The following is a 57,671-nucleotide window of genomic DNA, read 5'->3' as shown; positions in this document are numbered from 1 at the left end:
TATAAACAAAAACAGGAGCCATTCGAAGAATAGCTCCTGTTTTAAAAATTTCCAATTCTGGTAATAGAATGGATTATGCTTATGCGCCCAATTGTACGCGTTTGAAAGCAGTTACAGTTAATCCTTTGGAAACTGAATCCAAGAATTGAGCGATGTTTTTAGAAGAATCTTTTACGAATTCTTGGTTTAACAAAGTTGTGTCTTTGAAGAATTTATTCAATTTACCTTGAGCGATTTTCTCAGCCATTTCAGCAGGTTTACCTTCAGCAATGATTTGCTCTTTAGCAATAGCGATTTCACGCTCGATTGTGTTTTGATCAACACCATCTTTGTCAATTGCGATAGGGTTCATTGCGGCAATTTGCATTGCTACATCTTTACCTGCTTCTTCAGCACCAGCAGCATCAGCAGAAAGACCTACTAATACACCTAAACGGTAGTTACCGTGAATATAAGCGATAACCTTTTCAGCAGTGATAGTTTCGTATTTAGAAACGTCAATTTTCTCGCCAATTACACCAGTTTGCTCGATTAATAAATCAGCGATGTTTTTGCCATCAAGTTCCAAACCTTTTAATTCTTCCAAAGAAGCAGGTTTACTGTTTAATGCAACGTCTGCAATTTTTTCAGCGAAAGCAACGAAGTCTGCGTTTTTAGCTACGAAGTCAGTTTCACAATTAACTTCAACTACGATACCTGATTTACCATCAGCAGTAGCTTTAGCGATGATAACACCTTCGTTAGAGTCGCGATCTTGACGGCTAGCAGCTACTTTAGCGCCTTTTTTACGCAAGTAATCTACAGCAGCTTCAAAGTCACCATTAGACTCAACTAAAGCTTTTTTACAATCCATCATACCAGCGCCAGTTTGTTGACGCAATTTGTTCACATCTGATGCAGAAATTTGTACTGACATGTTTATTTCTTTTTATTATTATTTACGACTGAAATTTGTACAATATTAACTTAAAACATGTTAAGCTAATATGAAGTTTAACATTTCTTGATAAACGAGTATTGTTAAACCAAAAAACCGGACAGAGAGGCTAGTTCAAGAAAAGTAAACTTTTCCAGAAACTAACGCTACGCCATCCGGTTTGGAATAAAAATATTATTCTCCGTCTTTCGCTTTGCGAGGACGTTTAGCTTCTGAAGCATCACTATTATCAACTTTTGCTTTAGCAGCAGCAGCATCTTTTTCAGCTTCTTCTTCTTTGTCGCGTTTGCGCTCGTCCAAACCTTCTTGGATTGCTTGACCAATGATACCGGCGATTAAACTAATAGATTTACTAGCGTCATCATTTGCTGGGATTGGGAAATCAATGTTTGAAGGATCAGAGTTTGTATCTACCATTGCAAAAGTAGGGATGTTCAATTTCATTGCTTCAGAAACAGCGATGTGTTCTTTTTTCACATCGATGATGAATAAAGCAGCTGGTAAACGGTTCAAATCAGCGATACCTCCTAAAAGGTTTTCTAATTTGATACGCTCACGTTGAATCATCAACTTCTCTTTTTTAGACAATACATCATATGTACCATCTTTTTGCATTTTGTCAATGTTAGACATTTTTTTGATAGACTTACGAACTGTAGCGAAGTTTGTAAGCATACCACCTAACCAACGCTCAGTTACAAAAGGCATATTAACCTCTTTTGCTTGTTGTGCGATGATCTCTTTTGCTTGTTTTTTCGTAGCGACGAATAAAACTTTGCGACCTGATTTTACGATTTGTTTGATAGCTGAAGCAGCTTCTTCTAATTTCGTAAGAGTTTTGTTCAAGTCAATGATGTGGATACCGTTGCGTTCCATGAAAATGTACTTAGCCATTTTCGGATCCCATTTACGTGTAAGGTGACCAAAGTGCACACCTGCATCCAATAAATCTTGATAAGTAGTTCTTGCCATTTTTTGATCCTCCTTTGATTAACGTTTACTGAATTGGAATCTTCTACGAGCTTTACGACGTCCTGGTTTCTTACGTTCAACCATGCGGTCATCACGTGTTACTAAACCTTTAGCGCGTAATGCAGGTTTAACTTCTGGGTTAAGCTCAACCAAAGCTTTTGCGATCGCTAAGCGAACAGCTTCTGCTTGACCTTTAACACCACCTCCGTTAACGTTTACTTTTACATCAAAGTTTGCTAATTCACCAGCTACGTTCAATGACTGTGTAGCGATGTATTGCAAAGGTAATGTTGGGAAATACTCTTTGTAGTCTTTACCGTTTATGATAATGTTTCCGCTACCAGCAGTTAAGTAAATGCGGGCAACAGCAGTTTTTCTTCTTCCTGAAGTGTTAGTTGTTGACATGACGATTCTCCTTAAAATTTAACTGGTTTTGGATTTTGTGCTTCATGCTTGTGCTCAGTACCAGCATAAACGTAAAGGTTTTTAAACAATTGACGACCTAAACGGTTTTTAGGAAGCATACCACGAACAGCTTTTTCAATAATGCGTTCAGGAAATTTAGCCATTAACTCTTTAGGAGAAACGAAACGTTGACCACCTGGGTATCCAGTGTAGCGTACGTAAACTTTGTCGCCTAATTTGTTTCCTGTCAATTTAATTTTGTCTGCATTGATAACAATCACGTTATCTCCACAGTCTACGTGTGGGGTGAATGTAGGCTTATGCTTACCACGAATTACTTTCGCGATGTTGCTCGCCAAACGCCCCAAAATCTCTCCTTCAGCGTCAACAACGATCCACTCTTTGTTAACGGTGTTCTTGTTGGCAGAGACAGTTTTGTAACTTAACGTATTCACTTGCTTTTGTTTAAATAATTTATTAAAAAATTTTTCTTCCCCTTATCTCAAGGGTCTGCAAAGGTACATCTATTATTCTATATTTTAAAATCTATTTTGCTTATTTTGTTGAAAACGAGTTGAATTTCAAGCGAGCCCCACTAATCTCAATATTTTTACAACTTCCTCGAATGAATATTGTTACATTAGTTAGTATATTGCAGGAAGAATTTTTAAATTATTATAGCGGAAGTAGATGAGATTGAATTTTTTAGATAAGCGATTTTTTTTAAGTTTTATTGGTTTACTCCTAGTAGCACTGGGCTCATTAAAGGCACAATCTCCGGATAATAAGCCTAAACCTTACGATGCACGACTCAAAAACGTGCAGGAAATATTGAAGCAAGGAAAAATTGGCCCCGGGATGGATTCTTTGGATGCTATAATCGCAGATTACCCACAAGCCGATGATATCTATTTTACAAAGGCAATTCTTCTTGCGCAGATGAGAAATCAAGATGGAGCGATCGAAGCTATAAAAGAAGCGCTGAATATTCAGTCGAAGCCGGAATATCTAAGTTTTGCTGTAGATGCATTTAAAAGTAAAAACGACGCGGATAGTGCTTTAATCTATCTCGATAAGTTGATAGATCGAGATGACAATAATACTGCCTCACTAAAACGGGAGCGTATCATGCTCCTTTTCAATGGTGGGTACAAGGATGTGGCTTTGGAGTATTTCTATAAAACCAAAGAGATCGCTGTCGCTTCTGATACATTGGACATGGTTGGCAGTGTGTTGTTAAATGATGCCGGTAATTATAAAGCTGTCATTGATCTTTTGAAGCCCTGGGCAGACAAAGGGACTTCGCTGGCTCAAGTGTATGGACAATTAGCGCAAGCCTATAATCTTTCCAAAAATTCGAAGCTTGCATTGGACTACATTAATAAAGGAATTCAGACCACAAAAGAGGATTTTCTTTATTTCGATTTGGCTGATCTCTATCGATTTGATAAAAAGCTGAAATTATCTTTTGATGCACTTAAGCAAGGATTTCAATCTAAGAAAGTTGATTTTGCAGATAAGAATCGGATTATAATGACCTTGTTGAATCCGAAAGGTCCCTATACAAAAGACCAACTTTTGGAATTGGTGAATATCTTGGTTGAAGTTCATCCACGTATTGCCGAAAGCCATATGGCAAAGGGACAAGTGTTATGGTTGAGAGACGATAAGTCCGCTGCTCAAAGTTCACTAGCGGTAGCCGTGAGTATGAACCCCTACCAGATCGATGCTTGGCGGATGCTGATGAGTTTGGATATGGACAAAGGTGAATTTGATCAAGCCATTGCACATGGTGGGGAAGCGCTGCACTATGTGTCCAATAATGCGACCATACTCTATTTTACGAGTATGGCCTATTTGATGAAAAAAGACATGGAAAATAGCCGAAAGTTTATGGAGGCTGCACTTAATAATGCACAGGATGAATCGCCTTTTCTACAAGCAAATATTTATGGGGGATTAGGTGATATTTATAATTCACTTCAGATGTATAAAGCCTCTGACGCGGCTTATATCGAAGCTATTCGATTGGATAGTACAAATGTGACGGCGATGAACAATTTAGCATACTATTTGTCGTTAAGAAAAGAACGACTTGATGAAGCTATAAAGTATGCCGCAATGGCGACGAAATTGCAGCCCAATAATGGAACTTTTGAAGATACCTATGCTTGGGTACTTTTTGCAAATGGAAAATATGATGACGCACTAGTATGGATTCAAAAAGCGTTAAAAAATACAAATCCGCAAACGGCGGTATTACTGGAACATTATGGCGACATTTTGATTAAGTTAGGGAAAACAACGGATGCCGTTAAGCAGTGGAACCTCGCTTTAGAAAAGGGAGCTGATACGGAGGAGGGTAAGCTGAAATTGAAAAAGAAGATTGAGACTAAGAGCTATGTGGAATAAAATTGTTTGGGTTAGTGCTGTTGTGTTGCTGCTTTCTTCTTGTAGTTCTAAGAAGAAACTACTAAAAGGTGCTGACCTTAAAGCTGAAAACGAGTTGACCATAAAAGATAATACAAGGGAGGCGAAAAAGAATAGCTTACGTGATCTTTTTTTGACCAATTTGAATTATTCTACTTTTTCTGGAAAAGCGAAGATGCGTCTCGATCTTGGGAAGGACAATTATGATGTCACTTCTACTATTCGAATAGAGAAAGATAAAAGGATCTGGATTTCCATTTCTGCTACACTGGGTATAGAGGTTGCCCGGGTATTGATCACTCCAGACAGTGTACAAATCTTAAATAAGTTTCAGAGCGAATATATGGTTAAGCCATTTGACTACCTATATCGTTTTGCCAGTCCGGATTTAACTTTCGGAAATCTACAGGATTTGTTGCTAGCCAATCTTTCGGTGAATCTATTGTCCGATATTGATCAGGTTAATTTTAAACAGGACTCGATGTCTGTCCAGTTGGATGGCAAACTGAATGAACTAGATTTTTTATATAAGTTAAATAATAACAATAGGCCTTATCAGTTTAGATTAGCGCAACTTTCAAAAAAACAATTGCTGGAGGCCAATTACGGTGAATATGCCATGGCCTCTGGACAAGAATTTCCGATGCTTTTAAAAATGATCATTTCTGATGGTCGTCAAGAGATAAAAACAGAGATAAATTTTAACAAAGTGACTTTTAATGAACCAGTCGAAATGCCTTTTTCAGTATCGTCACGTTACAAAGTAATCCGATGAGAAGCTGTCTATTTCCTTTAGATTTATTACTTTCGCAATTAGTTTGCTAAAGTATGGGGTGAATTAATAGGATAGAAAGATGGCAAACACAAAAAAATAGTACTGTAAATGAACTTTAAAAAGACAATACTTGGTATAGCTGCTTTCCTATTCATGATTGGGATTTCATCGGCGCAGACTAGGGCTGAACTTGAAAAACAGCGTGAGAAACTCAATCGTGAAATTGCTGAATTACAGAATACGGTCAAAGAGATTGCAAAGGAAAAATCACTTACTCAACAACAAGTGACAGCATTGAGTAAGCAGATTAATTTGCGCGAGCAGAAGATAAATACCATTACTTCGGAAGTAGCTGTAATTAACAAAAATATCAATGCCAATACCGCTGCCGTAAATAAGTTAAAGGCCGAATTGGAGAAGATGAAACGTGACTATGAGAAGATGGTGATGTTTGCGTTCAGAAACCGGAATGCCTATAATAAATTGATGTTTATTTTTGCATCCAAGGATTTTAATCAGGGGTTCCGACGGGTTAAGTACTTACAACAGTTTAACGATTCTAGAAAGCTGAAAGCTGCCGATATCGAAAATACCAAGAAACAGATTGAACAAAAAATTGCTCAATTGCAGGCGGACCGAAACAAACAGGTTGCCTTGATGAAAGAGCAGGAAAATGAGAAAAAAACCATATCTCAACAGCGATCTGTTTATTCTGGACAATTGAGTGAATTGATTGTTACAGAGCGCGGCGTGAAGAAAGATATTACCCAAAAGCAAAAAGAGGAGCGTCGTATTAATGCGGCCATCAAGGAGATCATTAGAAGAGAAATTGAGGCTGAACGTCGACGAGCTGAGGCGGCGCGTCGTGCTGCGGAAGCTGCTGCTGAACGGAATCGCAAAGCGAATGAGTCCACATCAACTACAAAGGGTAAAAATAATACAAGTTCGAAAGGCAGTAATACTGCGCGAAAATCAGATTCTGAAGTCTTACGTAGTACTCCGGAAGCAGTCAAACTTTCAAATGACTTCAGATCGAACCGAGGTAGTTTGCCTTGGCCTGTTTCTAATGCGAAGATTATGCAAGAGTTTGGTTCAGAAAGTGTCGGTAGAAATGTCAATTGGGATCATGAAACTGTCAAAATACAAACATCAAGCGGTTCGGCCGTGAAAGCAGTATTTAATGGAGAAGTTTTGAGTATAGTATCGATGATGGGGCAGCGTATTGTCATGATTAAACATGGTGAATACTTTACTGTTTATATGAATTTGGCTGGTGTAAGTGTTTCAAAAGGACAAAAAGTAAGTACGGGACAGACGATAGGGACGGCCGATGTAGATTCCGATACGGGAGTTCCGATGGTAGAATTTTCTGTACTACAAGGAACAACACCACTGAATCCGATGTCATGGTTGGCGAGATAAGAAATAATTACTATATTTAATAATTATCATTACATTTGTAAATAGAGAGAGAAGTTTTAGTTTAAAAGAATTGAAAAACAAGAAATTATAGTTATGTCAACATCATTATTAATCATGGGAATCGGGGGGCAAGAGTTAATTGTCATTGTAGTAATATTGTTACTATTATTTGGTGGCAAGAAGATTCCTGAATTGATGCGCGGATTGGGTAAAGGAGTAAAGGAATTTAAAGAAGGCCAAAAAGATGAGTCTTCACCTGAAAAAAAATCTGAAGTAGAAGATAACAAATAAGGGAGGTTTTGATCCCATATAGCATGGATACGATTTTGTGATGAACAAAATCGTATTTTGTTTTATACGCGACCTATAGCGAAATAGGACGAAAACCATTTTATACTAAAATCCATTTCTAATCGTTTAGATTATTGTTGATTTTTCAGCAGATGAATCAAACTCGGATTTAACAGTAAATTTATGATCGGAAAACAGACGTTAATTTCAATACTAGGAGGGGTATGCTATGTACTACCACTCATGGCCCAAGAAAGCGCTGTAGAAGGTATGAAAGAAGCTGCCCATACCTTCTTTCAAAAAAGCATCGAAAAAGAAAAACAAGACATTTACCAGTACCTGGACAGTATAAAATCTTCCGGAAGTAACCGACAGCATGATGCTGAAATTACAGATGAAGATATACAGCTTGTACGGAAATTAAAGGCAATAGAACGTGAGGTTCCATTAGACTACTCACCACGAGTGAAAGATCTGATTGCCAAATACACGTCGGATAATTATAATCCCTATATGTGTAGGATGATGGGACTAGGACAATACTATTTCCCATTGTTTGATAAAATCATGGATGAAGTAGGAGTGCCGCGGGAACTCAAATATCTAAGTGTAGTCGAATCATCATTAAATCCACGAGATATCTCTAGTGCCGGAGCAACAGGCTTATGGCAATTGATGTATTATGAAGCCAAAACTTATCATCTTACGGTGGACAGTTATACCGACCAACGTATGGATCCGATCGCTTCGAGCTATGCTATTGCAAAAATCCTAAAAGAAGCTTATGATGAATATGGCGATTGGTTGTTAGCGATAGCATCCTATAATGGCGGTAAAGGAGCGGTTAGCCGTGCGATCCAACGTTCGGGAAAGGAGAATGCTACTTTTTGGGATATCGCTCCATATCTAACGCAACAGACCCAAAACTATATCCCTAAGTTCATCGCAATGACCTATGCGATGAAATATGCGGACGAAAATGATATCAATGCTGCGGATACCGAACTTTCACTGAGAACTCAAGCATTAGATATCAATAAGCGTATTTCATTGAACCAAATAGCGGATGCTTTACAGGTGTCAAAAGAGACATTACGTGCATTGAATCCTAGTTTTAAAAAAAATGTATTAAATGGCACTGAAGAGTCCCCATTGCGATTAGTTTTACCTGTATTGGATAAAAAGATTGCCGCAGAGGAATTGTATGCAGCGCTCAATACGCCAATATCTTCGGTAAATCCTAGTCAGACAGAAAATCCAAGCGAGCCTTTACAGAATGGGAAATATAAAGTGAAAGTTGGTGAGACATTCGCTTCCATTGCTGACAAGTTTGAAGTAACCGTACAGGATATAAAATCTTGGAATAACCTGCGTGGAAATCAGATTGTCCCTGGACAAAACTTACTGATAAAAAAGGAGGATGATTTCGTCAATGCGAAATTAGCTCGTAACACAGAAAGGTCTTCAAAGAAAAACCAACAACGTGCCGCTAGCGCCACGCGTACAGCTTACTATGTCGTTAAGAAAGGTGATACATTATCTGAGATCGCAGATAAAAATGGCACATCAGTCGGTCGACTTAAAAGTGAAAATGATTTAAATGGAAGCCGGATAAAACCGGGGATGAAATTGAAAGTCTCAAAAAAATAACAGCATGGTTTAAATTAACCATGCTGCATCTTCTTCTTTGTCAAATTCTTCAAGAGTAACGGTAACATGTTCTCTTAATATCGTTGAAAGCTTCGTACCATAGTAGTCACTAAATATAGGGAACTTATGGTGGCTTCTATCAATTAATACAGCCGTTCTCATTTTCTTCAATGGAACGTTTAAGAATACACCTAGTCCATAGGCTAAGGCTCTACCACTATTCAGTACATCATCGACTAAGATGATGGTCTTATCTTTTGCAATATCAACAGGTATGTCTGTGCTTGCACTCAACGATCTACTCGTTTTCTTCATAGTAACTTTAATCAGCAGGATTTCCTTCGTTGAAATCTCCTGTAAAATCGCCTGAAGGCGTTGTGCAAATACATAACCCCGGTCAGCAATTCCTACCAATACAAGTGTTTCATCTTCAAAATTGTCTTCCAAAATTTGATAGGCAATCCGAATAGATTTTTGTTTTATTTGTTCTTTATTTAAGATGAGCGTTTTCTTTGAAGACATAATAGTATTCCAATGATTATGGGGTAAAAATAGGATATTATATTGTATAAAAAAAGTCCAAAACGAGTTAAACGCTTTGGACTTTTCGAGACTGAATCAATCTTATTAATTCAATTTATTATCTTTTTCCGCTTTTAATATTTCTGCTGTAAGCGATCTATTATCTTCTGGTAAACGACCACCATTGTAATAATAACGTCGCCAGTATGGCTCATCTAAATTGCTAATCATAACTCCTTTACTGGACGAGGCATGTGCAAACTTATTATCGCCGATATAAACACCTACATGGGTAATACTTTTACTTCTAATTTTGAAGAATACCAAATCACCTGCTTTTAGCTCATTTTTTTCGACAGTTTTGACTTGAGAATATTGATTTCTGCTATTATATCCTAACGAAGTGTTAAATACTTTGTCGTATAATTCATAAGAAAATTTAGAACAATCAATGCCTCTTTTTGAATCTCCTCCTAAGCGGTATGGAGTTCCCAACCATTCGTAAACAAATTGATAAAGTTTGGTATTTGTTGTTGCTGAGACTGCAACTCCCATGATTTGTGAAAAGTATTCTTTCGCTAGATTATCAGGATCTGATTCTGGTTTGGAGTTTCTGTTGGTTTGTGCCTGCGACACTAGACATAAGCCGATAAATAGCATTGACGCTATAAATTTCTTTGTTTTCATTAAATCGCTTTTTTGTACAACATTTAACTTTTAAAAATTTAACACTGTCATCTATTTTGGACAGCACTGTTGCGAATATAATACAATATCAGTTTAGGGTCAAATTTATTTTAAGGTATTTAACGAAATTTTAACAATTTTAACATCTTCATAACGCCCATTTGGGCATATTGTACTTTAATAATTCTGTCAACGATCAACGACAGTGCCTCGACTACCTGTTCGAGTAAAAAACGCTCCCCTAATGTCAGAATGCCACTTGATTATATGTCTCATTGTGAATCTTAAAAAAAATATTAATTTTCTTTGGTAAAGTGATAATATTTGTTCTATATTTACAAAACATAAGCAAAAGCAATGAACACAAATACAATTATTACATCGATTATTATTACCACCGGGATAAAACTCAGGAGGAAGTAGTTTCGTTGTATATAATTGTAGACACAATATTTAGAAGCGCTTTCCTCGACAAAGGAAAGCGCTTCTTTTTTTAGCATAAAAATCATCAATCTAAACAAACAGTATAAAACAGTATGAAAGTTTTAAAATTTGGAGGCACATCGGTCGGGACGGTAGAAAGTCTAAAGGCGGTCTTAAGCATTGTAAAAAAATCTTACGATGCAAAGGAAAAACCATTGGTTGTGTTGTCAGCTATGTCAGGTGTAACAAACTTACTTACCCAACTGGCGGAGGACGCTGCCGAAGGAAAGTCCTTTTCGGATGGTCTAAAGTCCTTGGAAGATAAGCATTTTACGGTTGTCAAAGAGCTCTTGGCTGTGAAATATCAAAATCCTGTATTTACAAAGCTAAAGTTGTTTTTTAATGAGATAGAAGATCTCCTGCAAGGAATTTCTGCACTAAAGGAGCTGAGTAATCAAAGTAAAGATTTGATCCTTAGCTACGGTGAGCGTTGCTCAAATTATATGGTATCTAAGGTGATGGAACAATATATTCCCGAGTCTCTATTTGTAGATGCATCCCATTATGTGAAAACTGATTCAAATTTTGGTAATGCACATTTAAATGAAATGCTAACGGAGCAATTGGTGAAATCATTGTATATCACGCATGGTGATAAACTACTGTTTGTCACCGGTTTTATCGGAAGTAATGAAAATGGACGTATTACCACCTTGGGAAGAGGTGGATCAGATTATACCGCAGCGATCTTCGGGTCGATACTGGACGCAACAGCCATTGAAATTTGGACAGATGTGAATGGGATGTTAACTGCCGATCCACGTATTGTGAAGAAAGCGTTTTCCTTGCCTGTATTATCATACACAGAGGCAATGGAGTTATCTTACTTCGGTGCTAAGGTGATTTATCCTCCAACGATGATTCCGGCTTTCTTAAAGAAAATACCGATAGTTATTCGAAATACTTTTGAGCCTGATTTTTCAGGGACAGTGATTCAGTTTGATAGTGGAAAAACTGCGCTGCCAATCAAGGGGATTTCTTCGATCTCGGATATTTCTGTCATCAACCTGAGTGGATCAGGGATGATCGGTAAATCGGGTTTTAGCGGGCGGCTTTTTACGCTATTGGCTCGAGAGCAGATCAATGTTGTGCTAATCACGCAATCATCTTCCGAACACAGCATCACATTTGCTGTCAATCCATCGGATGCCAAACGCGCTATACAATTGATCGAAGTGGAGTTTGAGCTTGAAATCCAGGCAAATAAACTGGTCGTTCCTGCGATCGAAGAAAACCTGTCGGTCTTAGCTATCGTTGGTGAAAATATGAAAAAAACTCCCGGCATGGCCGGTCGATTATTTGCAGCATTAGGACGCAACGGTATCAACGTCCGTGCTATTGCACAGGGATCATCCGAATACAATATATCTGTAATTATTGGTAAAGAAGATTTAGCGAAGGCACTTAATGCCGTACATGATGCGTTTTTTGCAGAGCTAAAGAAAACGCTGCATGTATTTAATATCGGTACCGGTAACATTGGTGCAACTTTATTTAAACAATTGGAAAATCAACATGACTTCCTATTGGATAAAAATGATATTGAAATTAAAGTTGTTGGAATTTCCAATAGCCGTAAAATGCTTTTCAATACCGAAGGTGTTGATTTAAATAATTGGTCGGATGAACTTGCTAAAAATGGAACTGAATCAGACCTGGCATTGTTTATAGATCGAATGAAAGCGCTGAATTTGCCGAACTGTGTATTTATCGATAATACTGCAAGCAAATTACCTGCAACCTACTACGAAGATATCTTTAAATCCAATATTTCAATCGTCACCTGCAATAAAATTGCGAATTCAGGTAAATTCGAGCAATATAAAACATTACGCGATACTGCTCATCGACACGGTGTAGATTTCTTTTATGAAACAAATGTAGGTGCAGGATTGCCTATCGTCAGGGTGCTCAAAGACTTGATGCTGAGCGGTGACCGTATTCTGAAGATAGAGGCTATTCTTTCAGGGACAATCTCGTATATTTTCAACAATTTTAAAGCAGATGCTTCTTTTTATGATATCGTCAAACAGGCTCAGGAGCTGGGATACACCGAGCCAGATCCAAGGGATGATTTAGGTGGTGTAGATTTTATGCGTAAAATGCTCATCCTGGCGAGAGATGCGGGGTATGCTGTTGAGGCCGAAGATGTAGACCTCGGTGCAATATTACCTCCAGCATGTTTGAAAGCAGATACAGTAGATTCTTTTTATACAGAATTGCAACAGGAAAATGAATATTTCGAAGCAATGAAGAAGAAAGCAGCCAATGAAAATAAAGTAATCCGCTACATCGGGAAATTGGAAAATGGAAAGGTATCCATTGCGATTCAGTTTGTTGATGAAAACCATCCTTTTTATGCTTTATCAGGCAGCGATAACATTATATCGTTTACAACAGAGCGTTATAAAGAACGTCCCCTTGTCGTAAAAGGTCCTGGTGCGGGAGCTGAGGTGACAGCTGCCGGTGTATTTGCAGATTTGGTAAATGTCGGAGCATAAAAACTATTCAAGGAAAATAAAAATTACGTGATGGCCAATAATTTAAATGTGGAGTATCTGAAAGATAAGGTGATAAATTTAGACAGCATGCTGTCGGAAGTTCGTGTTTTTGCACCTGCAACTGTCGCAAATATGATCTGCGGTTTTGATATATTGGGTTTTGCTGTTGAGCAACCCGGTGACGAGGTGGTGATGCGACGTACGCAACAACCTGGAGTAACGATTCGGGAAATAACTGGTGACGATGGAAGACTGCCGCTCGATCCCGGTAAGAACACCGTATCTGCCTGTGTGCAATATCTATTACAAGCCCTGAATATCTCATCAAAGGTAGGTGTCGAAATCGAATTGCATAAACATATGCCAATTGGATCTGGGCTAGGTTCCAGCGCAGCAAGCACCGTAGCTGGGCTTTTTGCCATCAATACCATGCTCGGAAACCCTTTGACAAAAGAAGAATTATTACCATTTTGTGTTGAAGGTGAGCGTTTGGCTTGCGGTACAGGCCACGCCGATAATGTTGCTCCAGCGCTTTATGGAGGCATCACATTAATCCGGGGAAATGAACCTTTGGATGTTATTTCTATCCCTTCCCCAAAAGAACTCGTAGCAGCAGTGGTTTTTCCACAGGTCGATGTTCCCACACGTGACGCAAGACAACTCATAAAGGATAAAGTGCTGTTGAAAGACGCCGTGACACAATGGGGAAATATCGCGGGATTGGTCGCTGCATTGTTCAAAGAAGATTACGATCTCATTGCACGAAGCATGAAAGATATCCTCATTGAACCAACACGTGCAATTTTAATTCCCCAGTTTTATGAAATGAAGGAGATTGCTTTGAAAAATGGTGCCTTGAGTTTTGGTATTTCTGGCTCAGGCCCCTCTGTCGTTGCAATAACACGGGACGAAAAAATAGCAAAGGATATCGCCGACAAAATTCAAACTCATCTCAAAGAAAATGAAATTGACAGTTTTGGCTATGTTTCCCGTGTCAATGTCGAAGGACCCAGGGTTTTAGATTAAAAATTATTTACGGACAGAAACGAGGTTTATAAATCTCAGGTCAATTGATAATTGGCTCAGAAAAGATAATAAAATGAAATATCCGCATTCTAAAGTGAATACGAATCAAAATAACAGGATATTTTATATGGCCTTGACAAAATTATTTACATATGAAATTTTATAGTACAAATAATAAAACATTAGAAGTCTCCTTTAAAGATGCGGTCTTCAATTCTCTCCCTGCAGACAAAGGATTGTATATGCCTGAAGAGATTCCACAATTGGACCCGCTATTCATTAAGAATATTCAACAGTATTCCTTGCAGGAGATTGCTTTCGAAGTAGCTTCTACCCTATTGGGAAAAGATATTCCCAAAGGCGATTTAAAACAGATTGTGAACGATGCCATCAATTTTGATGCTCCTGTAAGATTCTTGACCGACAGCACGGCTGTGCTCGAACTATTTCATGGGCCGTCTTATGCTTTTAAAGATTTCGGAGCTCGGTTTATGAGCAGGGTTATGGGCTATTTTTCAAAGACTGACGATAAATTACTGGACGTGCTTGTTGCGACGTCAGGCGATACAGGAGGAGCTGTTGCATTGGGCTTTTTGGGCGTAGAAGGAACACGTGTGACGATCTTATATCCTAAAGGTAAAGTCTCGGAAGTTCAGGAACTACAATTGACCACCAATGGACAAAATATTCGTGCTATTGAAGTTGAAGGAACTTTTGACGATTGTCAGGCATTAGTAAAGCAAGCTTTTAGTGATGCAGAACTCAATGCTGTATTGCGTTTGACCTCCGCTAATTCAATCAATATAGCACGGCTGATCCCACAGACATTTTATTATTTTTATGCGTATGCACAATTGAAGTCACAAGGAATCAATGAGGTCGTGTTTACAGTGCCGAGTGGTAATTTTGGTAATATCGGGGCTGGTTTATTGGCCTATAAAATGGGACTTCCAGTGAAGCATTTTGTAGCTGCAACAAACGTCAATGATACCGTTCCTCGATTCCTTTCTTCCGGCAAATATGAACCACTGCCTTCTGTTCAAACCTTAAGCAACGCCATGGATGTTGGGAATCCCAGCAACTGGGTGCGTATACAGGATCTTTTTGGCGGAAATGTGGAGGAATTAAAAAATATGCTCTCTTCTTATACATTTACAGATGAAGAAACAAAAGAAGGAATGCAAAAATTATATGAAGAATCGAACTATATCGCCTGTCCGCATACAGCAATCGCCTGGCTTGGCGCTCGTGCTTATGCAAAGGAGCATCCAGGTCATTACGCTTCGGTTTTCTTATCGACAGCACATCCCTGCAAATTCCCCGACGCAATAGCAGCAGATGTATTTGGAAAAATAGTGTTGCCTGCCGGTGCAGAAACATTGCAAGGAAAAGAAAAATTAGCGGAACCTTTAAAAGTTGATTTCGAAGCCTTCAAAAAATATTTAATCAACCATAACTAAACGTTGAGGGCTCCTTTGCAATGCCCCTAGAAAGTGTCCAACTTTTTGCGAGCATTGAGGAGCCCTTTTTATCTTCATCTAGAAGTAAGCAAAGTTTTTGTGTTGAAAGTATTTTTGGAAATATGTTCTGTATTGAGAATCTTGGATTGTTTTATCCGAAAAGTTTCGTCAGGATGTCGAATTAATACGTTAATTTTGCAACAATGAAATCAGTTTATTTGAATAAGGGTAAGGATAAAGCTGCCTGGCAATTGCATCCTTGGGTATTTTCTGGAGCAATTAAATCATTGTCCGATAAGATTGAAGATGGCGAAGTTGTTGGCGTTTACAATGCTGAACGTGAATTTATTGCCTATGGTCTATTTCACAATAGCTCGCGTGTAGCCATTCGTTTATTGGAATGGAACCCTCAAGCACAGATTGATGCAGATTGGTGGCGTGCACGCGTTCAGAAGGCTGTAGCAGCAAGACAGCATCTGTTACAAGAAGGTGTCACCAATACGGTTCGTTTAATCTTTGCTGAAGCAGATTTTCTTCCTGGACTTATTGCAGACAAATACGCGGATTTTATATCCATTCAGGTTCATTCAGTTGGGGTGGAAAAAGTCAAATCAGTTATTATCGATGAATTGAATGCTTTGCTGCAACCCAAAGGAATTTATGAGCGTAGTGATCTGAAATCTCGCGAACATGAAGGTTTACCCGATACCAATGGGCTTTTGTTTGGAGAACTTCCATCTGAATTTGTCGACGTTATCGAAAATGGCATTCATTATAAGGTGAACATTATTGATGGACAAAAATCGGGATTTTATTGCGACCAACGTGAAAATCGCCAGCTGACGGCCAATTACGTTTCAAATAAACGCGTCCTAGATTGTTTTTGCTATTCCGGTGGTTTTACGTTAAATAGCTTGAAAAGTGGGGCGGCAGAAGTTATATCTGTAGATAGTTCTGCACTGGCTATTGAAACCCTGGAAAAGAATATTATTGAAAATGGTTTTGAACTTAGTCGACATAGCGCAATATTGTCTGATGTAAACAAGCAATTGCGTAAATTCATTGATGAAGGGGAAAAATTTGATCTTATTGTCTTGGATCCACCGAAATATGCACCCTCTCGATCTGCATTGGAAAGAGCATCAAGGGCGTATAAAGACCTCAATCGCCGCGGATTGATGTTGTTAAATAGTGGTGGTTTATTAGCGACATTTTCTTGCTCAGGTGCGATGGACATGGATACCTTCAAACAAGTGCTCGCTTGGGCTGCACTGGATGCCGGTAAGGAAATTCAGTTTATCAGACAATTTCATCAGCCTGAAGATCATCCTGTCCGGGCATCGTTCCCAGAAGGCGAGTATCTGAAAGGATTGTTGGTGCGAGTATTGTAATTATTATATGAAGATAGTTTAGGTTGATTTTAACAAATCAACCTTTTTAATTTTTGAACAACGTCATGATACAAGAGAAGACGAGTAGACCTATTTTTTCTATTTTGTTTGCCGTGAGCATGGTGCATCTTTTGAACGATATGATTCAGGGAGTGATACCGGCAACCTATCCCTTGCTCAAAGAAGAGCATCATCTAAGCTTTTCTCAGGTTGGGATGATTACAATGGTGTATCAGATAGCAGCTTCAATATTCCAGCCCGTTGTAGGCTCATTTACGGACAAACATCCTGTACCATACTCTCAGATCATTGGGATGTCTTTTTCCCTTCTCGGTATGCTTTTGTTTTCGAAAGCACATAGTTATGAATGGATCTTATTTTCTGTTTTTCTGGTAGGGATTGGTTCTTCAATCTTTCACCCTGAATCTTCTCGTGTAGCTTATATGGCATCGGGAGGGAGAAGAAGTATGGCACAATCTATTTTTCAGATTGGAGGAAATGCAGGGACCGCAATGGCCCCAATCATTGTCGCTTTTTTGGTATTACCGAGAGGGCAGCAGGCGATCGCCTGGATGTGCTTATTTACGATTCTTGGCCAATTTATATCTTATTATATTGGTAGTTGGTATAAAAAGAGGCTTCAGAGCTTTGCCAAATCAACGAAGAAAACAATACGCGTGCCTGATCTACCCAATAGCCGAATCATCGTGACCGTTATTATACTCCTCTTACTGATTGTTTCAAAATACTTCTATATAGCAAGTATTACAAACTATTTCCAGTTTTATACCATCAAGAAATTTGGGATTAATGAAGTGGAAGCACAAGTCTATCTATTTTATTTTCTGATAGCTGTTGCGGTGGGAACATTACTGGGGGGAGTATTCGGGGACCGATTTGGTCGCAAATATGTCATTTGGTTCTCCGTCTTGGGCGTTGCACCATTTGCATTAGCATTACCCTATGTCGGACTTACGATGACGGGAATACTAATCGTGATTATTGGATTGATTTTATCATCAGCTTTTCCAGCAATTATTGTTTATGCACAAGAACTATTGCCTAAGAAGTTGGGCATGGTTTCAGGTTTATTTTACGGCTTTGCATTTGGAATGGGAGGGATTGGATCCGCTGTACTTGGCTGGCAGGCAGATCATACGTCCATCGAGTTTATTTATCACCTATGTTCCTACCTGCCATTGATGGGTATTGTGGCTTATTTTCTTCCCAATCTACAAAAAACACCTTACAAAGAAATCTAGATTTGGCATATAGGCGCATGTTAAACACGAAAGAGCGGATTTCAATAAAATATCCGCTCTTTTTTGTTATTATTTGATGCAGTCCATCCAGGCTGAGGCCATCATCTGTGCGCCGGCAAGGGTAGGGTGTACACCATCTGCTGCCCAGTAGGCACCAGGAGCATTCTTTTGGGCATTGTCGAATATTTTTTGATAGGGAATTAGAATTGCGCCAAATTCTTTGGCGACCTCACGAGCGGATTCTTGGTAGGCCAAAAATTTTGGATACCACGCTTCAGTAATGTGACCTACGCCCTTTACTGCAAAAGGTTCTCCAATGATCAATTTGACGTTTGGAAGCTTTTGTAATGTCTCCTGTAGTAACTTTTGGTATTGGGATTTATACTCCTCAACCGTTGTCTGTGCTCCGCGGTCGATTGTTCGCCAGAAATCGTTCACACCGATCAAAATACTCAATACAGTGGGTTTAATTGCCAGTGTATCCTCCTGCCAGCGCTTTTGAAGATCGGGCACACGATTTCCACTAATACCTGTATTATATACCTTTAGTTTTTTTGCCGAATATTTATTTAAGAGCTGGCTGGCAGCCAATAGAGCATAACCGCGTCCAAGTGCTGCGGTATCATTGGCATTTCTATTGTTTCTATCTCGGCCCACATCCGTAATGGAATCACCCTGAAATAAAATGATGTCGTCGTTATTTAAACTGATTTTTGAGGAACTGGCGGTGGATTCGTGAGCGAATACATCGTTTCCCAGTATATTGGCACCAGTCAATAGACCGGAACCAATAATGCTTTTTTTGATAAATGATCTGCGGTTTGTGTTCATTATTAGGTTTTTGTTATGTTTAAAGTTACATACTTTAAGCATACTTTTCCAAACCTTTTATAATGATGTTACACGCTTTTTCAATTTCCAGATCTGTAATCGTCAATGGAGGAGCGACACGCAGTGCTGTTTCACAATGCAGATACCAATCGATCATAACCCCGTTTTCAGCACAATACTTACTCACGTTGTAAACCTGATCAAAGGAATCCAATTGCAGACACATCATAAGACCTAATCCTCGAATTTCTTTAATTGCAGGGTGTCGGAGTTTTTCTTTAAATAAAAGCGATTTTCGCTCGACCTGTTCTACCAATTTTTCTTCCTTGATAACAGCCAGTGAAGCCCGTGCTGCGGCACAACTTACGGGGTGGCCCCCAAAAGTCGTGATATGCCCAAGCATGGGATTATCCTTAATAACATCCATCACTTCTTTGGCTGCAACAAATGCGCCTAGGGGCATGCCACCACCGATTCCTTTGGCAAGCATCAGGATATCTGGGACGATAGCAAAATGCTCAAAAGCAAAGAGACGGCCTGTGCGGCCAAAACCAGTTTGGATTTCATCAAAGATCAGTAGGGTACCTGTTTCATTACAGCGTTTTCTGACGGCTTGCATGTAAGCGATATCCGGGACTCGGACACCCGCTTCCCCCTGAATAGCTTCGAGGATGACAGCAGCAGTTTGTTCCGTAATCTTTGTTAGATCGTCCAGATCATTAAACTCGATAAAATCTATTTCGGGAAGGAGGGGGGCATACGCTTTACGGTACGCATCGTTTCCGATAAGACTGAGCGCGCCTTGTGTACTGCCGTGGTACGCCTTTTTTGCAGCGATAATCTGCCTGCGACCGGTATATTTCTTTGCTATTTTCATTGATCCCTCTACGGCTTCCGTTCCACTGTTGGTGAGGTAAACCGATTGAAAATTAGGAGGAAGTTCTGCTAATAATTCTGTAGCAAATTGCACCTGTGGGGCCTGCACAAATTCACCATAAACGGTGACATGTAGGTACTGGTCCAATTGTGATTTTATAGCTTCCAAAACCTTCGGGTGACGATGGCCTATATTGCTGACATTGAAGCCAGAGACCAAATCCATGTATTCTTCTCCATTTGGGCCATAAAGGTAGACACCTTCAGCCTTAACTACTTCAACCAATCTAGGTGAGCTAGATGTTTGAGCGGTATTCATTAAAAATAATTCTCTGTTGCTTAACATGATCTTACAAATGTCCGAAAATAAAAAAGAAGTCTTCAAGACTTCTTTTTTATTTTCGAGATTATTTTCTTCTATTCTGCAGGGATTTGTATAGATGTTCCCTGAATTCCTGTTCTACTTCAAAAAATTGCGATGCCCGCGCATTGCCAATAACTTTGGCAAATTTGGCCCGATATTCTTTTTTGATCTCCACTTCTTTAGCATCATACTGTAAGACGTCTCTGGAGCCACCTCTAAAACTATTTTTTGGAGCACCATTCAATTTTTCTTTCCTGATATCCCAAAGCGTTTGGCTGTACTCATTATAGAGCGGGAAGAATTGCTGAGCCTCTCTCGGAGTTAAATCCAGTTCTTTAGTAATGTAAGCTATTTTTTCATTTTCTATAGCTTGAAATCGATTTTTGTCTTGCGCAAAGCCCAAGGCAATAGAAAATATACTAAAGAACAATGTTATCCATATGTATTTTTTATTGAACATCATTATAAGGTATAATTTAGATAATCTTCTATTTCTTGTTTAGATATATTACTTCCAAATCCCTTAGTAGGGAGATTTGCTTCGTCAGTATACTGGGCCATATAGATCATATCGTCACCAGAAGCCGACTCCGCAAGGTAATTAATGATTTCCTGCTTAGGAATTTCTGACAAATGCTGGCTTAACTGCTCTTCTGCAACAGCTTCTACAGGAGTCGTATTTTGCTGTTGATATTGATAACCCCAATATCCGCCTATACTCAACATAGCCGCAAAGGATGCCGCAACCGCATAACGAGCGTACCATTTTTTAGGTTTCCCAATCTGACGGATCGGTGTATTATCCTTTTCAAGCATTTGAACACGATCAATGATGCTGTCCGAAAGAATCTCAAAATAATGTTGTGGTACATCAAAACCTGCAGTCACAATCGTTTCTTTTAGTTTTTCTTCAGCAATACGAGCAAAAATTGTCGATTCAACTATTTCTTCGTAGCCAACAGGAGCTGTAAAACCATCTGTCGGAACTGTTTCCTTCAATTTCTCCGCCGCTAAACGGGCGAAGATGGAGTCTTCAAGGGTTTGATTATAAGCAGAAGGCATGGTAAAGCCATCCGATGCAATCGTTTCTTTTAATTTGTCTTCTAAAATTCGGTTGAAGATAGTTGAAGATAGTTCAGAAGCATAATTTTCAGGAATTTCAAAGCCGTCTGTAGTAACCTGATTTTTTAAACTATCTTCCGCAACCTTACACATTATGGCGTCAGATAAGCTATTAAAATATCCTTCTGGAACCTCAAAGATGGATTCTTCCTTGCATTCAACCAATTTGACTTGCGTAATTATTTTTGATTCTAAATCACTGAAATAATTTTCAGGTAAGCCAAATGGATTTTCACGCAACGATGCTGGAAGATTTGTAGGCTCCAGCCCATCATGATATGTGCCATTTTCCTTCATAGTATCTGTTAGAACCTAATTTCGCTAAAAGGTTTAATCGTTGTTGTTAAAAAATGCCTCTATTTTTTTGACAGCTAAATGATAAGAGGCTTTAAGCGCTCCGACACTTGTTCCGAGTACTTCTGAAATTTCTTCGTATTTCATATCTTCAAAATATTTCATATTGAAGACCAATTTTTGCTTTTCTGGCAAAGTCAACAAAGCCTGTTGTAATTTCATTTGAGCTTTATCACCGTTAAAATAATTGCCATCAGCAAGCGTTTCTGCCAAATAAGCAGTCGTGTCGTCATCCAACGACACGTTCTGCTTTTGCTTTTTCTTATTTAAGAAGGTAATACATTCATTTGTTGCGATACGATAAAGCCAAGTGTATAATTGTGAGTCTTCACGGAAATTCCCCAGGTTTTTCCATACTTTGACAAAGATATCTTGAACAACATCGTCCGCATCGTCATGATCGATGACCATTCTTCGCACATGCCAATAAATCTTCTGTTGATATTTCTTCAACAATAAACGGAAAGCTTCTTCTCGCGTACTCTCTTCGGCGAATTTTGCTATAATTAAAGCGTCATCCATATATTGACTTGCGTAGTTTTGTTATTTTCTTTTGATTACTTTTTGAACCGCAGCCACAATAGCCGCAGCATTCAAACCGTATTTTTCCATCAATTGAGCAGGAGTACCTGATTCTCCAAAACTATCATTTACGGCAACGTACTCTTGTGGAGTAGGTAACTCTCTTGTTAACACTTGAGCAACGCTATCACCCAAACCGCCAAGACGATTATGCTCTTCTGCCGTTACGACACATTTGGTTTTCGCAACAGATTTTAAAATAGCTTCTTCATCCAAAGGTTTGATGGTATGGATATTGATAATCTCAGCGTTGATACCCAACTCAGCTAATTTCTCGCCAGCTTGGATAGCTTCCCATACTAAATGACCTGTAGCAATGATCGTAACATCCGTTCCTTCATTTAATAATACCGCCTTACCAATCACAAATTCTTGATCAGCAGGAGTGAAGTTAGGAACTACGGGACGGCCAAAACGCAAATAAACTGGTCCCTCATATTTTGCTGCTGCAATCGTAGCGGCTTTTGTTTGATTGAAATCACAAGGATTGATCACTGTCATTCCTGGCAACATTTTCATCAAGCCGATATCTTCTAATATTTGGTGAGTTGCACCATCTTCACCTAAGGTTAGGCCAGCATGCGACGCTGCAATTTTTACATTTTTGTCCGAGTATGCAATCGATTGGCGAATCTGATCATAAACACGTCCTGTTGAGAAATTTGCGAATGTACCAGTGAATGGTATTTTACCACCGATCGTAAGTCCGGCAGCAATCCCCATCATATTAGCTTCCGCGATACCGATTTGGAAAAAACGTTCTGGAAATTCTTTGATAAAATCGTTCATTTTTAACGAACCGATTAAATCAGCACATAATGCAACTACATTCTCATCTTGCTTTCCTGCTTCTAGTAATCCCGCACCAAATCCTGAACGTGTATCTTTTGACTCTGTATAAGTATATTTTTTCATTCTAGTAATCTCCTAAAGTTTCTGTAAGCTGATTCAATGCCGACGCCAATTGTTCGTCATTTGGAGCAACACCATGCCATTTATGAGAACCCATCATAAAATCAACACCGTTACCCATTTCAGTATGCATCAGAATAATGACTGGTTTACCTTTTCCTGTGCGTGATTTAGCTTCTGCTAAACCTTCAACAACAGCATTCATATCATTGCCTTTAGCAATTTCCATCACATCCCAGCCAAATGCTTCCCATTTTGCACGAAGATCACCAAGAGATAATACTTGATCTGTAGATCCGTCAATTTGTGCTTTGTTATAGTCAACAGTAGCAATTAAATTGTCGATCTTATTGTGTGGTGCATACATCGCAGCTTCCCAAACTTGGCCCTCCTGCAATTCGCCATCACCCATTAATACATAAACTAGATTATTGTCTTTATTCAATTTTTTTGCTTGTGCGGCTCCAATTGCAACAGATAATCCTTGGCCCAATGATCCCGACGCAATACGAATACCTGGAAGACCTTCGTGCGTTGTTGGGTGACCTTGAAGTCTGGAATTGATTTTTCTGAACGTTGCTAATTCGCTCACTTCAAAATATCCTGCATGCGCCAATGTACTGTAAAATACAGGAGAGATGTGTCCATTTGATAGGAAGAATAAATCTTCTCCTTTTCCATCCATGTCAAAGGAAGGATTGCGTTTCATTGCATTGAAATAAAGCGCCACAAAGTAATCTGTACAACCTAACGAACCACCTGGGTGTCCTGATTGACAAGCGTGTACCATACGTACGATATCACGTCTTACCTGTGATGCAATTTGTTCTAGTTTGTTAATATCTGCACTCATTTTTTTTGTTGGTTTCACAATTGGTCGTAAAGTTAACTATTTTTAAGCTAGATGCTTGTTAAAAAATGAATTTATATTGACTTATAACCGAATCTCAAGCCGCTTTAGAAAAATGTTCGCAGGATAATACTTATAAAATGCTATTGGAGCCAGGGAGTTTTGCCTGCCTGATTACTACTTTGATACGCTGGATATTTTCAGACCTTTTGCATTACCGGGCATAAAAAAAGGATTCAGCATCACTCATGCCGAATCCTTTTTTTATTATAAATGTGAAGCTAAGATTACATGGCTTCAGCAACAACTTCAGTCACTTCCGGAACCATGCGTTTCAACAATCCTTCAATGCCTGCTTTTAAAGTAATTGTAGATGATGGACAACCGCTACAAGAACCCTTTAGTTCAACCGTTACCACACCTTCATTAAATGATTTATAATGTATAGCACCCCCATCTTGTTCAACAGCAGGTCGTACATAATCGTGTAAAACTTGTTGTATCTTAACTTCAGTTTCGGTGCCCTCAAAATCCACTTCTGTGTCGTGGTGTACCGTTTTTACAGCAAGTTCAGACTCTACAGCACCTTTTACAAAATCTTTCAACAAAGCTTCGATGTCTTCCCATTCTGCATCTTCCGTTTTGGTAATAGTAACGAAGTTACTCGCGAAAAATACACCACTTACAAAATTAAATTTGAACAATTCAAGTGCAAACGGTGAATCTTGTGCTGCTTCTTTATTTGGATAATCTACACTACCGTTGATCAACAATTTATTGACCAAGAACTTCATTGTAGAAGGATTGGGGGTAGACTCTGTATATACGTTAATCGTAGCCATGTAATATCTATTTTATTCCAAACAAATATAGGTCAAAAGGAGCTTTCTTAAGGTCATCTATAAGTAAAAGCTTATAAAGTAACACCTGTGTAGTTAGAAGGACTGATCGCTTTCAGTTCCTCTTTAACTTCCGCTGACACATTTAGATTATCAACAAATGTCGCTATTGTTTCTTTCGTGACATGCGTGTTGGTACGTGTTAGGTCTTTTAAAGCTTCATACGGTTTTGGATAGCCTTCTCGTCTTAGTATCGTTTGTAGCGCTTCGGCAACAACAGCCCAATTATTTTCAAGATCATTGGCCAATGCCTGTTCGTTTAAGATCAATTTGCGTAACCCTCTCAAAGTTGATTTAATAGCAATTAGGGTATGTGCAAATGGAACACCAATATTACGTAATACCGTAGAATCTGTTAAATCCCGTTGAAGACGGGAAACAGGTAACTTCGCTGCGAGGTGCTCAAAAATTGCATTTGCAATACCTAAATTTCCTTCTGCATTTTCAAAGTCAATCGGGTTGACTTTATGTGGCATAGCCGAAGAACCGATTTGACCGGCAGTGATTTTTTGCTTAAAATAATCCATGGAAATATACGTCCAAATATCACGACATAAATCGATGACAATATTGTTGATCCGTTTTAAGGCATCACAACTTGCCGCAAAGTTATCGTAATGCTCAATTTGCGTGGTCGTTTGCGAACGGTCTAAACCCAAGATATTGTTGACGAAATTATTTCCAAAATCGATCCAATTTGTCGCTGGATATGCAACGTGATGCGCATTAAAATTACCAGTCGCACCACCAAATTTAGCTGAATACGGTACTTGATGTAATAACTGCAATTGACGTTCTATACGTTCAATGAAAACATAAAATTCTTTGCCCAAACGAGTTGGAGATGCAGGCTGTCCATGTGTACGGGCCAACATCGGAATGCCTGACCATGACGTCGCTAATGATTTTAATTCATGAAGCAACTCGTCAATCGCTGGCGAGTAACTTTCTTTAATGGCTTCTTTCCAAGAAAGCGGAATAGCTGTATTATTGATATCTTGCGATGTTAAACCAAAATGAATGAATTCAAGGTAGTCCTGTAGCCCTAATTTTTCAAATTGATCTTTTAGAAAATATTCAACCGCTTTAACATCATGGTTCGTAACTTTCTCTGTGTCTTTGATCCAAGTGGCATCTTCCTCAGAAAAATTTCTATAAATATCACGCAATTTCTCATTTACTCTTTTGTCAAATTGTTGCAATTGAGCAATACCTGATTCACCTAATGCAATAAAATATTCCACTTCCACGCGTACGCGATATTTTATTAAAGCAAATTCAGAAAAAAATGCTGAAAGTTCATGAGTGTTATTGTAATAGCGTCCGTCGATAGGAGTAACTGCTGTTAAAGATGATAAAGCCATAGATTGAATGATTTTTTGGCAAAGGTAAAAAAATGCTTGGAGCTTAGCAATTTAATTGGCGCAGATATAAAAAAAGCCTCCTTGGTGAAGGAAGCTTTTTTATAAGGTCTAAATTCTATTTCAGAAAATTAGTGAGCAGCTTTAGTTGAATCAACTTTAGCAGCAGCTGAATCTACAGCAGATTTTGCTGAATCTACAGCAGTTTTTGCTGAATCCAATTGTGTGTTAGCTGAATCTAAAGCAACATTAGCTGAATCAGTAGCAGCGTCAGTTTTTTTAGCAGTTTCACCACATGATGCGAAAGCCAATGTTAAAGCTAAACCTAAGAAACCGAATTTGAATGCGTTTTTCATTTTATTAAAATTAAAATATTTTTAAATCTTGTTATTTAGGGATTAATACCGATAAATTAAAAAGGTAACCCCAGGTTTTTCTCTTTTTGAAAAAAGAAAGACCTTTTGTTAAAAAAGGCCTTCCAAAAGCTTTATTCAGTCCTAAATTATTTTTTAGTAGCAGCTGAATCAACTTTAGCAGCAGCTGAATCAACTTTAACAGCAGCTGAATCTACGTGGTTAGCAGCTGAATCCAAAGTGTTAGCAGCTGAATCAACTAAAGCAGAAGCTGAATCTGCAGCACCTTCAGCTTTTTTCTCTGAATTGTTACAAGATGCGAAAGCTACAGTTAAAGCTAAACCTAAGAAACCGAATTTTAATGCGTTTTTCATTTTCTAATTTTCTAATTTAAATTGAAATAATTTTCTTTTTCATCTCTTAATACACGTAACCAAAAAAGGTAACCCAAAAAATATGTTTTTTTTAAAATAATATATAAATGACTGAATTTAAGTTGTTTAATTTATTTAGAATAAGATGGTATCCCACAAGTCTCGGCTTGTGTCATCCTTTAGCTTAACAAGGGCTAAGGAAGGGTGATCATTGTGTCGTTCTTGTGTGTTTGTTGTGCTGAGCTTGTGTGAATGTATTTTAGCCAATCTAGGGATAAGATGGTATTGATAACAAACAATTTTCGATTATATTTCTTATTTTAAAAAGTAAACACTTAAAAAGAAATTGCAATTATGTTTGATAAAGTAAAGAATATAATGGATTTGGCAAAATCAATAGACTTTGGCAAATTGGAAGAAATATCGAAGAAAGTGGATTTGGGAGCAGTAATGGATGCCGTATCAAAAATGGATGATAAGCAGCTTCATGGTTTAATGAAAATGCTGAGTGCAGGAAAAGAAAAAAAGGAATTACCTCCTATTAATGGTGATTTCTATGCTATGGATAGCAAATTAAATGATTCAGATCGTGCATTGCAATTGAAGGTGCGGGAATTTATGGAGAATGAAGTCAAGCCAATTGTCAATAAATATTGGTTAAGAGATGAATTTCCTTTCGAAATTATACCGAAACTAGCCGCTTTAAATATTTGTGGCTATACCTACGATGGGTATGGCTGTATGGGGGGCAGTTCTTTAATGGAGGGGATCATCGCAGCGGAGATAGCGCGTGTTGATGCTTCTGTAGCGACTTTTTTTGGCGTACAGAGTGGTTTGGCTATGGGATCAATCTATATATGCGGATCCGAAGAACAAAAACAGGAGTGGTTGCCCAACATGCAGAAAATGCAAGTGATTGGTGCTTTTGGTCTAACCGAGCCCGAAGTAGGGTCGGGAGCAGCGGGCGGATTGACAACAACCTGTAAGAAGACCGCCGAAGGCTGGGTGTTAAATGGTCAGAAAAAATGGATCGGGAACTCCACTTTTTCGGATATAACCATTGTTTGGGCTAGGGATCTTGATGATGGCGAAGTTAAGGGGTTTATTGTACGAAAGGATAATCCAGGTTTTTCCGTTGAGAAAATTAAAGATAAAATGGCTTTGCGTATCGTACAGAATGGTCTTATTACTTTAGCGAATTGCATCGTTCAAGAAAGTGATCGCCTGCAACATGCAAATTCTTTTAAAGATACAGGAAAGGTTCTTCAGATGACGCGAGCAGGTGTCGCTTGGATGGCCGTAGGATGTGCGCGAGGCGCCTATGAAAATGCCTTGGATTATACGCGTAAAAGGAGGCAATTTGGTAAACCAATCGCCTCTTTTCAGCTTATTCAAAATCACCTGGTTGAAATGTTGTCCAATTTAACGGCTATGCAAACGCTTGTCTTCAGATTATCTGAATTACAGGATAAGGGTGAGCTAAGAGATGAACATGCCTCGCTGGCCAAAGTCTTCTGTTCTTTACGTACGAGGGATATTGTTTCCAAGGCTCGAGAGGTCATGGGCGGAAACGGTATTCTGTTGGAATATAATGTCGCACGGTTTTTGGCCGATGCTGAAGCCATTTATTCCTATGAGGGGACAAAAGAAATCAATTCACTTATTGTTGGTAGAAGTATAACTGGATTTAGTGCCTTTGTTTAGGGATTATCAGGCTGGTCTTTGGCATTCTGTTGCCAAATATCGCTTAATATATAAAACTGGCGTTGTTCCGTAACAACGCCAGTTTTACTTCATTTGGAGCAAAAATCTAATTTTCTATTTCCGTTTGAATCGCATAATAGCAATATCTCCCATGATAAATGTCAATGTATTCTCGCTTATGCTAAAGGTATTTACCTTTTCTAAGGTCGAAAAGAAAGTTGCTTCACCATTACCTTCGCAGGCCATCTTTGTCGACATAATGGGGCCAAAATTGATGGTGTTTCCATTCGTTTTAAAAGTCATATTGTAGTTATTGCAGCTGCTATTTCCGTTTACTTTACCACTGGAAGCATCAAAGATCATGGTCGGTTTACGATTGGGATATAGGCCATCGAAAGCAATCCGTGGGCCGGATATATAATCAAGTTCCCAAGCTCCACTAAGTTGTTGCTTGTTGTCCTGAATCAGCTTAAATTTTGCCAGGGGAGCCATTTTCGCTTTGTTCAAGCTAAGAATATCATCCTTAACCGTATAGTTATCTGCAGCAATCAGGTTTTTGGATAAGGCTTGTTCAATAGACATATCCGGACAGGCCATCATCGTAGACATACCCTGAGCAAATTTAACCTTTCCATTCTTTGATAAAGTCAATTCTCCACCGATGCCATTACATCCCCCACTTGCACTGTAACTTTTTTCATCCAGCTGGAGGTAAGGCATTTTACCGTTGATCTGAGCCGCTACTGGCTGTCCATTGATTTCAATCAATTGCCATTTTTTTCCAATTACTGACGACATGCTACTGTCTGTGTTCTGCTCATTCGCGTTCTTCTTGATCACAGAGCAACTTCCAAGACTAACGATTAAGATGGCCAATATGGCGATGTTTTTAAAGTTCATATTCTAAATTTTAACCTATTAACACCCTTTTTAACGTTTGGTTTGACGAAATGCTACAAAAGTTCACAAACAAAGAAGGCTTCCAATTTGGAAGCCTTCTTTATCAGTATGATAAATCTTACGATTTGTTTTTATTTTGTTGTGCTTGTTGTTGTGCACGCATCATCTCTTCCATTTTCGTTTGGAAGCTCGATTTTTTATCTGCTTTTGGATTCTTTTTATTTTCCTCCAATTTAGCTAAGATTTTCTCATCATTCACCATGGTGCGAATAACCAACTGAGTCAAGAACGTAAATAATGCACTTAAGAAATAGTAGTAGTTCAAACCTGCTGGGAAGCTATTCAAAACAAAGAAGAAAATCAAAGGCATGATATAGCCCATGTATTTCATTTGTCCTGTAGCACCAGATGTAGCGTTGTTATACCAAGTCGTCAACAATGTTGTCAATGTCATCAAGATACACATCAAAGAGATGTGGTTGAATGATCCAAAAATAGGTGCAAATGTAAACAGTGTATCATAGGTTGACATATCCTTCATAAACAAGAAGCTTTGTCCTCTCAATTCAAATAAATTTGGAAAGAAGTAGAAGAACGCAATTGTAAATGGCATTTGTAGGACAAGCGGAAGACATCCACCAAGTGGATTTACACCAACCTGTTTGTATAATTTCATTTGCTCCTGCTGCATCAACATTTGATTATCTTCACCCACTTTTGCTTTGATCTCATCCAGCTGCGGTTTTAATACACGCATTTTTGCCATAGAGACATAAGACTTGTAGGTCATTGGTGAAAGAATCAGCTTCAACATCAATGTCAATAAAAGGATAACGATACCGTAGCTCATATGGAAACCATCCAGGAAGTTAAATACAGGTACTGTAATCCATTGGTTGATCCAACGCATAGGGCCCCAACCCATATTGATGATCGATTGGTAGTCATTACCCTCGGCCTTCAATACATTGTATTGATTTGGTCCAAAGAAGAAGTTTAAGGAATAGTTATTGTCCTTATGATTATCAAATGCCAATTCTGCGTTTGTATTATAGAATTTGACGATGTCGGTTTCTGAAGCATGTTTTACATCCACTTTTGCATTGACAAAACCATCTTTAGTACTGAGGATATTAGAAAAGTAATGCTGCTTGAATGCAATCCATTGTACTTTTTTCTCCAATGCTTCATCCGCATCTTTTGATTCTGAAAGATGATCTACTTTATTATCTTCTTTATAATAAAGTGTAGATTTCTGTCTTTCAGATTCTATGTTTTGCTCTTTTTGTCTCAACGCGGTGTTCCAGTTAAGGGTCAACGTTTTTTGACTCTGCGGAATTAAATTCTGTATCCCTTTTGTGTTAATATCCAGTCCAACATTATAGCCTTTACCAGCAATCGAGTACACATATTCAATATACTGTTCGGCACTGTAATTTAGTCGGAATTTTACAGATTGTTTACCTTCACCAGAAACTTGGATATCCGAAGATTCTGTATTGAAGTATAAATCATTTGTTGATACGTTTTGACCAGCTGCGTTAAATTGAAAACCAAACTTATTGTCCTCACCATCAAAAAGCATCAAAGGTTTTCCATTGAAATTCTTTTCGCCTTTTAGTTCTACGGATTTAACCTTACCACCTTTTGTACTGATTTTGGCAATGATTTTCTCGTTTTCAATCGTAATGACTTTCTCCGTTCCAAATTTTGTCGCACCAAAAGGCTTTTTCAATTCCGCCGAATCAGCAATCACTGCTGTTTGTGCTGCTTTGGCTTTAGCGGTAGAGTCACTTTCGGCAGGCAGTCCTTTTTCTGTGCGCGCTTTAGCCTCTTGTCTCGCTTGTTCTTGTTTGATTTCCGATTCTGAAGGCTTCATCAGGTAAAATGAACCAGTGATGATAGCAAACATCAGGACCAAACCAATTAGGGTATTTCTATCCATTTTTAATAATTAAACTTAATTAATTGTATCCTTCTATTACTACTTTGATTTTTTGTTGGCCAAAGCAGCGGCTACAAAGCTAACAAAAAGTGGGTGAGGATTTGCAACAGTTGACTTTAATTCTGGATGAAATTGTCCGGCAACGAAAAATGGATGGTTTTTCAATTCGACAATTTCAACTAATCCAGTCTCCGGATTGAATCCTGAAGCAATCATTCCAGCTGCTTCATATTGTTTTAAATAGTCATTGTTAAACTCATAACGGTGACGGTGTCTTTCAGAAATTTTTGTTTTACCATAGATGGCAAAGGCCTTAGTTCCTTTTTTAATTTCACAGTCGTAAGCACCTAAACGCATTGTACCGCCCATATTGGTGATATTTTTTTGCTCTTCCATCAAATTGATGACCGGATTGCTGGTGTTGGCATCCATTTCAAAACTGTTGGCATCTTTTAATCCCAATACGTTTCTTCCGAATTCGATAACCGAACATTGCATACCTAAGCAGATACCAAAGAACGGAATATTATTTTCACGAACATACTGAATAGCATTTAGCTTACCATCCAAGCCGCGTTCACCGAAACCCGGAGCAACCAAAACTCCATCCATACCTTTCAGCTTTTCAGCAACATTTTCTTTTGTAACACTTTCAGCAGCAATATAGCTCACTTTTACTTTACATTCGTTTGTTGCGCCCGCATGGATAAATCCTTCGATAATAGACTTGTAAGCATCTGGAAGCTCAACATATTTTCCGACCAAAGCAATATTAACTTCACTTGTCGGGTTTTTGAGCTTACCTAAAAAGTTTTTCCAGTTTTCCAGATCAGGCTCATTTTTGTTGGAAAGTTTTAGCTTTGTTAATGCTGTTTTATCAAGATTCTCCTTCAACATCAATAATGGGACATCATAAATCGTCGACGCATCGATAGATTCTACGACGGCGTTGATGTTGACATTACAGAATTGCGCTAATTTTTTACGGATTTCTTGCGATAATTTATGTTCAGTACGACATACTAGAATATCAGGTTGTACACCATATTCCAATAATGTTTTTACGGAATGCTGGGTAGGTTTTGTTTTAAGCTCACCAGCAGCAGCCAAATAAGGGACTAAAGTCAAATGGATAACCAGTGAATTATTGGCTCCTAATTCCCAGCGAAGCTGTCTTACGGCCTCCACAAACGGTAAGGACTCAATATCGCCTACAGTTCCGCCCAATTCAGTGATGATAATGTCATATTTGCCGGACTCACCCAACAGTTGCATTCTGCGTTTTATCTCATCGGTGATATGGGGAATCACTTGAACGGTTTTTCCTAAATATGCACCTTCACGTTCTTGTTGGATAACGTGTTGATAGATGCGGCCTGTCGTGACGTTATTTGCTTGTGAGGTAGGGACATTCAGGAAGCGCTCGTAATGACCTAAGTCAAGGTCTGTTTCAGCGCCATCTTCTGTAACATAACATTCTCCATGTTCATATGGATTTAATGTTCCTGGATCGATGTTAATGTAAGGGTCGAATTTTTGAATGGTAACTTTATAGCCACGCGCTTGGAGAAGTTTAGCAAGGGAGGCAGCAATAATACCTTTCCCCAACGACGAAGTAACGCCGCCCGTAACAAAAATATATTTAGTCATAACAATTAAAGGATTTTCAATTTTATGTGGTCAAAATGACCAATAATAGTTGCTCTATGTACGGGATACAAAGATAGCAATTTTTATTCAAAATCAGAATTGAAGATGGCTCGATTAATTAAATTAAAAATAGATATTACCTTGGCTATCTATTGTTGTCTTTAATGTAGGCTGTGCTTTTGACTTGATTTCAATGCGATAGAAATTATTACTGTTTGAAAATACAATCTCATAATTTTTGTGCTCATTTATAATTTCAGGATATAATTTGCTTAGCTCCTGAATTGACGTTGCATAGCGTTTTTTATCCTTTCTATAGATCTGTTGCAGGTAAAAGATATTCCAGGTAACTTTTTCGAGTGCGAGGAATTGCTCATCGATAGGTTGATGGTCTGTGTCGTTAACAAATTTTATATGTCCCCATCGCTCAGGGTAATGCATATTAACGAGGCCGATTGGAGACCATACCCAGTTCTCTTCAGCGAGCGTCTTACCCGTGTTGTCTTTTCTCTTGCTGTAGGTTGTTTCGGTGTTGTCATAATGCCACTGAACACGTGAGAAGTTTATCTTCCAGGTTTCATTTGCTTTAATCTGATTTCCTTCGCCAAAGTATTTTAGACTTTTTACAGGTATTTTCATTTCCACAGTCCAAAATTCATCCTTGTCTTGAGGATTGTTGATGGACCCAGCATGATAGACTGCACTTTCCATATCTTTTGTGTCCCAATTTAGATTAGCCCTGCCGCCAAAGCGATAAGGTTTAGTCATCAAAAGATCCATTACGGTATTTAATGCGTTTATTTCAATCTCTATATATTCTGGCGATAATAGATTTGGCTTGAGAAAGATCTCAAAATCATTGTCATGATAGATGATTGTATCTTTTTGTCTTAAATATCCTTTGATATGGGGTTCTTGAAGCTTAGCAAAAATGTAAAGATTTTCTTTGTCCCAAAGCATCTTGACTTGTGTCTTAAAAGTAGGGGCAGGTTTATTTGATCCCTCAATATCCTTAAAAGAATCTGTCCATATCGCTTTTGACCAGGAAGCTTCACTGTCCTTTCCGTCAATCGTGATCGCATCTGTTACTGGAAGTACATAATACGTTTGAGGGCGCGACTGTAGCTGAAGAAATTCATTCAGATTTCGTTGTGCAAAAATAAAGGTCGGATAGATGATAAAAGTAAGGATAAAAGCTATAGTTCTCATCAAGATACAGTTTGATTTTTAGCGGTAGCCAAGTTGGGATGAAACAATACCAGTTTGTTTTCCGCTATTGTAATCATCTACGATTCTACCTTTCAGATACGGTGCTAAAAGTAAGTAAAATGTTTTAGCGCGGCAAAAAGAGGGTTGGAATTTTGAAGGACATTATCTAATTGTCCTAAATTTATTACAGAAGGAAGTTGGTTGTGCTGTCTGCGTTTGAGAAGCCAGGGCAATATAGTCAATAAAAAAAGGCTTTGAATATATTCAGAGCCTTTTTTTATGCTGTAATAGTCGTAATTAGATTCTTTTCGATTTAATACGAGCAGCTTTACCAGTAAGGCCGCGTAAATAGAATAATTTCGCGCGACGAACTTTACCGTAGCTGTTTACTTCAATTTTTTCAATGTTTGGTGAGTTTACAGGGAAAATACGTTCAACACCTACACCGTTTGAGATTTTACGAACGGTAAAAGTAGCGTTAGCACCTTCGCTGTTTAATTGAATTACTACACCTTGGTACACCTGTACACGCTCTTTATTTCCTTCGCGAATTTTATAATGAACGCTGATGGTATCTCCAGCTTTGAAAGCGGGAATTTCATTCTTTACTACCGCTTGTTCTTCTACAAATTTTACTAAATCCATGATTTCGAGTAATTATTAACGATTTATATCCTGTAAAAATCGGAATGCAATATTACGACTTATTTTCTGAATATAAAAATACTTTTTTAAAAAACTATTGACTGATATTCAAATCGGATGCAAAGATATGAAAATGAAATGGATAATCTAAAGATATTTTGAATATTCCTTTGTAGACTATATGGAGGGTGTTTTTGATTGCTAAATTCAATAGAATATATTGTTTTGATGAAAATATTATGCAATCAATCAGTCGTTTAGTGATTAATTTTCTATAGGGTGTTGACAAAGTCAAAAAATGATTCGATATTTGTGCCACATAAAACAAAGGTGATACCTTTTCGGGGTGTAGCGTAGCCCGGTATCGCGCCACATTTGGGATGTGGAGGTCGTAGGTTCGAATCCTGCCACCCCGACAAAAGCCACTGATAATCAGTGGCTTTTTCTTTTTTCGGACACATTTCGGACAAATTATATCTGAATATTGATTATTCAATAACCTAAGCAAAGTTAAGTTAAGCTAGAAGAATAACCCTTCTTAAAGAATGATTGGAGCATAATGCTTGTTTCTATAGAGCGTGAAAAGTTCATCTTATTCTTATAAAAAATCAAGAGGGCTAGGAGTCTTTTGCTTGTCTATGTCAGTGATATGAGTGTAGATCATAGTCGTTTTTATATTTTCATGACCCAATAACTCTTTTACAATTCGGATATCGATACCTGATTGGATTAAATGTGTGGCATAAGAATGTCGCAATGTATGTACAGAGCCTTCCGACTGAACATTTGCTTTGATCAATGCTTTTTTCAGAATCAACTGTACACTTCGTTCGCTATACTTGCCACCCTTCTCACCTTCGAAGAGGTACTCCTTTGGCTTGAATGCTTGATAATAATGTCTCAAAGTCGCCAGCAATTTGTCTGGTAATGATACAATCCGATCTTTATTACCTTTGCTTTGATGGATTCTGATAATTCCATCGGAAGATTTTATGTCTTTGATTTTGAGATTCAACAGTTCGCTAAGACGTAGTCCACAACTATAGATTGTCATCAGAATAGCCTTGTGTTTTAGATTTTGAGTGTTATCGAGAATATTTCTTACTTCTTCTTTTGAAAAGAATTTAGGTAATTTAGAAAATGAGCGTTTCGGGTATAAGTAATCCAGTTGGATTTTTTTGTCCAATATCAGTTCGTACATCTTCTTGATTGCGCCCACTAATCCTTTTTGATAGGAAACACTAATTTTCCCATTTTGAACTTTTTCGTTTATAAACGCCTCAATATCTGACAGTGGAATTTCTTCAAGGGAGGGATATTTGCTAACATGTTTAAGAAATATACTAGCGTAATCCTTGTACGATCTAATGGTATTGCCAGCATATCTCTGCATCAGCAATCTCTTTTCGAAGGTTTCAAGTATGATTTCGCTATTCATATCAGGGAAATAGTATTTTATAATATTTTGTTTCGCTATTTGTGCGGTTTTATTTTTTAAATACAAATATATCAATATCTTATGTAGAAAGAAAAGTCAAATAACGAAACACGTATATAGGGTTGGTTAAGCGAAATTTTCCGTATATTCGTTTCGTTAAAACAGATGTTGAGAGGAAATCCCTCCGGGCTTCCCTCTCAACGGATCAGGCGCTTGCCGGAGTACAGCCCTTCGGGACTGTCCTCTAACACGCGCTTGGAGCAATGCTCCAGCACGTGCGCCAAGCGCCTGATCCGTTGTTAGCAATCCGCTGCGCTCCTTGCTAACAATGGCTCGGCGACTTACGTCGCTTGCCGTAAGCCGCCGCTTCGCGGACTGCTTACAACAAGCGACTTGGCTAAATAGCTCCGCTTTTGTATCTTCGATACAGCTTCGCTACTTCGCCAAGTCGCCGAGCCATTGGTGGCAATTATTGAAACAAAATTATAAACTATGACTTTTGGAATATACATTGGAAGCGTTGCGGGTACTGACTCAGAACTTGCGACTGGAGAGCCTGACAATCCTTCAAAAATAAAATCAGCTTTAAGTGAAATACAACAAAACGACAGCTTCATAGTTATTAGAGGCTACATTCAATATCTTGGTGATAGTAAGTTAGCTTTTGAAGCTCCAGAGAATATACTTCAATACTCAAATGAGACACGAAAAATTGACTTAGTTCTGTGTTATAGGTCTATTTCATATCAAAGAGACGACTGGGAAAATACGATTAAGACCGTCATCCAAAGATTTGGTAGTAAGTTGTATTCTTTACAAATCACTGAGGAACCTAATTTAAGAGTATCCTTTGCAGGTGATGGAGGATTTGAAAATATAGACAAGGCATTAAAGGATGGTGTTCTAACAGCTAAAAAAGAAATAAACAGGCTTAAATATCAAACCAAAGTTGGCTTCAATGTCGTCCCCTCTTTCAATCCTGCTGATAATTTTTGGCAAGTAATAGGAAGTGATGAATATCTTGAATTGCGAGACGCTATTGACTATATTGGTTTAGACTTCTACCCTGACGTTTTCAGACCGGTGGCAGAGGACGGAGAACCCAACGATTTAATAGAGTCAGTTAAAAATGTTCTGAGATATGTGCGGAACGTGAATTTTCAAGAAGGTAAAATACCTCAGTCTATACCTATTCACATCACCGAAAATGGCTGGCCGACAGGCGAACAAAGGTCATATGAAAGACAGGCGGTCGTTATTGAAAAAGTTGTGCGGACTATCCATAGCTTGAAATCTGAATTAAATATTAACCACTACGAATTATTTAGCTTACGAGACACTAATAGTTCTGTCGAGGATAAATTTTACCAGTTTGGGCTTTTGAGAGACGATTACTCACCCAAACCTGCTTTTTCTATTTTTTGCAAATTAATAGATGAACTAACCCAAAGAGTAACTGCCACCAACAAAAGCTAAACGCAATTGTGGGGGTCAATGGTGGTAAGGAAGTTATTAATACCTAATTTTAATTCTGCAACGTGGGACAGTGAAGCAATTTCTAAACCCACAACTGCGTTTAGCTATACGTTATCGCTCAGTGTAAAAAGCCAACGCACATTCAAGCACATTTGGTTTTTTGCCGACACGCATAACCCAAACTAAAAAACCAAAAGAGCTTGAATTTTTCCCAACGCACGGAGGACAGAAATAAAAATAAATCGTACTTTTGACAAATAAGTCCAAACAAATACGACAAGATGAATTCTTTTGGAGAATATTTACGAAACAGACGGGAACAACTGGGACTTCCGCTTAGAAAGGTTGCTGCCGAACTCGACATTGACACTTCCATTTTGAGTAAAATTGAGAGAAGTGAACGAGTGGCAACAAAAGAAATGCTCCCGATACTGGCTAAGACTCTAGAAATTCAAGATAAAGAAGTACAGATAGAATTTATTCAATCGACAGTTTTAAGTGAACTCGGTGACTTGGAATTTTTGGCTGATGGACTTAAAAACGTATTGAAGAAATTATGAGCACTAAGTTTTTTACAAATACTGAAGAGAAAACAATCTTTCAAAAGTTCAAAGGGATTTTGGAGAACATGAAAGATGTTTACGCCTTTCACGCTGTTGTGGGCTATTTTCGTTCGTCTGGATATTTTGCTTTACAACCCTATCTCAAGGAAATAAAAGACATAAAAATATTAGTTGGTATTAATGTTGACCAAATGTTTGCAGACGCCCAAAAGAAAGGGCTGTTATATTTTGGGGACGAACAAAAGACAAAGGAAGAGTTTCTCAACTGGTTCATTCAAGACTTAAAGGAAGCCAAGTATTCTCAGGAAGTTGAAGAAGGCATTTTAGATTTTATTCAAGATGTCATTGATGGAAGAATTCAAGTCCGAGCGCACAACTCAAAAGCTATTCATGCTAAGTTTTATTTATTCTTACCTCAAAATCATTCAGAACATACTGATGGCTGGGTAATTATGGGTTCTTCAAACCTTACAGAAGCTGGTCTGGGAATTAAGAAATCACCAAACTATGAGTTGAATATTGCCTTAAAGGATTATGATGATGTTGAATTCACCAAAACTGAATTTCAAAAGTTGTGGGAACAATCAACTACCATTTTGCCTGCCGACATTCAAGACTTTAAAAAGAAAACTCATATTGGACAGTCGTTCACTCCATTTGAAATTTATCTTAAACTGCTTATTGAATATTTCGGAAATAACATTGATTACGATCCTGACACGGTTGGAGATTTGCCCAAAACCTACAAAAAGTTAAGCTATCAGGTAGATGCGGTTAACCAAGGCTTTCAAATGCTTATGGAGCATAACGGATTCTTTTTGGCTGATGTAGTTGGATTAGGAAAAACAATTGTTGCTTCAATGATTGCCAAAAGATTCTTAATTGCAAATGGTTCACTGAATACAAAAATCCTCGTTGTGTACCCTCCTGCTTTGGAAAAGAACTGGAAGACCACATTTAGGATGTTTGGTATAGACCGTCATACAAAGTTTATTACTAACGGACGCCTTGAGAAAATTGTAAATGGAGAAGATTTAAATTATTGGGCAAAAGAAGATTACGATTTGATTTTAGTGGATGAAGCCCATAAATACAGAAATCATACCTCCCAAAGTTTCGGACTGCTTCAAAGAATCTGCAAAGCTCCACGTAACGGAGAAGGATTGGTTAAAGGTAAAAACAAGAAAATCATTCTTATTTCTGCCACACCTTTGAATAACCGTCCACAGGATTTGTACTATCAATTGTTGCTTTTTCAGGATGCCCGCAGAAGCACACTTCCTGTTACGAACCTTCAATCATTCTTTGGCCCTATTATTCGTGAGTATCGTGAATTAATGCGAGCGGATGAGCCGAACATCAATCAGATTAGGGAGATATACAACACAATAAGGGAAAAGGTGATTTCACAAATTACAGTTCGTAGAACGCGAAGAGATTTAACCAATTACCCAAAATATATAGACGATTTAAAGGATCAAGGAATTATTTTCCCTGAGATAGCACCTTTAAAAACGGTTGAATACAATCTAGACACAAAACTCAGTAAACTATTTTATCACACCGTTTTTTATCTGACTGATGAAGATAAAATTAGCTATTTCCGATATCAAGCCATTAGATTCTTAAGTGAAGAATTGCAAGACGCTTATTACGACCAAGCGGTTTTGATTTCTAAATCGCTTGCAGGTATCATGAAAACGCTCATGATCAAGCGACTGGAAAGCAGTTTCCATGCTTTTAAAATCACGTTGAACAATCTTTTGGTTTCTACACAACGAATGATAAAGATGTTCGAAAATGACAAGGTTCTTATTGCGCCTGATTTGAACATCAACGAGTTGGTTGAAAAAGGTTTTTCTATGGAAGAAATAGAAGAACTTATCATTCAGTTGAGTACAGAAAACCCTAAAAATAACATTTTCAAAGCCGAGGATTTTGAACCGGAATTTTTAATGGGTCTAAAAAAGGATGAAGCTTTACTCAGAGAACTTAATGACGAGTGGAAATTGGTTAAAGAAGACCCAAAAATTGACAAGTTGTTTCAAGCACTTGAAAATGAACTTCTGAATAAGGACAAAAACCCAACAGGACAACTTATAATCTTTACAGAAAGTAATGATACGGCTGATTATCTGGCTGAAAAGCTCGAAGCTTACAAAGGCAAAGGCGTATTGAAAATATCTTCTTCTAATAGAAACAAGATTTTTGAAACGATTCAGGCAAATTTTGATGCCAACTACCCGGGAAAAAGAAAAGACGACTATCAAATTCTTATTACCACAGATGTATTGGCAGAGGGCGTAAACCTGCATAGAGCTAATGTTCTAGTAAATTACGACACGCCTTGGAATGCCACAAGATTGATGCAGCGTATCGGCAGAATCAACCGAATTGGAAGCGTTGCAGGCGTTGTTTACAATTACATTTTTTATCCTTCTCAACACGGTGATGAGGAAATTAAATTGTATAAAAATGCCTTGATTAAATTACAAGGCTTTCACTCCGCTTATGGTGAAGACGCACAAGTATTTACCCACGAAGAGTTAGTAGAACAATTTGAGCTTTTCAAAGAAGGATTGCCTGACGAAGAAGATAAAAGACTTTTGTATCTCCGTTTTATTCGAGAGTTCAAAGACGCCAATCCAAAGGAGTTTAAGAGAATAAAAAGCTTCCCACTAAAAGCAAGAACCGCTCGAAAAAACAACAACGTAAATACAGAGGATTCGAAAGATACCACACTAATATTCCTTAAATCTCCGTACAAAATGGAGTTTTACAGCGTGAATAAAGACAATGAGGTAAAAGCCCTGTCTTTTTTAGAAGCCGTAGAACAATTTGAAGCCAAAGCAGCTGAGCAAGGATATGACATTCCGCCTGTCCACTTTGAAAATGTGCAAGCGGCTTTAACTGAATTTGATAAAGACTTTTTGGGCTCAACAACAGAAACAGTAACTACCACCGATAAAGCGGATGCCATTTCCGCACAAGCCAAAAAGTTTATGCGTGATTTTAAATCCATCACTCGGAAAGATGACACCAAAAAAGCATGTGAGGCACTACTGAATTTAATTGACAAAGGAACATTTACTCCTTTGCCAAACGAAATAAGAAAACTGAAACGCCAATTGGATAAAAAGACCATTTCTTATGGTCAGGCAGATAACTTGATTGTAGCCATTGCCCAAAAGTATGATGCTTTTGATAATGGGGAGGATGAAGATTCACTACAAGTAGAAATTGACTTGAATGTAACACCCGAAATTGTGATCACTGAAACATTTATTGACTAATGGATAAAGTAACCCTACATAAAATATTCAGCAAAGCATTTGATGATGCTTCTTGGTTGGAAGTGCTAAAATCTGTTTTTGGTGCCAAGTTGGGTCTTTTAGCTCAACCAAAGCCGATACTTCTAAAAAGCAACGACAAAGCCAATGCCGCTTTTGAATTAGGAAGCTTCACCACCACTGACGACCGCATTATTGGTTTATATAAAATTGAAGTAAAGCCCGAAGTGTGGCTCGAACGCAACAAAGTGGGTTTACGTGAATTGCTGCGTAATGTCTATCAATATGATGTGGACGGTGCGATTATCGTGTTTGTTCAGCAAGAAAAATGGAGACTATCCTTTGTATCGGAAATCAAGGTTTTAAATGACGAAGGAGAAGTTATTGAACAAGCAACCGAACCCAAACGCTATACCTATTTATTGGGCGAAGGTGAAAAGGTAAGAACGCCTTCTGACCGATTGAGCAAACTCACAGGGAAATCGCTTGCCCTCCAAGATATTCTCAATGCCTTTAGTGTTGAGGCTCTGAATGAAGAATTTTACAAAATCATTCAAGCCTACTTCTATGAATTAGTTGGTGGTAAAATTGGCAAAGGCAAAAAAGTAACCGATTACGGTAAAGGCATTTTGCAACTTCCTTCTGTTCCCAAAGAAAACCGACAAGTGTACCAAGAATTTGCGGTGCGATTAATTGGTAGAACAGTGTTCTGCTGGTTTCTTAAAATGAAAAAATCAGATGCAGAGGCTCCTTTGCTTCCTGAAAGTTTACTCTCTTCAAAAGCAGTTAAAGAATATTCCGGCTACTATCACACTATTTTAGAACGGCTGTTTTTCCAAACCTTAAACACGCCTGTTGAACAGCGGATAGAAAACTTGCCCGAAGGTGCTAACCAAATTCCATTCTTAAACGGAGGTTTGTTTGAACCGGGCAACCAAGATTATTACAAGCCGAGCAACATTACAGGATTAAGCCAAAACCTGAATACACTCAACATTGATGACCAATGGTTTGTGAAGTTCTTTGAAGAGTTGGAGAAATACAACTTCACCATTGATGAAAACTCGGTAACGGATGTAGAAGTAAGCGTTGACCCTGAAATGCTGGGGCGCATTTTTGAAAACCTGTTGGCAGAAATAGACCCTGACAGTGGAGAAACCGCCCGAAAAGCAACAGGTAGTTTTTACACCCCAAGAGAAATTGTGGACTATATGGCCACCGAAAGTTTGGTGCAATACATCCACAACAAAACCAATCTGCCGCAAGACCAACTTCGCCCCATCTTTAAAATGATGGACAAGCAGGACTTTGATTTTACCAAAGCCGAAACAGAAGCCATTTTAGACACTCTTGACCAAGTAAAAATTCTTGACCCTGCTTGCGGTTCGGGTGCTTTCCCTATGGGTGTGTTGCAAAAGATTGTGCAAGCCCTGCAAAAGCTTGACCCTGATGCTGTGTGGTGGAAAAAAAGACAAGTGGCTCGTGTTTCAAATGCCATAGTTCGCAAACAACTCAAAGAAAAAATGGAATCCTCGGGAGTAGAGTATGCCCGCAAAATTGGCGTCATACAAAATTCCCTTTACGGGGTGGATATACAGCCTGTAGCTGCCGAAATATCCAAATTGCGTTGCTTCCTTTCTTTGGTGGTAGATGAAAATATTGACGAAAACAAACCCAACCGAGGTATTGAACCTTTACCAAACTTGGAATTCAAATTTGTTACAGCAGATACGTTAATAAAACTCCCCGAAGAAAACGGACAACGTGGTTTATTTGACAATTGGGAGGAAATGCAGGAATTGGAAGAACTCCGAAACGACTATATCCAAAGCTATGGTAAGCAAAAACAACGCATCAAAGAGCAGTTTTTAAAGGTGCAGCAAAAAATGTTTAAAGACCAACTGAGTTTGTTTTCTGACAAAGAAAGCCGTGCTTACCAGCTCAGCACCTGGAACCCTTTTGGACACGAAAAATCAGATTGGTTTGACCCAAAGTGGATGTTTGGTGTAGAGAAATTTGATGTGGTGATTGGGAATCCGCCTTATAATGAGGTTTCAACGAAAGAAGATAAAATTAAATTTCAATCAATTTTCAAAGAGGTAATATCCAAGCACTATGATGTATATATCTTCTTTTTTAAAAGAGGATATGATTTAGTATCTGAATATGGCGTTCTTTCATATATAACTCCACACACATTTACTGTTTATAATCAATTTCAGGCGCTAAGAAAGTGGATGATTGAAAAAACAAAAATAGTAGAGATTAGTGATAGAATTGAAAGTGTATTTTCTTCAGTTGTTGTTGATAGTTGTATCACTATTTTAAGTAATAATCCTAAGCATAAAAAAAGTGCATTCAAGAGATTTGAATTCAACCAAAGAGGTTTACAGCTAATCGAATCAGAAACTCTTGATGATACAGAATTTGATCATGAAACATTTTCAATTTCAAGTATTAAGAACAAGGAAAAATTAAAAGCCTTTTTAATCGATTCCAAGTTATTAGGCGAAGTTTATGAAAGCGGTCAAGGCATAACTGTTTATGCGAAAGTTCAAGGTGAAAAGATAAATTACTTCAGAGAGTCTATAGTATCTCAAAATTCAAAACCCGTCACGAAAGGAAGAGAAATATTTCGATATAAACTTAATTGGGATTCTTCTTACATAGAATATGGCAACTGGCTCTGGTGTCAAAGGGACGATAAATATTTTGAGAGTCCAAAAATATTTCTTCGCCAAACATCTGCTGATTTAATAGCCACTTACATTGAGGAACCATTTTACTGTATTGATTCAGTTCATTCGATTATTACAGGAGACCACGCATATAATTTAAAATATTTACTATGTATACTGAATTCAGGGGTAGGTAACTATATGTACAGCCTACTAATTCAAGAGCAAGGTAAAGTTTTTGCACAAGTAAAATTAACTTTCCTCCGTAAAATACCTATTAAACAAGCCAATCAGTCCATTCAATCGATATTTGATAATATATGCACATATACCTTAGCAACAAACAAATTCAAAGATTTTGATAAACACGTCCCCAACTCCCACATTGCCCAACTTTTTGAAGAAGTAATAGATGCTATGGTGATGGAGTTGTACTTTAAAGAGGACTTTGAAAAAGCGGGTATTGAATTTATCAAATATGCAGAACGGGATTTTGAGAGCATAGAAGGAAAGCCTCAGTCAGAACAGATTGAAATCATCCACCGTGCTTATCAAAAGTTGCGAGAGAAAGACAATGAAATCCGCAACAACCTGAAATTAATGGACATCAAACTGGCAGATATTGTAATGCCGATTAAAGCGGCTAAGTGATGTATAGAATTAAGGAAATCACTCTAGAAAACTTCAAGTTCTTTTACGGAAAAAGGAAACTTGACTTTGAACGAAAACACATTCTGCTTTACGGTGAAAACGGAAGTGGAAAAAGCTCTATTTATTGGGCTTTGTACACATTTTTTCAAAGTGTATTCAAAACTGATGTTAGGCAAGTTCAAAAATATTTTTTACCTATAACAAAAAGCGAGGAGAGTTTAAAGAATCGTTACGCTAATGATGATGAAGATTCTTTCATTGAAATTCTCTTTGAGAATGACCCTTCAGACCCTCGTGTAAAACGGATTTCCAATACTACTGTTAATACTAGAACAGATGATTTTGTCAAAGAAATAACGCTTACCAGTGACCTGATAGATTACAAATCAATTTTTAACATTTACAATTTCACCAATAAAAGCAGGGTTAAGCTTTTCGGGTATTTTGAAAAACATCTTTTGCCGTTCATCAATTTAAGAACATCATTAACTAAAATTGATGGAACAATTGTTTCCACCAATCTTGAAGTTTGGTGGAATCATTTAAAAGATGGTTTAGACCCTTATCCAGGCATCTACGACCCAGAATACACCCATTTTCAAAGTTTGGTATCAACATTTAATTCAGACTTTGACTTCTATCTCAAAAAAATAACTGAAACGGCCAATAACTACCTTAAATACAAATTCAAGGAAGATTTTCAAATAGAATTTGATTATCAAAATTGCACTTATAATGAATTCAATACGCACAACAAAGGGAGAAACAAAAAGACAATTGCACCTGAAATTTACCTTGAAGCTTGGCTTATAGATTCAAATTTGGACGAAGTATCAAGTAAAATATCGAGAGTTCATACTTTTCTTAATGAAGCCAGACTTTCCTCAATTGCCTTAGCAATTAGAATGGCTATTTTAAAAGAGAAATTTGTAAAAGAATCACCCAAAATCCTGATCCTTGATGATTTGCTACTCAGTTTGGATATGGGTAACCGTGAAGTTGTTTTATCTATTATTCTTGAGGAGTATTTAAAGGATTATCAGCTAATCATATTGACGCATGATAGGGTGTTTTTCCAATCTGCTTTAAGTTACATAAAGGTTAAGCATTCTACTGAATTAAAAAAGCAAGGTGAAGATAATAAAGACAAATTGGATAATGCTTTTTCAAAATATTGGAAAGTATTTGAGCTTTATGAAGCCACGCAGATTGATGGAAAAAGAATACCATCAATCACGACCTATAAATCCTATTTGCAAAAAGCATATCAATATTTTAATGATGTTGAAAACATCGACTATAATGCATGTGGGAATAATTTGAGATCAGCCTTAGAAGAGATTTTAAGAGAAATTATTCCGTCAAAATTTTTAAGACAAGACAATGGTGAAGCCATTCCGATAACTTCTCAAACATTGAGTACATTAATCATGAAATGTACAGATTTTTTCAACCACATAGGTTTTGATATAGCACTTTTAGAACGACTTGACAGGTATCGAGAGAGGGCGTTAAATCAAACGTCTCATTATAACCCAAAATCAAATTACTATAAGAGGGAGCTTCAAGACACGTTTGAAATCATCACTGAGCTGAAAAAGTACCGATTGGATTCAATCATCAAAACAGACACATTATTACAATTTTCAGTATTTTCAATATCAGGTAATGAATATATTTATTCATTTAAGCCACTAGATAATATTTGCCTTTACTTAGAACCGAAAGACAAAGCAACTTCTTTTTATTGCCCTGATGACAAAAGACCGTATGCACTTGTAGGTTTTACAACCGAAGGTGAATCAGAGTTACTAACTCCTGTAACACCAAATTTGACTCTCAAAGATTTCTACATTCAAACAATAGAAGGTCTTGAGAAAAAAATAGGTGAAGAATGTAAGAAAGAAGAAGATGTGTATTCAATTATAAAAACAATTGACGGAAATAGCTTGAATAAATTAAAACGATACTAATGCCAACGCTCAACAGCCACACACATTGCCAAGCCATACCAGCCAACGCTAAAATCCAAACTTGGCAAAGAGTGTGTCTGTCCAACCGCATGGCCAAAACGCACGACAAACAAACGAACGAAAAAGAACACCGAAGCGATAACATCACCTATACGCAAGCAGGGGTTTCGTGCTTCGTAGGACAGGAAAGTAGTAAAATTAAAGTTCAGTTCTTCGTAGGAAGTTCACTGGTTAAAATCCCTGCCTGCGTATAGCTGAGAACCGTTATTCAGGACTGTTTAAGTTTTTGATCTCCTGACGTTTTTGGTCTATACTGTTTAATAGTTTATTTTCTTCCTCTCTTTTAATCACCAAATTATGGAATTTCTTAGGGTTAAGAGAATAAGTAGAATCGATATGCGATGTTACATGCGGTAGCTCCAATTCTATCATTCGGTAACGCATTTCATACGATTTTCTATCGTCTAATTGTTTGTTCTTCTCGTATAGAACACCGAGACCTAGCGAAATAATGGTAGATAATGCTATCATAACAATGATCAGAGGTGTTGATTTGAGATCAATGCCGTAATGATGTTTTACAATGACCTGATCAGGAATTTCAGCTATCTTTGAAACAATTTCTTTTTCTTTGATTGTTAATACAGCTAATTCCTGTCTAGTTATTGTGGAGATTTCATTAGCTACATCCTGAAGTGTCCCATAATCGTTAATGATCTTAGATAGTACATCGTTTTCTCTTTTAATAAATTGCTTGATCTGTTGTAGTAGTTCCTGATCCTTTGCTCGCATTTCATGAAATTCCTGCATTTTCTTTTCATTTTCAGAAAGTAGGGAGACAATTGTAGGCATTATTCGTACAATATCCTGCGTGATCAAGTCTGTGTTTTCCTGCAATGCGCTTACCTGTTGCTGTATATTTTCTAATTCTGTGTTCATGGTATTAACGTTTTAGTCCGTAATTCTCTTTCTTTTTTCTTTTCTTGATCAACGGATCATCTTGCTCTGGTGTAATTTCGGAGTTCGAAAATAAAGCTGATGTTATGTGACCAAGTGTTTCTCCGATATTTCTGTCTATAGAATGATCCTTCGAAACATAGCTTCCAGTAATTTGATTTAGTTCAATAGAATTATCTATGCTATTTAAAGCCTTGTCGATCTGTCCGAAGCTCAATGAGCGGTCTATGGCAGAACCCCGAAATGTCTGTTCATCTTTGATGAACGAAATACCTTGAACCTCATCCGACCCCAATCTATATTTAAACTGCATTTCCACACCTCTGTAACGGATATAATTTTGTAGTTCCTTCCAGTTTTTACTGTGTCGTATGCCTGCCTTGACGGTGTCGTAAATTTGGTATTTCGTTAGATTATTACCTTTCAGTCTACCTCTGTTGACATTTCGTTTTCCTTCGGACTGCTTAAAGCCATATAATGCATTTAATTCTTTACAAGCTTTAAAGCTCTTATACCGCTGATTGCTATTGGAGATAGTTTTGCCATGATCGTTTACCCGATTAAAAATAATATGGATATGATCATGTTGGCGGTCGTGGTGGCGCACCATTAAGCATTGGGTATCCCTAATATCTAATTTTGATAAATAACGCTTAGCTGCGGATAGCATGATGTCATTATTCAGCTTGTTTTTATCTTCTGTATTCCACGAAAGAATAATGTGTCCGACTGCCTTGCCCAATCTTGGATTCAGCATCCGCTGAAAATTAAAGTCCTGTGTGATGGTCTTTGCCGAATCCGTCCGTAATCCATTTACATGGATAATCTCACTATCTTTTTTCAGGGCGTATCCAACGCATCCGCCGAAAGATCGGCCCTCAATTATCTTCGCTATCATGGTGCAGTAGTTTATTGATACAATGGTTAATGTGATGGATCGTATTTTTGCATTCCTGTGCCACCTCAATCAGTCCAGACTGGTGTGCTTTTTTAGTTAACTGATTTAGATTGTTCGAAGCCCCAGTAATCGCCCTAAAAGCTTTCAATTGTTCTTCGGTAAACCTAGGTGTAATTTTTCGTAGGATCGCAGATTTGCGTACCCATTCCGATTTGCTCATACCTGCAATTTTTGCATTATGCAAAACTCTGTTATGTTCGCTTTCATCGAAACGGACATTGATCCTGAACTGTTTTTTATTTTCGAGTGCGGGTCTTCCGCCTTTTTTCTTGTTATTTTTCATCTTGTTTCTTTTTAGCTGTGACCATCGGGAGCCAATCGGTTTTGGGGTCACCAAAACACAACCTTGCTTCCTACCTATTCGATAATTTTCTGCCAGTATGGCGATTTTCGATTTTGGTGTCGGATAGACCATGCACCAGATAATCGTTCACGTCTTTTATCATACTGTTCCTGTGCTGTAGTTCCTGTATCCCGTTTTTGAGGCCGTGGGTTTTTCCAAAGCGGATTTCCAAGTCCCTGTAAGCCTTTGTTCCCGACCCGTCCGTGTCCAGATAACTGACGATAGTTTTGTGCCGTTCCAAAAACGGGAATGACCTTTTCAGGTGGGCGGTGGTGTTCAGGATGCAATAATCTGTAGGTGGAAACGGTCGGTCTGCAATCTTCCTTAGTGTCAAAAAAGAAAGCCAGTCCATAAATCCCTCGAACAGCATAACCCTGTCGCTTCCGTTGTCTACGGTGGTGATGTCCTTTGTCATTAACGACCGTTTGTCATAGGGGTTGCGCAGTTCAAACCCTCCCGAATCATTGGCAGAGCATACGGCAAAATACGTCTGCCCGTTTGCCATCCGGTAGTAGATTTCCTTGCAGAAAGCCCTGGCAATATCGGGGTCGATCTTACGCTCATTGGACAGATAGCCGAGCAATGCTTTGTTTTCAAGCGGTTTTACGGACAGTATCGTGTAGCCCGTATCTTTTTCTGTCTGTACTGCGTGCCGACTATCCAGAACGGTCTGCTGTTGAAAAGAAAGGATATTTTTTCTTTCATCAGCCCACTCCAAGACTTTAGCGAGTTCGGACGTGCCTAAGAACTTCATCAGGAAATCAATGTTGTTCCCACCGATACCCTCGGAATGGGAGTACCACATATTTCGATGTACGTCCACCTTTGTCGATGCCGTCCGTTCATCCCCTCCGTTAAAGGGGTTCTTGAACCATGCTTCCCTGCTGTTCATCTTGGCACACGGAATCTGTAAATGCTGTAATATGGATATGAGCGGTATTCGCTTTAATTCTTCACATGTCATATTCTTGATTTTTAGAGAGGTTTAGTTTAGTCTATCTATATATAGGGGCAGACTAAACTAAACCTGTTTTTCAGTAATAAAATTCGGGGTTGAACCGATAGGTCTTGTCGTTCTTGACAATCATCCTTTTGTTTTCAAGGAACGTCTTTAGCTGTTTTGCCTTGTTCGTTCCGAAATTGAACCCATGTGCCAAATACCCCTCCTGTAGCTTGCTCACGAAGTCGCCATAACTACACGTTATTTCTCCGTCAGTGAACAACGCCTGTAACACCTCCCGGTGATTATCGGCGGACAGTTCCTGATAATCGAAGCCTTTCCTTGCTTTGGGGATTGCCATTTCCAGATTCTCTTCCAGTCGGGGCAAACCGTCCTCGATATAGAATGCGAACGGCTCAAATTCGATGTCACGGATAAACTTCGGCGATACGATGCTGTAATTTGCGTCCAGATCGTTTTTGCTTATCTGTAGGACAGTTTCTGCCTTGTTGTTGATCTCCGTTCCCAGATGCCCCCGTGTATTGTCGTCGCCTTTGTTGAGGTGCAGGAGAACGTGGATATGTACATTGAGTTCCTGTGACCATTTCATGAGCTTACCCGTTATTTCGGTGGCCTCGGTGGCATTGTTGATGTCAAAGACAAGGTCACGGATGCCGTCAATGACGACCAGTCCGATCTTGCCTGCGTACTTGAAAAGTGCGTATTCGATGATGTTGATACGCTCTTTGGTAGGGTACTCCCGCAGAGCGATAAAATTCAGGTTCTCGTGGACTTCGGTCGTTGGATAGCCTATGAGCTTATACACTCTTGAAAGAAGCCTGTGGCAATGGTATTTCCCTTGCTCGGTATCGCAGTACAGTACCATGGGGCGGTTGCGTGGCACGTCCACCCTGTACTGTAATATCTGCTTTCCACTCAATGCCGATGCGATCAATGAAATGACGTTGAATGTCTTTCTGCTCTTTGCCTTTCCCGTAGAGGCACTGAAATTCCCAAGTGTTCCGATGACGGAATCCGAACTGCATATCTTTATCATGATGGGTGGCTCTAAAAATTTATCTGTAATCCTGACCAGAGAGCGGTCGAACGCCTCAACGGTCTCCTGCTTGAACGGCATCATCATTTACCTCCCCTGTTATGGTTGAAGTTCGTCATGGACGCCATAACGTCTTCTTTGTTGAAGTAAATGCGTTTTCCCATACGTCTGTACGGAATACGTCCCTGCTTCATCCATTCGGTCAGGCTCACAAGTGAAATATCCAGTTCGTCCGCCATTTCCTTTTTGGTCAACAGTTTTGCTGTCTGTGGTTTCTGTGGATTGTCAGCCGTCTTCTTGACGTCTGTAATGAAAAGGTGCAGTTCCTCCCTTACGGCATCCTTGATGCAGTCTTTGAGGGCTTTTTGGTCGAGTAAAATCATAGTTTGCTCATGTTTATCAATGTAAGAATGTCGAAGTCGTGGCCACTTTCTCCGAGTGAGTTAACATGGGCAAAGTTGGGAAGTACACAAATCAAAAATCCCCTCAAAATTAATTTTGAGGGGATTTTTGATTTGCAAATCACTGAAAAACAGACGTATGTGTTTTACGTATATATTCTATCAGATTCTTTAATATTGAAATATTTACTCCTGTTTTTTGATTTTAGCATCTCTTTTCCTAAGTTGTCCTTAAAGTAATCAAGTATCGTATCGTAGCTAAGTAGTTGACGGTTGTCTTCTTTGCTGTTTGTGTGGGACAACGTGAAATAGTTATGGATCAATCTTGCCCATAGTTCAGGCTTTGCCGATAGGAAATTATTGTCTGTCCTGGGAACTTTTAAGTCTCTCAATTGCATGAAAAGGTCAATTAATAGTTTTTGGTCTCCGTTCAAAATTGCAATCCTATATTCCGGAGCAACATTTTTCAATTGATTCTGCAGATCCTTTACGGTTGACTGTTCTTTTTCCAAAAGCACCTCCAATTCATTTTTCCTCTCAATTATCCGTTGATATTCTATAAAAAACTGGTCAGAACCCCTCTCGTCAAACAAGAATTTGGACAATACGGATTTTGTGTCGTTGGTATTCTGCCAGTTCATTATTTCCTGCACGTAGGAGACGGACTGCCGTAAACGTTCTTCGTTGGTCACCGTCAGACCCCATCTGTCCACCTCTTTAAGAGCTTCCCGAAATCTGGTCAATTTGTGTATCCTTGTCTTAGACCGCGTATTGTAATAGTATAACGTTTCCCGTGATTTCCTGTCCTTATCGACAATTTCCAGTACTTTTGCTAAAAACGTTTCTTCATTGCCGTCAGGGTTGCATGCAAGGTAGTACTTTTTATGGTGTTGATAGAAAGGGATATATTCCTGTTCGGTTATGTTAAATATCCGCATGACAAAATACCCCGAAATGTGGATAGGATTCATATTGAACAACGGTCCTATATCAAATCTGTTCTTTCGTTTTCTCCATGTTTTTCTCAACTTAAAGTATTTACCGTCCATGATATTAAAATTTATTCAGTGCATCGATTAGCGAGTCCGTGCTTGCCGATTCATATTTCATTAAAGTCCGTATATCGGAATGTGCCGTCAGTTTCTGTACAAGTGTAATGGGTACGTTTCTGCTCAATAGGTTTGTGACCATTGACCGCCTGCCAACATGGCTCGATAGAAAATCGTACTTCTTTTTTTCTATCACCAGTTTTTGCTTGCCCGAATACCTCGTTATCTTTATGGTTTCGTTCAGCCCTGCCAGTTTTCCGACCATTTTAATATATTCATTGAACTTCTGGTTCGATATCTTGGGTACTTTGTAGCCGATACGCTCCAGAATATCCTTTGCGGGGGCGATGTATCCCTCGAAAGGTACGATCACCCTTTTTTTGACTTTTACCGAAATGAAGTCCCAAGCATTGTTTTTTATGTCCTTTGGGTCAAAGTTGATCAGATCCTCAAATCTTTGCCCTGTGTAGCACAATAGACAGAACAGATCCCGTACCCTTTCCAGGCTGGGCTTGTCCGAAAGATCATGGTTCAGTATCTTCTCAATTTCCTTTTCAGACAGCGCAATGATTTCGTTATATGCTTTCTTTTTAAAATTTGTTTTCTGTGTCTTAAAAACATCAGGATGCACCAGATAATCATTGTCGTTGCACCACTTTAGAAATACCTTTAACGTGGATATGTACTTGTGTATGGTATCATTCAGCAAGCCCGTCTTATCATCATCGTTCGTGTTCTTTTTCTTGCTTAGAAATACCTCAAACTGATCGATAAATTTACCGTCCATTTCCCTAAGGATCAGTTTTGTTCCCTTATGCTTCTCAAAATCCTCCAATCCCTTAAAGACTGTCCGGTATTCTTTTAACGTACCCTCTTTGACAAAATTGGATTTGTAGGAAAGGAACTGGGGTTTCAGGTGGGAAATGGATATTTCGCTATTGACGGCATTGTCCCTGTCAATACAATCCTGTACAATCTGTTTATAATCCTCTTTGGAAAGAAACTGGTTTGTGTCTTTTTTGCGCATTGCTTCCCTTGTACAGCAGTTTGCAAGGTTGTTCAGTTCAACATTGAACTCCAATGCACCGCTGACACTTGGCTTCATCCGCTCCTTTTCAAAATCCCAGTTCTTGGACAGTATCTTGTAGTTGGTTCTGTATTTTATCCTGCAGGACTTATCCGGCGAAAAGAAAAGATACAGCGCAGTCGGGGATGGATTCCAGAACTTGGGCGCAAGATTCTTCTTTTTTCCGCCAACCTTAGCCAGTTCCTGCTTGATCTTTTCAGGGGCAACGTTGGGATTATAGGGCTTATCTAAATAAAAATTCACTTTCATATTTCTCGGACATATTTCGGACAGAAATGCTTAATATTACCATATTTTACCTTTGTAAAGATAGATAAAGTTAGGAATTAATTTTTATAAACACCTAATAATCAGTATAAAATAAGAAAAGTAAAAGTAGGGTATGATAACAGTTCGAATCCTGCCACCCCGACTTAAAAGCTCTAACGAAAGTTAGAGCTTTTTTTGTTTCCTATTTTTATTCGTCCCGTAAGCTATTTACAGGATTAGCTATGGCTGTTCGGATAGCCTGCCAACTTACTGTAATTAATGCGATACCTATTGTTACTAGTCCCGCCAGCACAAACATCCACCATTGGATTTCGATGCGGTAAGCAAAGTCTTCCAGCCATTTGTTCATGGTTAGCCAGGCGATCGGCGAGGCAATTATCAAGGCAATTAATACGGGTTTTATAAAATCTCTGGACAATAATGTAGTGACACCCGATACCGAAGCGCCAAGCACCTTGCGAATTCCGATCTCTTTGTTTCGTTTGGCAGCCGTAAATGAGGCTAAACCATAGAGGCCTAGGCACGCGATAAATATGGCCAATCCAGAAAAAAGACTGAGTATACGTTGTTGCCTAAGATCAGTTTTGTACAGCATATCGAATTTCTGGTCCAAAAAACTGTATTCAAACGGATATAATGGGGCTACTTTCCCAAATGCGGTTCTGATAGTTTTTAGAGCTTCAGGGAAATCTTTTGTGTTTAAGCGGATAAGGGCTACCCTTAGATCATCAGAAGGGGCAACAACTAATGCATCCATGTTTTCTTTTAGGGATAGGAAGTTAAAATCATCAATTACACCAATGATTGTCCGGGGGGATTGATCGCGGATCGTATTTTTTATCCATTTGCCAATGGCCTGTTCGGGAGTAAATCCAAGCATCGATGCTGCAGTACGATTGACTAATACAGCCCTAGTGGAGTCGGTGGGGTATTGCGCTGAAAAGTTTCGGCCTGCTATTATTTTGAGTTTCAAGGTACTTACATAGTCAAAATCAGTGAACTCTGTCCTTGACTTCCACTTCTCACCGTTTTTTCCTTCGACCTCGAATGTGTGGTTATCGAAGAAGCCGCCCGGTTCACCGGACATAAAGGAGACCGATGTAATGTCGCTGCTCGCAGATAATTCGTTCTTGAATGTACGCAGGTTGTTATACAGTTCTTCATTGTCTATTGGAATAACCACTGTCTGTTGGTCGTCATAGCCAAGTCCCAGTTCTTTTACATATTTCATCTGCTTAGAGATAATCAATGTACCGATGATCAGTAAAATAGATATGCTGAATTGGAACACCACTAATGTATGGCGGAACAGTGTGCCGCCCTTGCCTAAGCGTAATTTACCTTTTAATGCCTGTATAGGGGAGAAGGTCGAAAGGTATAATGCGGGGTAACTTCCCGCTAATAGACCTACTATAATGATAACTGCAATCAAAAAAATATAGATCGGCCATGAATTCCATGGGACTGTTAGGCTGTATCCCAATAGTTGATTGTATACAGGCATAAGTAGTTGCAGTAGACACATGGCGAGCGCGCAGGATATGCTGGTTAATAAAATGGATTCTCCGATAAACTGTCCCATTAATTGAAGACGTTGTGCGCCAAGCACCTTTCTTAAACCAACTTCTTTCGATCGGTCAACTGCACGTATTGTTGAGAGATTCATGAAATTGATGCAGGCGATAATCAATATAAGTATGGCGATGGAAAGAAAAATGTAAATAACCTTTTTGTCGCCATGTTTTGCGCTGTCAAATGCGCTGTGGGATTCAAGATAGACGTCTCGTAGCGGTGTAAGCGCAAGATCAAAATGAATGCCCATATTGGTAGAAACTGCTTTCATATGCCTATTCATGAAATCAGGAAACTGCTTTTCCAATTGCCTAGCATCCTTATGTTCGTCAAGTAAGATGTAAGTGAATAAATTGTTGTTTTGCCAGGCTTTAAAGGGTTCGGTATCGAGATAATTGGATAAGGGGATAATGAGATCAAAATCCAGATGTGAATTGACCGGAAGATCTTTAGCGATCCCAGTAACGGTTAATTGTTTATTTTTATCAAGCTGCAGTATTTTACCGATAGGATTTTCATTTCCAAAATATTTCTTCGCAGTTGTTTCCGTGAGCACAACACTTGTTGGATTTTTTAAAACAGTCGTTGGATTCCCTTTGATTAGCGGAAAACTAAATAGTTCAAAGAAATCGTCATCTGCAATAAAGAGTTTCTTTTCATTGAATGCAATGTTGCCAACAGAGAATAACCCATTGGCAGGCATTACCCGTACAGCTTTTTTGATATCATCGGGATAATCGGTTAATAAGGCCGTGGCATAGGGTGCGGATAAATAAGGTGCACGGTCCTTGGTGTTGTCAAAACCACGTATGACCCGATAGATGCGACCGCCTTGGCTGTGAAACTTATCAAAGCTAAACTGATTGGCGATAAACAGGAATATCATTGCGCAGACGGTGATGCCTATTGTTAAGCCAAGGATATTGATAAAGGAAAAAACCTTGTTCTTAATAAGGTTTCTCCAGGCGATTTGGAAATAGGTCTTTATCATACTTTTTGTTATAAGTGTTCATTCTGAACTTATGGTAATCAATCCCGTTGAAGGATAGGTTGATTTCTATTTTGAAAAAAATGTTCAATGGATCAATTTCAAAAAAGCGGCCAAAGGGCTAAAGTATTTTTAGTCAATAGATTGTATTCTTTCTTTTTGTGGTTAAAGTGTTTGGATTCGAACACTTCATGTTCATATTCGAACAGGCTACAGTGGGGAGGTCAAAAAGATTTTAATTGACAGGTGAGCGCTTGATCGAAGTGACAAATATTCGAAATAGCATCAGATTTGATGTATAAAGGAGAGCTATGTATCGTCAGGGCAAAGAGTATGTCGCAATATAACAACTTGTTAGTTTTATTTTATGTTTTTCATTTGCAAATAATTTGTAAGAAGCGTATATTTGTGCCACACAAAACAAAGGTGATACCTTTTCGGGGTGTAGCGTAGCCCGGTATCGCGCCACATTTGGGATGTGGAGGTCGTAGGTTCGAATCCTGCCACCCCGACTAGAAAAGCTCTAACGAAAGTTAGGGCTTTTTTTTGTTTCAGGGTAGGAAGGCGAACCTACGGCCTTTAGGGTGTTATTTAGATTGATCCGGAGGAAACTCAGTCAGGGCCAGCCAATCCCGCTATTTTAGCTAGCCAAGTGTTAACTTCGCTATTCAGGGCAGTCATGCTGGTTTTTAAAATTATTATGGATCGAAATCGATATGTGTTTTATATGTTTTGTAAATTATTTTACAATAAGTCAGCTTGTTAGGTGTTATGTAGAGAATATTTTTGAAAAAAACATATTTTTAATTTACTTTTGTGCCACACAAAACAAAGG

48 protein-coding genes and 2 tRNA genes are annotated in these 57,671 nt (G+C 38.5%); 18 read left to right on the top strand and 32 right to left on the bottom strand.

The features are described 5' to 3' along the window. Positions 1-79: 79 nt before the first annotated feature. The 4 genes from tsf to rplM all read right to left on the bottom strand — a co-directional run bounded on the left by tsf (position 80) and on the right by rplM (position 2,769). On the bottom strand, positions 80-916 hold the full coding sequence (gene tsf / locus B3E92_RS19900) for a translation elongation factor Ts (protein WP_070563096.1): 837 nt from the start codon (positions 914-916) through the stop codon (positions 80-82). Positions 917-1,111: 195 nt separating this feature from the next. Next, entirely contained in the window at positions 1,112-1,909 is a 798-nt protein-coding gene (gene rpsB / locus B3E92_RS19895; RefSeq protein ID WP_070563093.1) for a 30S ribosomal protein S2, read from the bottom strand. A gap of 18 nt (positions 1,910-1,927) precedes the next feature. After that, positions 1,928-2,314, bottom strand: a complete 387-nt coding sequence (rpsI, locus tag B3E92_RS19890; RefSeq protein WP_070563091.1) for a 30S ribosomal protein S9 — start codon at positions 2,312-2,314, stop codon at positions 1,928-1,930. An 11-nt stretch (positions 2,315-2,325) separates the two neighbouring features. Then, on the bottom strand, positions 2,326-2,769 hold the full coding sequence (gene rplM / locus B3E92_RS19885) for a 50S ribosomal protein L13 (protein WP_046671993.1): 444 nt from the start codon (positions 2,767-2,769) through the stop codon (positions 2,326-2,328). 235 nt (positions 2,770-3,004) lie between these two features. Here rplM and B3E92_RS19880 point away from each other — a divergent pair, with 235 nt between their 5' ends. The 5 genes from B3E92_RS19880 (at position 3,005) to B3E92_RS19860 (ending at position 8,882) form a co-directional block, all read left to right on the top strand. Beyond that, the gene (locus B3E92_RS19880; RefSeq protein WP_286766926.1) at positions 3,005-4,726 is read left to right on the top strand and encodes a tetratricopeptide repeat protein; all 1,722 of its coding nucleotides are present in this window, start codon (positions 3,005-3,007) and stop codon (positions 4,724-4,726) included. Further along, on the top strand, positions 4,716-5,519 hold the full coding sequence (locus B3E92_RS19875) for a DUF4292 domain-containing protein (protein WP_070563085.1): 804 nt from the start codon (positions 4,716-4,718) through the stop codon (positions 5,517-5,519). Before B3E92_RS19880 ends, B3E92_RS19875 begins: the two co-directional genes overlap by 11 nt. A gap of 108 nt (positions 5,520-5,627) precedes the next feature. After that, positions 5,628-6,941 carry a murein hydrolase activator EnvC family protein gene (locus tag B3E92_RS19870; protein WP_286898038.1) on the top strand — a complete coding sequence of 438 codons (1,314 nt, stop codon included), beginning with the start codon at positions 5,628-5,630 and terminating at the stop codon, positions 6,939-6,941. 93 nt (positions 6,942-7,034) lie between these two features. After that, positions 7,035-7,232, top strand: a complete 198-nt coding sequence (tatA, locus tag B3E92_RS19865; RefSeq protein WP_046671996.1) for a twin-arginine translocase TatA/TatE family subunit — start codon at positions 7,035-7,037, stop codon at positions 7,230-7,232. Between the two features lie 183 nt (positions 7,233-7,415). Then, entirely contained in the window at positions 7,416-8,882 is a 1,467-nt protein-coding gene (locus B3E92_RS19860) for a LysM peptidoglycan-binding domain-containing protein (RefSeq protein WP_112375503.1), read from the top strand. 9 nt (positions 8,883-8,891) lie between these two features. Here B3E92_RS19860 and B3E92_RS19855 read toward each other — a convergent pair whose 3' ends face one another. Together B3E92_RS19855 and B3E92_RS19850 are read right to left on the bottom strand one after the other, a co-directional pair. Then, entirely contained in the window at positions 8,892-9,404 is a 513-nt protein-coding gene (locus B3E92_RS19855) for a phosphoribosyltransferase family protein (protein ID WP_070563077.1), read from the bottom strand. A 105-nt stretch (positions 9,405-9,509) separates the two neighbouring features. Then, positions 9,510-10,091 (bottom strand): C40 family peptidase, encoded by a 582-nt coding sequence (locus tag B3E92_RS19850; RefSeq protein WP_046671999.1) that lies wholly within the window; start codon positions 10,089-10,091, stop codon positions 9,510-9,512. Between the two features lie 536 nt (positions 10,092-10,627). Between B3E92_RS19850 and thrA the strand changes: the two genes are divergently transcribed. The 5 genes from thrA (at position 10,628) to B3E92_RS19825 (ending at position 18,214) form a co-directional block, all read left to right on the top strand. After that, the gene (gene thrA / locus B3E92_RS19845; RefSeq protein ID WP_070563074.1) at positions 10,628-13,075 is read left to right on the top strand and encodes a bifunctional aspartate kinase/homoserine dehydrogenase I; all 2,448 of its coding nucleotides are present in this window, start codon (positions 10,628-10,630) and stop codon (positions 13,073-13,075) included. An 87-nt stretch (positions 13,076-13,162) separates the two neighbouring features. After that, on the top strand, positions 13,163-14,101 hold the full coding sequence (locus tag B3E92_RS19840) for a homoserine kinase (protein ID WP_046672011.1): 939 nt from the start codon (positions 13,163-13,165) through the stop codon (positions 14,099-14,101). A gap of 152 nt (positions 14,102-14,253) precedes the next feature. Then, the gene (thrC, locus tag B3E92_RS19835) at positions 14,254-15,561 is read left to right on the top strand and encodes a threonine synthase (protein ID WP_286898035.1); all 1,308 of its coding nucleotides are present in this window, start codon (positions 14,254-14,256) and stop codon (positions 15,559-15,561) included. A 203-nt stretch (positions 15,562-15,764) separates the two neighbouring features. Then, positions 15,765-16,952 carry a class I SAM-dependent rRNA methyltransferase gene (locus B3E92_RS19830; protein ID WP_070563065.1) on the top strand — a complete coding sequence of 396 codons (1,188 nt, stop codon included), beginning with the start codon at positions 15,765-15,767 and terminating at the stop codon, positions 16,950-16,952. Positions 16,953-17,017: 65 nt separating this feature from the next. After that, a complete protein-coding gene (locus B3E92_RS19825) occupies positions 17,018-18,214 on the top strand; it encodes an MFS transporter (RefSeq protein WP_112375504.1) in 1,197 nt (398 codons plus the stop codon). A 69-nt stretch (positions 18,215-18,283) separates the two neighbouring features. On the opposite strand, the gene B3E92_RS19820 is transcribed toward B3E92_RS19825, so the two are convergent. From B3E92_RS19820 to B3E92_RS19770, 11 genes are all read right to left on the bottom strand, one after another. Beyond that, entirely contained in the window at positions 18,284-19,045 is a 762-nt protein-coding gene (locus B3E92_RS19820) for an SGNH/GDSL hydrolase family protein (protein ID WP_112375505.1), read from the bottom strand. Between the two features lie 34 nt (positions 19,046-19,079). Continuing rightward, positions 19,080-20,267: an aspartate aminotransferase family protein gene (locus B3E92_RS19815; RefSeq protein ID WP_112375506.1), complete on the bottom strand. Its 1,188-nt coding sequence runs from the start codon at positions 20,265-20,267 to the stop codon at positions 19,080-19,082. 61 nt (positions 20,268-20,328) lie between these two features. Beyond that, entirely contained in the window at positions 20,329-20,748 is a 420-nt protein-coding gene (locus B3E92_RS19810; RefSeq protein WP_231585177.1) for a hypothetical protein, read from the bottom strand. Then, positions 20,748-21,704 carry a hypothetical protein gene (locus tag B3E92_RS19805; protein WP_070563055.1) on the bottom strand — a complete coding sequence of 319 codons (957 nt, stop codon included), beginning with the start codon at positions 21,702-21,704 and terminating at the stop codon, positions 20,748-20,750. Before B3E92_RS19805 ends, B3E92_RS19810 begins: the two co-directional genes overlap by 1 nt. A 33-nt stretch (positions 21,705-21,737) precedes the next feature. Beyond that, complete coding sequence (locus tag B3E92_RS19800; protein WP_046671841.1) at positions 21,738-22,283, bottom strand: RNA polymerase sigma factor; 546 nt, start codon at positions 22,281-22,283, stop codon at positions 21,738-21,740. A 21-nt stretch (positions 22,284-22,304) separates the two neighbouring features. Continuing rightward, positions 22,305-23,258: a transketolase family protein gene (locus tag B3E92_RS19795; RefSeq protein ID WP_046671842.1), complete on the bottom strand. Its 954-nt coding sequence runs from the start codon at positions 23,256-23,258 to the stop codon at positions 22,305-22,307. A gap of 1 nt (position 23,259) precedes the next feature. Then, on the bottom strand, positions 23,260-24,108 hold the full coding sequence (locus B3E92_RS19790) for a transketolase (RefSeq protein ID WP_286802726.1): 849 nt from the start codon (positions 24,106-24,108) through the stop codon (positions 23,260-23,262). A gap of 284 nt (positions 24,109-24,392) precedes the next feature. Continuing rightward, complete coding sequence (locus B3E92_RS19785; protein ID WP_115046673.1) at positions 24,393-24,947, bottom strand: NifU family protein; 555 nt, start codon at positions 24,945-24,947, stop codon at positions 24,393-24,395. Positions 24,948-25,018: 71 nt separating this feature from the next. Continuing rightward, positions 25,019-26,368, bottom strand: coding sequence for an adenylosuccinate lyase (gene purB, locus B3E92_RS19780; protein WP_286898032.1), 1,350 nt, complete (start codon positions 26,366-26,368; stop codon positions 25,019-25,021). Between the two features lie 128 nt (positions 26,369-26,496). Next, the gene (locus B3E92_RS19775; RefSeq protein ID WP_046671847.1) at positions 26,497-26,721 is read right to left on the bottom strand and encodes a hypothetical protein; all 225 of its coding nucleotides are present in this window, start codon (positions 26,719-26,721) and stop codon (positions 26,497-26,499) included. Between the two features lie 146 nt (positions 26,722-26,867). Further along, the gene (locus B3E92_RS19770; protein ID WP_286778244.1) at positions 26,868-27,092 is read right to left on the bottom strand and encodes a hypothetical protein; all 225 of its coding nucleotides are present in this window, start codon (positions 27,090-27,092) and stop codon (positions 26,868-26,870) included. A 354-nt stretch (positions 27,093-27,446) separates the two neighbouring features. On the opposite strand from B3E92_RS19770, the gene B3E92_RS19765 reads away from it, so the two are divergent. Continuing rightward, positions 27,447-28,796, top strand: a complete 1,350-nt coding sequence (locus B3E92_RS19765; RefSeq protein ID WP_204990850.1) for an acyl-CoA dehydrogenase family protein — start codon at positions 27,447-27,449, stop codon at positions 28,794-28,796. Between the two features lie 114 nt (positions 28,797-28,910). On the opposite strand, the gene B3E92_RS19760 is transcribed toward B3E92_RS19765, so the two are convergent. From B3E92_RS19760 to rplS, 5 genes are all read right to left on the bottom strand, one after another. Next, positions 28,911-29,696: an META domain-containing protein gene (locus B3E92_RS19760; RefSeq protein ID WP_286898030.1), complete on the bottom strand. Its 786-nt coding sequence runs from the start codon at positions 29,694-29,696 to the stop codon at positions 28,911-28,913. 118 nt (positions 29,697-29,814) lie between these two features. Beyond that, the gene (yidC, locus tag B3E92_RS19755) at positions 29,815-31,641 is read right to left on the bottom strand and encodes a membrane protein insertase YidC (protein WP_120333254.1); all 1,827 of its coding nucleotides are present in this window, start codon (positions 31,639-31,641) and stop codon (positions 29,815-29,817) included. 39 nt (positions 31,642-31,680) lie between these two features. Beyond that, entirely contained in the window at positions 31,681-33,291 is a 1,611-nt protein-coding gene (locus B3E92_RS19750) for a CTP synthase (protein WP_088162903.1), read from the bottom strand. Between the two features lie 123 nt (positions 33,292-33,414). Then, positions 33,415-34,500, bottom strand: coding sequence for a carbohydrate-binding family 9-like protein (locus tag B3E92_RS19745; RefSeq protein ID WP_248932530.1), 1,086 nt, complete (start codon positions 34,498-34,500; stop codon positions 33,415-33,417). Between the two features lie 297 nt (positions 34,501-34,797). Beyond that, positions 34,798-35,145, bottom strand: coding sequence for a 50S ribosomal protein L19 (gene rplS, locus B3E92_RS19740; protein WP_046671854.1), 348 nt, complete (start codon positions 35,143-35,145; stop codon positions 34,798-34,800). 342 nt (positions 35,146-35,487) lie between these two features. Here rplS and B3E92_RS19735 point away from each other — a divergent pair. Further along, positions 35,488-35,561 (top strand) — tRNA-Pro (locus B3E92_RS19735). Between the two features lie 182 nt (positions 35,562-35,743). Here B3E92_RS19735 and B3E92_RS19730 read toward each other — a convergent pair. Beyond that, positions 35,744-36,583: a tyrosine-type recombinase/integrase gene (locus tag B3E92_RS19730; protein WP_026357444.1), complete on the bottom strand. Its 840-nt coding sequence runs from the start codon at positions 36,581-36,583 to the stop codon at positions 35,744-35,746. A gap of 492 nt (positions 36,584-37,075) precedes the next feature. On the opposite strand from B3E92_RS19730, the gene B3E92_RS19725 reads away from it, so the two are divergent. The 5 genes from B3E92_RS19725 (at position 37,076) to B3E92_RS19705 (ending at position 47,214) form a co-directional block, all read left to right on the top strand. After that, entirely contained in the window at positions 37,076-38,059 is a 984-nt protein-coding gene (locus B3E92_RS19725; RefSeq protein ID WP_286848834.1) for a hypothetical protein, read from the top strand. A gap of 281 nt (positions 38,060-38,340) precedes the next feature. Continuing rightward, on the top strand, positions 38,341-38,619 hold the full coding sequence (locus B3E92_RS19720; protein ID WP_099372528.1) for a helix-turn-helix domain-containing protein: 279 nt from the start codon (positions 38,341-38,343) through the stop codon (positions 38,617-38,619). After that, positions 38,616-41,915: a helicase-related protein gene (locus tag B3E92_RS19715; RefSeq protein ID WP_099372529.1), complete on the top strand. Its 3,300-nt coding sequence runs from the start codon at positions 38,616-38,618 to the stop codon at positions 41,913-41,915. The genes B3E92_RS19720 and B3E92_RS19715 overlap by 4 nt, the downstream gene beginning before the upstream one ends. Further along, positions 41,915-45,241, top strand: a complete 3,327-nt coding sequence (locus B3E92_RS19710; protein ID WP_286898024.1) for an Eco57I restriction-modification methylase domain-containing protein — start codon at positions 41,915-41,917, stop codon at positions 45,239-45,241. Before B3E92_RS19715 ends, B3E92_RS19710 begins: the two co-directional genes overlap by 1 nt. After that, a complete protein-coding gene (locus B3E92_RS19705) occupies positions 45,241-47,214 on the top strand; it encodes an AAA family ATPase (RefSeq protein WP_099372531.1) in 1,974 nt (657 codons plus the stop codon). Before B3E92_RS19710 ends, B3E92_RS19705 begins: the two co-directional genes overlap by 1 nt. A gap of 264 nt (positions 47,215-47,478) precedes the next feature. Here the strand turns inward: B3E92_RS19705 and B3E92_RS19700 are convergent, their stop codons facing one another. The 9 genes from B3E92_RS19700 to B3E92_RS19660 form a co-directional block, all read right to left on the bottom strand. Beyond that, positions 47,479-48,153, bottom strand: a complete 675-nt coding sequence (locus tag B3E92_RS19700) for a hypothetical protein (RefSeq protein WP_099372533.1) — start codon at positions 48,151-48,153, stop codon at positions 47,479-47,481. 4 nt (positions 48,154-48,157) lie between these two features. Next, the gene (locus B3E92_RS19695; RefSeq protein WP_286898022.1) at positions 48,158-49,069 is read right to left on the bottom strand and encodes a relaxase/mobilization nuclease domain-containing protein; all 912 of its coding nucleotides are present in this window, start codon (positions 49,067-49,069) and stop codon (positions 48,158-48,160) included. Beyond that, positions 49,050-49,412, bottom strand: coding sequence for a plasmid mobilization protein (locus tag B3E92_RS19690; RefSeq protein WP_019974742.1), 363 nt, complete (start codon positions 49,410-49,412; stop codon positions 49,050-49,052). Before B3E92_RS19690 ends, B3E92_RS19695 begins: the two co-directional genes overlap by 20 nt. A gap of 70 nt (positions 49,413-49,482) precedes the next feature. Then, a complete protein-coding gene (locus tag B3E92_RS19685; RefSeq protein WP_180269169.1) occupies positions 49,483-50,436 on the bottom strand; it encodes a toprim domain-containing protein in 954 nt (317 codons plus the stop codon). A gap of 70 nt (positions 50,437-50,506) precedes the next feature. Next, positions 50,507-51,469: an AAA family ATPase gene (locus tag B3E92_RS19680; protein ID WP_286898018.1), complete on the bottom strand. Its 963-nt coding sequence runs from the start codon at positions 51,467-51,469 to the stop codon at positions 50,507-50,509. Between the two features lie 83 nt (positions 51,470-51,552). Then, entirely contained in the window at positions 51,553-51,852 is a 300-nt protein-coding gene (locus tag B3E92_RS19675; RefSeq protein WP_099372537.1) for a helix-turn-helix domain-containing protein, read from the bottom strand. Between the two features lie 164 nt (positions 51,853-52,016). Next, complete coding sequence (locus B3E92_RS19670; RefSeq protein ID WP_099372538.1) at positions 52,017-52,919, bottom strand: hypothetical protein; 903 nt, start codon at positions 52,917-52,919, stop codon at positions 52,017-52,019. A 4-nt stretch (positions 52,920-52,923) separates the two neighbouring features. Then, positions 52,924-54,255, bottom strand: a complete 1,332-nt coding sequence (locus B3E92_RS19665; RefSeq protein WP_099372539.1) for a site-specific integrase — start codon at positions 54,253-54,255, stop codon at positions 52,924-52,926. A gap of 208 nt (positions 54,256-54,463) precedes the next feature. Beyond that, positions 54,464-56,839, bottom strand: coding sequence for an ABC transporter permease (locus B3E92_RS19660; RefSeq protein ID WP_286898016.1), 2,376 nt, complete (start codon positions 56,837-56,839; stop codon positions 54,464-54,466). Positions 56,840-57,274: 435 nt separating this feature from the next. On the opposite strand from B3E92_RS19660, the gene B3E92_RS19655 reads away from it, so the two are divergent. Next, positions 57,275-57,348, top strand: a tRNA-Pro gene (locus B3E92_RS19655). The last annotated feature ends 323 nt before the right edge of the window (positions 57,349-57,671 follow it).

Source organism: Sphingobacterium sp. UBA6317 (assembly GCF_002440385.1).
Taxonomy (GTDB): Bacteria; Bacteroidota; Bacteroidia; order Sphingobacteriales; family Sphingobacteriaceae; genus Sphingobacterium; species Sphingobacterium multivorum.
Note: the sequence above shows the minus strand (reverse complement) of the source record. Positions and strands in the feature narration are given on the sequence as shown.

Bases quoted from the DNA above. Each gene is read 5' to 3' on its own strand.
- B3E92_RS19680 (WP_286898018.1), bottom strand. From the start codon at position 51,469: ATGATAAAGATATGCAGTTCGGATTCCGTCATCGGAACACTTGGGAAT.
- B3E92_RS19875 (WP_070563085.1), top strand. From the start codon at position 4,716: ATGTGGAATAAAATTGTTTGGGTTAGTGCTGTTGTGTTGCTGCTTTCT.
- B3E92_RS19710 (WP_286898024.1), top strand. From the start codon at position 41,915: ATGGATAAAGTAACCCTACATAAAATATTCAGCAAAGCATTTGATGAT.
- purB (WP_286898032.1), bottom strand. From the start codon at position 26,368: ATGGCTTTATCATCTTTAACAGCAGTTACTCCTATCGACGGACGCTAT.
- B3E92_RS19880 (WP_286766926.1), top strand. From the start codon at position 3,005: ATGAGATTGAATTTTTTAGATAAGCGATTTTTTTTAAGTTTTATTGGT.
- B3E92_RS19840 (WP_046672011.1), top strand. From the start codon at position 13,163: ATGCTGTCGGAAGTTCGTGTTTTTGCACCTGCAACTGTCGCAAATATG.
- B3E92_RS19695 (WP_286898022.1), bottom strand. From the start codon at position 49,069: ATGATAGCGAAGATAATTGAGGGCCGATCTTTCGGCGGATGCGTTGGA.
- B3E92_RS19870 (WP_286898038.1), top strand. From the start codon at position 5,628: ATGAACTTTAAAAAGACAATACTTGGTATAGCTGCTTTCCTATTCATG.
- B3E92_RS19820 (WP_112375505.1), bottom strand. From the start codon at position 19,045: ATGAACACAAACCGCAGATCATTTATCAAAAAAAGCATTATTGGTTCC.
- thrC (WP_286898035.1), top strand. From the start codon at position 14,254: ATGAAATTTTATAGTACAAATAATAAAACATTAGAAGTCTCCTTTAAA.
- B3E92_RS19805 (WP_070563055.1), bottom strand. From the start codon at position 21,704: ATGAAGGAAAATGGCACATATCATGATGGGCTGGAGCCTACAAATCTT.
- B3E92_RS19760 (WP_286898030.1), bottom strand. From the start codon at position 29,696: ATGAACTTTAAAAACATCGCCATATTGGCCATCTTAATCGTTAGTCTT.
- rpsI (WP_070563091.1), bottom strand. From the start codon at position 2,314: ATGTCAACAACTAACACTTCAGGAAGAAGAAAAACTGCTGTTGCCCGC.
- B3E92_RS19705 (WP_099372531.1), top strand. From the start codon at position 45,241: ATGTATAGAATTAAGGAAATCACTCTAGAAAACTTCAAGTTCTTTTAC.
- rplS (WP_046671854.1), bottom strand. From the start codon at position 35,145: ATGGATTTAGTAAAATTTGTAGAAGAACAAGCGGTAGTAAAGAATGAA.
- B3E92_RS19770 (WP_286778244.1), bottom strand. From the start codon at position 27,092: ATGAAAAACGCATTAAAATTCGGTTTCTTAGGTTTAGCTTTAACTGTA.
- B3E92_RS19825 (WP_112375504.1), top strand. From the start codon at position 17,018: ATGATACAAGAGAAGACGAGTAGACCTATTTTTTCTATTTTGTTTGCC.
- B3E92_RS19715 (WP_099372529.1), top strand. From the start codon at position 38,616: ATGAGCACTAAGTTTTTTACAAATACTGAAGAGAAAACAATCTTTCAA.
- B3E92_RS19855 (WP_070563077.1), bottom strand. From the start codon at position 9,404: ATGTCTTCAAAGAAAACGCTCATCTTAAATAAAGAACAAATAAAACAA.
- B3E92_RS19675 (WP_099372537.1), bottom strand. From the start codon at position 51,852: ATGATTTTACTCGACCAAAAAGCCCTCAAAGACTGCATCAAGGATGCC.
- rpsB (WP_070563093.1), bottom strand. From the start codon at position 1,909: ATGGCAAGAACTACTTATCAAGATTTATTGGATGCAGGTGTGCACTTT.
- B3E92_RS19745 (WP_248932530.1), bottom strand. From the start codon at position 34,500: ATGAGAACTATAGCTTTTATCCTTACTTTTATCATCTATCCGACCTTT.
- B3E92_RS19795 (WP_046671842.1), bottom strand. From the start codon at position 23,258: ATGAAAAAATATACTTATACAGAGTCAAAAGATACACGTTCAGGATTT.
- B3E92_RS19800 (WP_046671841.1), bottom strand. From the start codon at position 22,283: ATGGATGACGCTTTAATTATAGCAAAATTCGCCGAAGAGAGTACGCGA.
- B3E92_RS19790 (WP_286802726.1), bottom strand. From the start codon at position 24,108: ATGAGTGCAGATATTAACAAACTAGAACAAATTGCATCACAGGTAAGA.
- thrA (WP_070563074.1), top strand. From the start codon at position 10,628: ATGAAAGTTTTAAAATTTGGAGGCACATCGGTCGGGACGGTAGAAAGT.
- B3E92_RS19725 (WP_286848834.1), top strand. From the start codon at position 37,076: ATGACTTTTGGAATATACATTGGAAGCGTTGCGGGTACTGACTCAGAA.
- tsf (WP_070563096.1), bottom strand. From the start codon at position 916: ATGTCAGTACAAATTTCTGCATCAGATGTGAACAAATTGCGTCAACAA.
- B3E92_RS19685 (WP_180269169.1), bottom strand. From the start codon at position 50,436: ATGACATGTGAAGAATTAAAGCGAATACCGCTCATATCCATATTACAG.
- B3E92_RS19750 (WP_088162903.1), bottom strand. From the start codon at position 33,291: ATGACTAAATATATTTTTGTTACGGGCGGCGTTACTTCGTCGTTGGGG.
- B3E92_RS19815 (WP_112375506.1), bottom strand. From the start codon at position 20,267: ATGTTAAGCAACAGAGAATTATTTTTAATGAATACCGCTCAAACATCT.
- B3E92_RS19720 (WP_099372528.1), top strand. From the start codon at position 38,341: ATGAATTCTTTTGGAGAATATTTACGAAACAGACGGGAACAACTGGGA.
- B3E92_RS19690 (WP_019974742.1), bottom strand. From the start codon at position 49,412: ATGAAAAATAACAAGAAAAAAGGCGGAAGACCCGCACTCGAAAATAAA.
- B3E92_RS19670 (WP_099372538.1), bottom strand. From the start codon at position 52,919: ATGGACGGTAAATACTTTAAGTTGAGAAAAACATGGAGAAAACGAAAG.
- B3E92_RS19700 (WP_099372533.1), bottom strand. From the start codon at position 48,153: ATGAACACAGAATTAGAAAATATACAGCAACAGGTAAGCGCATTGCAG.
- B3E92_RS19730 (WP_026357444.1), bottom strand. From the start codon at position 36,583: ATGAATAGCGAAATCATACTTGAAACCTTCGAAAAGAGATTGCTGATG.
- B3E92_RS19810 (WP_231585177.1), bottom strand. From the start codon at position 20,748: ATGATGTTCAATAAAAAATACATATGGATAACATTGTTCTTTAGTATA.
- B3E92_RS19860 (WP_112375503.1), top strand. From the start codon at position 7,416: ATGATCGGAAAACAGACGTTAATTTCAATACTAGGAGGGGTATGCTAT.
- B3E92_RS19830 (WP_070563065.1), top strand. From the start codon at position 15,765: ATGAAATCAGTTTATTTGAATAAGGGTAAGGATAAAGCTGCCTGGCAA.
- B3E92_RS19660 (WP_286898016.1), bottom strand. From the start codon at position 56,839: ATGATAAAGACCTATTTCCAAATCGCCTGGAGAAACCTTATTAAGAAC.
- B3E92_RS19775 (WP_046671847.1), bottom strand. From the start codon at position 26,721: ATGAAAAACGCATTCAAATTCGGTTTCTTAGGTTTAGCTTTAACATTG.
- B3E92_RS19665 (WP_099372539.1), bottom strand. From the start codon at position 54,255: ATGAAAGTGAATTTTTATTTAGATAAGCCCTATAATCCCAACGTTGCC.
- B3E92_RS19850 (WP_046671999.1), bottom strand. From the start codon at position 10,091: ATGAAAACAAAGAAATTTATAGCGTCAATGCTATTTATCGGCTTATGT.
- B3E92_RS19765 (WP_204990850.1), top strand. From the start codon at position 27,447: ATGTTTGATAAAGTAAAGAATATAATGGATTTGGCAAAATCAATAGAC.
- yidC (WP_120333254.1), bottom strand. From the start codon at position 31,641: ATGGATAGAAATACCCTAATTGGTTTGGTCCTGATGTTTGCTATCATC.
- tatA (WP_046671996.1), top strand. From the start codon at position 7,035: ATGTCAACATCATTATTAATCATGGGAATCGGGGGGCAAGAGTTAATT.
- B3E92_RS19785 (WP_115046673.1), bottom strand. From the start codon at position 24,947: ATGGCTACGATTAACGTATATACAGAGTCTACCCCCAATCCTTCTACA.